The following is a 57,671-nucleotide window of genomic DNA, read 5'->3' on the forward strand; positions in this document are numbered from 1 at the left end:
TAAGAGCTTGGGAAAAAAATGAGAAACAACTTAGGAGTAGATTATTAGATCTACCCTCATTACCCATATCGGGTCTTAGAGATTGTCAAATTCTTGCAATTACAAAATTAGAAGAATCTTTTAAAGGAAACAAGCCAAGAGCTTTGATTCAAATGGCTACTGGCTCAGGAAAAACTTTTACTTCTATTACATTTATCTATCGATTGTTAAAATATGCAAAGTCTAAGAGAATCTTATTTTTAGTAGATACTAAGAATTTGGGTGAACAAGCGGAACAGGAATTCCTGTCTTATTTGCCTAATGATGACAATCGAAAGTTTACGGAATTATACGCGGTTCATCGATTGAAGTCCGGATTTGTTCCACCCGACAATCAAGTATATATTAGTACGATACAAAGATTATATTCTATTTTACGTGGAAAAGAGCTTGAAGACTCATCTGAGGAAGGGAACCCAAATGAAAAATGGGTACCCAATGAACCGGTTCCCGTTGAATACAATCCGAATTTATCACCTGAGTTTTTTGATTTTGTTGTTATCGACGAATGTCATAGAAGTATTTATAATCTGTGGAAACAGGTGCTCGAATATTTCGATGCATTTCAAATCGGTTTAACGGCCACTCCTGATAATCGAACTTACGGTTACTTCAATCAGAATGTTGTAAGCAACTACGGATTCGAAGATGCAATAGCCGATGGCGTTCTTGTTCCTTATAACATTTTTACTATTGAGACAGAAATTTCTAAGAATGGAGCTCAAATTCAAAAGGAGAGTCTCTTTAAAGAATACATTGAAAAAAGAGAACGCTTAACAAGAAGAAAATTCTGGGAACAATTGGATGAGGACTTGGAATATTCTGCGAAAAAGTTAGACAATGAAATCGTGAATCCAAGCCAGATTCGGACCGTTATTAAATCGTTTCGAAAGAATCTACCTCAGATGTTTCCCGATCGATACGATCTAAATCATGAATTTGAAGTCCCGAAAACTTTAATTTTCGCAAAGACGGACAGTCATGCGGACGATATTATTCAAATTGTCAGAGAAGAGTTTGAAGAAGAAAATAGATTTTGTAAAAAAATAACCTATAAAGCGGAAGAGGATCCAAAATCTACACTCTCTCAGTTTCGGAACGATTATTATCCAAGAATTGCAGTTACCGTAGATATGATTGCGACCGGAACGGATGTAAAACCTTTAGAATGTCTTCTATTTATGCGAGATATTAGAAGCAGGAATTATTTTGAACAAATGAAAGGAAGAGGCACACGAACTCTGAGCCTAGACGATCTTAGAAAGGTCAGCCCATCTGCTCAATTTACGAAAGATCATTTTGTCATCGTTGATGCGGTAGGTGTTACGAAAAGTTTAAAAACGGATAGTAGATCTTTGGATAAAAAGCCAGGAGTAGCTTTAAAAGATTTACTGGGGGCTATTGCAGTAGGCGTTCAAGACGAAGATTTGTTTACTACACTTGCCGATCGATTGATTCGATTAGATAAACAATTGACGGAAAGGGAACGAGAGCAGTTTAGACAAAAGGCAAAAGGAAATCAGGTTCCACAGGTTGTCAAGGCACTTTTGAATGTTTATAATCCGGACACGATAGAAGCATTAAGAGACGATATAAAAAAGGAATCGCAGAATGTATCTTTAGAAGAAATTGAAATCCAATTTCAAAGCAGACACTCGGATATGATTCAAAAAGTGGCAGATATTTTTTCGGGCGAACTTAATCGTTTTATTGAGTCGATCAGAAAAACACATTTTCAATATATTGACGAGGTTAATTTAGACAAGGTCCTGAATGAAGCATGGGAAAAGGAAACAATGACAAATGCGGAGACATTGATTTCTGATTTCCGTGCATGGATTAACACGCATAAGACTGAAATTCTCGCCCTACAAATTTTTTATAATCAACCTTATCGCAGACGTGAATTAACATATTCGATGTTAAAAGATGTTCTGGATATCTTGAAATCGGCTAAGCCGAGTATGGCTCCTTTAAATATATGGAAAGCTTACGAACAATTAGAAGCTGTCCGTGGAAATCCTAAAACTGAACTGATGGCGCTTGTCTCATTGATTCGAAGAATAACGGGAATCGATTCTTCTTTGACAAGCTATGATAAGATCGTGGATAAAAACTTTCAAGATTGGGTATTTAAAAAACAGGCAGGCACACTTAAATTTAATAAAGAGCAAATGCACTGGTTGCAGATGATCAAGGACTATATTGTTACTTCGTATCATGTTGATAAAGAAGACTTTGAATTAGACCCCTTCAATAAAGAGGGCGGCTTAGGTAAATTTTGGCAGCTTTTTGGAGCAGAAGCCGAACCAATTTTGGAAGAGTTGAATGAAGTTCTGGTGGCATGAAGATTTTAAAAAATCAAAATTTTGAGAGTTGAATACTAATTTGTTCTGTACGAGAGTTGATTCCTTTTTATACATATCATAGATTCTCGTAAAAGTTTCAAGTGACGACCGTGTATTATCGAAGAAAAGTAATCTTAGCCTTATTACAGTCGTTTGGTGGAAGTTTGTCCAAAACGGATCTCCAGAAATTGTTGTTTTTATATACGCAAAACCAAGAAATGCCGTCCTTTGATTTTTTGCCTTACCGATTCGGTTGTTATTCTCCTCAGGCTACTCAGGATTTAAAAACGATGACGAAGTATGGCCAAGTAGACGAGACGCAATCAGGTTGGTCGGTTTTGGATTCTTTAGATTACAGAAAAACATTAAAGAAGAATGATGTAGATCGGTTGGATTTGTTTTCGAGAAAGTTTTCGAAATTACGCGGAAAACCATTGATAAAGTTCGTATATGAAAACTATCCATTCTACGCGATTAAAAGTGAAATCGCGGAAACAATCTTAGACAAAAACCAGTGGGTCCAAGTGGTAAATTCTAGGCCGACTCAAAGGGAACCATTACTTTTTACGATTGGCTATGAAGGAAAAACTGTTGAGAGCTATGTAACAGAATTGATACGGGAGAATGTTCAAGTCCTCTGTGATGTTCGAAAAAATCCGTTGAGTATGAAGTTCGGTTTTTCTAAAGCTCAACTGCAAAGCATCTTAGAGACAGTTGGGATCGAATATGTACATATTCCCGGCCTTGGAATCGATTCCGACAAAAGACAGGGATTGAATTCTCAAAAAGATTATGAAAAACTGTTTCTTGAATATGAAAGAAGCACTTTGGCTTTGAATTCAAAAGATCTAAAAATAGTTGCAGATCTATTTCGTGAAAAGGGGAGAATCGCGTTAACCTGCTTTGAAGCGGATTCAAACTGTTGCCATAGAAGTCGAACGGCGAGGAAGTTGTTGGATTTCTTACCGAAAAAAACGAAACTCAATCACCTCTGAAAAGTGTATGAAGGTTCTCATTACGGTAAAAACATATCCCGCAATTTCAGCCAAATATGGAGAAACGGTTTGTACCGCTGGAATTACCGAGGAAGGAAAGTGGATCCGAATTTATCCGCTTCCGTTTCGAAAAATCAATTATAAAGATCGTTTTCATAAATACCAATGGATCGAGTTGGATTTAAGACCCAATGGGAGCGATTTTCGTCCCGAATCCCATCGTCCGACTGATTACCAAAAAATTCAAACCGTTGGAGAAATTGCTCCTGATGGAAATACCTGGGCGGAAAGAAGAAAATTCATTTTACAGAATGTTTATACAAATCTCGATCAATTGATTGGCGAGGCTAAAGATAAGAAAGTTTGCACCTCTTTGGCAACTTTTAAACCTATGAAATTTCTAGATTTTACGTATGAAAAAACGGAAAGTACTTGGGATCCTAAAAAATTAAGAGCCTTAGAATCTGAAAAACAACAAGGGATTCTTTTTGAAAATGAAGAAGAAGACGATATAGAAAATTTCGAAGTCGTAGATAAGGTTCCCTATAAGTTCAAGTTCAAGATTGAAGACGATTCAGGGAAGGTCTCTCATATGATGATCGAGGACTGGGAAACCGGAATGCTCTATTGGAATTCTCTTGCGCGTCGAGGAGGAGATGAAGCCAAGGCTTGCGAAGACGTTAAAAAGAAGTACTTTGAAGACTTCGCCAAAACGAAAGATTATTACTTTTTCTTAGGAACCACCAAACAACATCATTACGTTGCTCCGAATCCTTTTGTGATCATCGGAGACTTTCGACCCAAGCCGATGGAACAGTTGGAGTTGGGGTTTTGAGTTCAACATTTGAAATTAGAGATTATTTCGAGAGAATATTGAATTAATGGAAGAAATTAAGAATAAGATTCAAGATCGAACTCTCTCCAACTCTTCACTTTTAAGTAACGATTATATTCCAGATACATGGAATATAGTAAAACTTGGAGAAGTTGCTGAATATATAAATGGAAAGGCATTTAAGTCTTCGGAATGGGCAAAGGAAGGAGTGCCAATTATAAGAATTCAAAATCTAAATCGAGAAATTTCAGAATACAATTATTGTAAAGTGGAGATCGAAAAAAAATATCATGTAAACTTCGGTGATTTGCTATTTGCTTGGTCAGGAACTCCTGATACTTCATTTGGGGCTCATATCTGGAGAGGGGGATTTGCATATTTAAATCAGCATATTTTTCGAATTGTAGTTAATGAAAAGTTGATTGACAGACAATTCTATCTTTATGCGTTAAAGAATAAGATAAAAGAATTTGTGAAAAAAGCTCATGGAACGGCTGGTTTAGCGCATATCACTAAGTCTAAGTTTGAGGCGGCTAAAATTCCCCTTCCACCCATCGCCGAACAACAACGCATCGTATCCAAAATCGAAGTACTGTTCAGTGAATTAGACAAAGGAATCGAAAACTTAAAAACAGCTCAGAAGCAGCTCAAGGTCTATCGACAATCCGTTTTGAAATCGGCCTTTGAAGGAAAGCTAACCGAGGAATGGCGAAAGAAACATCTGAATCAGATTGCGAGTGAAGATATAACAGAAGAGAAGAATTCTTCTTTAGGGGAACTTCCGAGCGGATGGAAGTGGGTGAAGTTGGGGGACGTTTTACGAAGTAAATTAACTAATGGTTATTCTGGAAAACCGGTTAAATATTTTACAAATTATAAAGTATTGAAACTTTCTGCAACGACTTCGGGAAAATTTTCATCTAAATATTACAAATATCTGGATGAAAAGAATTTATATGATCGTGATATTTGGTGTAGCAATCATGATATTTTAATTCAAAGAGGGAATACCTTAGAATACGTAGGTGTGCCTGCATTATATGAAGGAAAAGATAAAGAATTCATTTTTCCAGATCTAATGTTTCGCGTGCAATGCTCTGAAAATTTAATCATACCAAAGTATTTATATTATAATATATCTAATCAATATCAAAGGGATTATTTAAGGAAAAGAGTCGCTGGATCGGCGGGGACAATGCCGAAGATAAATCAGAATATTCTTAGTAGTTTACCAATTTCTTTACCAACATTGTCCGAACAACAAGCAATCGTCCAAGAAATCGAATCTCGCTTCAGTATTTGCGACAAACTCGAAGAAACCATTCAATCTTCGCTCAAACAGGCAGAATCTCTTCGGCAAAGTATTTTAAAAAAAGCATTTGAAGGAAAGTTAGTCGCACAAGATCCGAACGATGAACCTGCATCCGTTCTTTTAGAAAGAATTCGTGCAGAGAAAAACACTACATTCGAAAAAACGAATGTAAATTCCGCAAGGAAAGTCGCTGAAAACGCACTCTCGCCGAAAGACAATCTGATTCAATTTCCTCAACTCATTCCTGAAATTACCACGACGGATTTACACGCTGGCGTGATCGCGATGGTCATCGAAGCCCATGAAAAACAGCCAAAGTATTTAGAACATTTGGGTCATGTGAAATGTGAAAAGATTGCTCATTTGGTGGAATCCCATCTTGGAATTTCATTGGGAAGAATGCCTGTAAAGGATGCGGCCGGTCCGGATGATTACCCTCACTTGAAAAAGGTTGAGTCCCGTGCGATCAAGGCAAATTACTTCGGGATCAAAAAGTTAAACATCGGTCATACCTACCAATCGAAACAGGGGATGCATAAAGTTCTTACAAAAGTCTCGAATCAACTTGATAGCAATGATTTACAAAAAATCAGAAACTTAATTCAAGACTTTATGCCCTTGGATAAGCTCCGCTCCGAGGTTGTGGCAACTCTCTTTGCGGCATGGAACAATCTACTTATAGGAGGAAAGCAGCCGACAAACGAAGAAATCATATTCGAAGCGAGAGAAAATTGGACGCCGGAAAAACTCAAAATTCCAAGAGAGAATTTTTTGAAAACTTTACTTTGGATGAGAAGAAAGGGTTATATTCCGGAAGGAAAGGGCGCAATCGTTCCTAAGTCCAGTAAAAAGACATCTACTCAGAAAGGAAAAAAGGGATCGCGTGAGTAATCATTCTCATACAAATGGGATCGTTGGGAAAGTTTGGTCTTTTTGCAATTTGCTTAGAGACGACGGAGTGAGTTACGGAGATTATCTTGAGCAGCTGACATATCTCTTGTTTTTAAAAATGGCTCATGAATATTCGAAGCCGCCTTATGATCGTAAGATTGCGATTCCGAAAGAATACAACTGGGAGAGCCTAACTGATAAGAAGGGTGCGGAGTTAGAGACGCATTATAATAAACTTCTCAGAGAGTTGGCTAAGTCCCAGGGAATTCTTGGACAGATTTTTACAAAGAGTCAGAACAAAATCCAAGATCCCGCTAAACTTGGAAAACTTGTCGAGATGATCGACAAGGAAAATTGGGTTCTTATGGGAACCGATGTAAAAGGAGATATCTACGAAGGGCTTTTGGAAAAGAATGCGGAAGATACCAAAAGCGGGGCAGGCCAATACTTCACGCCCCGGGCCTTGATTAAGGCTATCGTGGAATGTGTTCAACCGGAGCCGGAAAGAACGATCGCAGATCCTGCTTGCGGAACAGGTGGTTTCTTTTTGGCTGCATATGATTATATTACAAAACAGGATTTGAATAAAGAACAAAAGAAATTTCTAAAGTTTAAAACTTTTTTCGGAAATGAAATTGTAGCCGGAACCCGTCGGTTAGCGTTGATGAATTTATTTTTGCATAATATAGGAGATATCGATACCGATAATTTTATTTCTCCAACGGATGCTTTGATTGCAGATCCGGGGATTCGTTATGATTACGTTTTGGCCAATCCGCCATTCGGTAAAAAAAGTAGTTCGAAGATTACGAATGAGAAAGGAGAGCAAAAGAAAGAAGAATTTACATATAACCGGCAGGACTTCTGGGAAAGCACGAGTAATAAACAGTTAAACTTTTTACAGCATATTAAAACTATTTTAAAAACTACGGGTAAGGCGGCAGTAGTACTTCCGGACAACGTTCTTTTTGAGGGTGGTGCTGGAAAGACGATACGAGAAAAATTGATGGAAACGGTTGACCTTCACACAATTCTTCGACTTCCGACCGGAATTTTTTATGCGAATGGTGTAAAGGCGAATGTGCTTTTCTTTGACGGAAGACCCGCGACTAAAGAACCCTGGACTAAAAATATTTGGTTTTATGATTATAGAACGAATATACATCATACGCAAAAGAAGAATCCACTTAAACTAGAGGACTTGAGGGATTTTATCAATTGTTATAATCCTGAGAATCCTAACAAACGAAAAGAAACTTATCATCCCGAAAAAAATCCGGAAGGTCGATGGAGAAAATTTTCTTATTCTGAGATTACAACTCGTGATAAGACGAACTTAGATATTACTTGGATCAAGGATAAGTCGCTTGCTGACTTGGATAATCTTCCGGATCCGGATGTACTTGCGGAAGATATTATTGAAAATTTGGAAGCAGGTTTAGAAAGTTTTCGTGAAATTTTAGTTGTTTTGAATGAGCAAGACCGGTAGATAAAAGCTTAGTAATCGAATAAGGTATAGTTGTACTACTAATGCCTGTGAATCACTCCTAAAGAAAGGTGCTCTTATCTACGAGAATTAACCGTCATCGGTTTCCGAAATAATTGTTGGAGGATTTAAATCGGTGTTTTGAGAAGAGGGATCTTTTTGGTCTTGCCTCATAAAAGTTAGATGGATAATGTCCTTAAAGTTTCGCACAATTTAACTTTGAGATAAGGCTCTCAATACGGTCAAGCCGTGAGCTTTGAAATTTTTAGTTCTTTTAGCTTGTCCATGTCAACATACTTTTTAGTTCCCCATTTAGTAGAAGCGATATGCCTAAGACGGGCGGTCGCCAACATGAGAGCCGACTTCCCATCTGAAAAGCTCCGACAACCTTTGTCCTTCTTTTGATCTCTTTAATGATCCTTTCTAAAGGATTATTCGTACGGATCTTTCTCCATTGCTCAGACGGAAAGTCCATGTAAGCCAGCGTCTATTCGATCCCATCGGAGAGAATCTTGGAAGCTTCTTTCAATTTCATTTCGATTAATCTCTCCATCACAAAGTTGGCTTTCTTTAAGGCTTCTTCTTTGTTCTCTTGGGAATGAATCGCCTTCAACATTTGAGAAATGACATTAAAGGATCCTCTCGGGGCTTTTCCAAATACATTCCTGTAGAAATGAACGATACATCTTTGCAATTTGGATTCCGGAAAGAAATATGGAATCGATTCTACTAAACCGAGACATTTATCAGAGACGATTCGATTTACTCCTTTGAGACCTCGATCCTTTAGATGTTTTAGGAAAGTTTGCCAACTTTCCTTTTCTTCTCTGGCTCTTTCCATGGACCCGGAACCTCTCTGTAGCCTTCTGAATTAACTCCTATGGCTACAAGAATCGCTACGTTTCATCCCCCCCCCAAAAAAAAACTTGTAAGCCGTTATAACATCCGTCGACGAAAGCGCGATCAACTTGTACAATCCGATACGAACTAAAGCCTGATGCGGGGATCCGTATGTCGCTTTAAAAAATCGAAGTAAGAGCAACATGGGCCCACTCGTTCAAAAGAATCGGAGAAACATGAAACAAACGGAAAAAAATCAAGTGATCCTCATAACGGGAGCCAGCGAAGGAATTGGAAGAGAGCTTGCGCTTTTATACGCGAAACGAAAAGCCAAACTCGTTCTCGCCTCCCGCAACCAAAGCACGCTTGCAGATTTGGCTATAGAATGCGAACGAATGGAAGCGCAAGCGCTTGCGGTTCAAACGGACGTATCTTCCTCCGAAGATTGCAAAAATCTAATAGAACAAGCCGTAAAAAAATTCGGAAAGATCGACATTCTGATCAACAGCGCCGGAGTTTCCATGAGTACCCCGTTCGAGTCCGTGCAGGATTTATCCGTTTTTCGTAAGCTCATGGATGTGAATTATCTCGGGACTGTTTACACTTCTTATTTTGCCTTATCCTATCTGAAGAAGAACAAGGGAATGATCGTAAACATATCTTCCTTACAAGGAAAAACGGGTTTCCCTAGATCAACCGGATACGCCGCTTCCAAATTCGCAGTTCAAGGTTTCAGTGATTCGTTACGGATCGAATTGATCGGAACTGGAGTGGGCGTGCTTGTCGTTTCGCCAGGACCGATCGCGACCAAAATGAATTATAGAAAATTCGACGCAAACGGAATCATCACGCAAGAGGAGGATCTGAAATCCGGAAAGAGAAAACTCATGTCTCCGGAAGAATGCGCGTGTTTGATCGCGAAATCGATCTCCAAGCGGGAACGGGAATTGATTATGACTTTCGGAGGAAAATTGATTCCTTGGGTCAGACTTTTGTCACCGACCTTCGTGGATAGGATGATCGCGAATGCGGTGAAACGATTTTATTCCGACAAATAGACCCTCGATTGATTTACTTATGACATTATAAAAATGGAATAAACGGTTCTTGCGGAAGTATAAATCAATAATTGCGGAACGTTTATTCTCTTTCATGTTGAGTTTGTTCCCTGCGAGAATAGGAGCATGAAAATGGCTTTATCTTTTCCGTGTTTCGATTGAATCGTACCGAAACGTAACGATTCAATTTTTACGTTGAATATTATATTTTTATAAAATATAAATCAATAGGAGATTCACATGGCGATCGATTCACAGAAAGTGGAACAGCTTGTCGGAAAGTTGTTCGGCGAGATTTCGGCAGGTTACAGCGGAGCATTGGTCCTGATCGGCGACGCGTTGGGTTATTATAAGGAGCTAGCAAAAGGGCCGCTTACCTCTTCCGAACTTGCGGAGAAAACGAAAACGACCGAGCGTTATGCGCGCGAATGGCTGTCCGCGCAGGCAGCAGCGGATTATCTGCAATATGATCCGGCGCAGAAAAAATTTTCCCTATCGCCGGAACAAGATATGATCTTTAACAACGAGGATAGCCCCGCGTATTTGATGGGCGGCTTTTACGCAGTTTCCGCGGCTTATTCGGCCGTTCCCAAATTGATCGACGCTTTCAAAACCGGCAAAGGCGTTCCTTGGGGAGAACAACACGAACATATCTTCTGCGCGACCGCCAAATTTTTTCGTCCCACGTATCTTTCTCAGCTATTACAATCTTGGATTCCTGCGCTTGAAGGAGGTATAGAGGAGAAGTTGAGAAAAGGCGCGAAGGTTGCGGATGTCGGTTGCGGTTTCGGAACTTCGACCGTTATTTTAGCCAAAGAATTTCCGAATTCCCATTTTTACGGTTTTGACGCACATTCTCCTTCCATTGAAAAGGCGCGTGACGCGGCTCTTCAGGCGGGTTTAAAGAACGTCACCTTCGAGGTCGCTACGGCGAAGAATTATCCGGCGAACGATTACGATTTAGTGGCTATGTTCGATTGTCTTCACGATATGGGAGATCCGGTAGGCGCCGCGGCTCACGCACGTAAGGCTTTAAACAAGGACGGCAGCGTGATCATTGTCGAGCCGTTTGCTCACGATCATCTTGAACAAAATCTGAATCCGATAGGTCGTATTTACTATTCTGCCTCGACGATGTTTTGTACGCCTAGTTCTTTGAGTCAAGAGGTGGCTTTGGGATTAGGAGCGCAAGCGGGCGAGGCGCGCATGCGCGACGTAGTTACGAAAGGCGGATTCACTCGTTTTCGGCGCGCGGCGGAATCCCCTTTCAATATCGTTTACGAAGCGCGAGTTTGATTGCGATTGTCATGACATCCGGCCTTTGGCCAGCTGGCGCCCGTATGTTTTGTCCGGGCGCGGTCCGCTTGTTTTTTAGAAATTCAACGGTTATAAATCCAATCGGGCGGAATCCCCAATCGAAACGCGTCTCCCAACATGAAAATTCCGTTTTGCATTCTCCATTCTTCCACTTTCTTCAACGTCTCCGTCTTTACTACTTTATTGAAAGCGGCTGCGACTTGATCGAGATACCAATCTCCGTTGATGTGAAAGAGGGACAACGTGCAGCGTTCGGGAAAGAATATTCTATAAATGTAATATTTTCCTTCTAAAACGCGGGTGTCGTAGCTGAAGATACAGTTGTGTTGGATTCGAGATTCGAGGAACAATTCCTTTCTCGAGTCGATCGGTTCGATCCAATCTTCTTTTTCCATCGGAGGAGTCGGATAAGGCCGATCCAATCCGTTGAACTCGTTCTTCTGAATCTTGCGGATCATTTCTTGTTCGAGGTAGAGCAGATGTTCGAGCGATCGAATCTTCCACTGAGGAGAAAAACGTTTCACTTCTTCATAAAGCTGAAACGCGTTTTCGTAATCTTCTTTTTTGAAATTCGCATCCGGAAATCGTGTCGAAAGATCCTTTAAAAACAAGATCTCCCATTTTTCGTTCCAGCCTTTCGACAAGGCATAGTTGAAAAAACGAATGATGAATTCGTTGATGATCGGCAGGTGATGAAACGCCTTTTGGAAAACCGGAATCGAATACAGATATCGGAACGGTTTTAAATATCCTTTGCGAACGGCCGAGTCGGTGATTCTTTCTAAAACCCGCAAAGAACTCGGATGAAAACCCAAATACGCGGCGACTTCTTTTTGTTTCCGAAAGGGAAGTCTTTTCCGAATCTCCTCGAAGTCTTCCGGCACGATGGGAAGGATCGATTCGGGATTTTTGAAACAGAATTCCAGCGCAAAAATCATTCGTCCTGCATTCTAACCTATTCCTTTAGATCGTCCTTTCTTTTTCTTTGTTTTGGAGAATTTCGAAAAAAGAATTCCGATTCACATTTCAAAGCGAACAACAGAAACGTACGGATTTTTTTGTTCGGATTCATTGAAATCGGTGAGTGTCACTGCGTGCATAACCTTGCTCAAAAGTCGAGAAATCAATGAATCAATCACCGCTAAAAACGCAGATTTTTTTAGTGTTCCGACAACAAGGAAGCCTTTTGCTTGTAGAAAGTATCATCTTCTGATCGAGAAAAATTTCCCGAGGTCTTTCCGCCGCCTCGCATCGCGATCCATAGAGAGCGATGCGGCTGAGTTCACCCCGCCGCCCAAAATCCGGGCCGGGGCCGACTTTATTTTACGACAAAGTCGTAATACCTCTTACGGTTCATCTTTCGATCAGAACTTATGGTTGAGTAACGCTCGCCGATTTCGTTCAAAAACGGACTTGATTCCGTGCGGAGTTCGAGTGCAATTTTAGAGTAAATCGTTTCCGGAGGGGGAATTGCATCATGAGTTTATCACAAGTAGTCAAACGGGAATTCGAAGTCGCGTTTTCAAAACACGGGCAACCGCTCTGGTTTCGAACGGTTAAGTATTGCGTATTGCTGATTCTCCTATATCTGATTCGGGATTCCGAATATCTTTGGCTTGTTTTGTTAAGCGCATTCGTGATTTCGTTTACCGTTCATTTTTGGTTCCGATATAAAACGAAGGGTTGGACGCAAAGTTACGGACCTTGGAAATGCGATCAAATTATAAAATCCTAAACTACCGGATCAAAAAAAGAATTGCCTGTGCGCTCGAAACGATGCGGATTGTTTCCGTGAAAAATCAAAAATCAATCCTAAGTTTTACGGCAATGTTCTTGAGTTTCGTCGTATTGCATCCGATGCACGCGTCTCCAAAACTCGGAAACTGCGAAGTTTTCCCCGATAACAACGTATGGAATACGCCGATCGACGGTTTGCCCGTTCATTCTCTATCGCAAGCGTATGTTCAGAGCATCGGCGCCCGCAAAAAGCTCAAAGCCGATTTCGGTTCCGGTTTTTGGGAGGGAAGTCCGATCGGAATTCCGTTTACCTTGAAGACCGGTTCTCCATCGCGCATAACGTTCGAATATGCGGATGAAAGCGAGCCAGGTCCGTATCCGATTCCGGATGACGCACCGATCGAAGGAGGAGAGGCGAGCGACGGAGATCGTCACGTTCTCGTTCTCGACGAAAAGACATGCAAACTTTATGAACTCTATCATGCGCGAAAAAAAGGAAACGTTTGGACTGCGATATCGGGTGCGATCTTCGATTTGAAGTCGAACGCGCTTCGACCGGACGGTTGGACTTCCGCGGATGCGGCAGGTTTGCCGATTCTTCCGGGATTGGTTCGTTACGAAGAAATCGAAGCGGGCGAAATCAAGCACGCGATTCGTTTTACCGCAAAGCGAACTCAAAAAGCCTATCTTTGGCCCGCGCGTCACTTCGCTTCCAAAATCACGGATAAAAACGTTCCACCGATGGGAACCCGTTTTCGATTGAAGGCGAGTTTTAACATCGACGGTTTCAGTAAGGAGAATCAGATCATTCTTCGCGCGTTGAAAAAATACGGAATGATTCTTGCGGACAACGGCTCGGATTGGTTCTTATCCGGCGCGCCTCACGAGAAATGGAACAACGATCTGCTTCACAAACTCGGAAAAATCACCGGCGATCAATTCGAAGCGGTGAATTCGGAAAGTCTAATGCTTTCCTCCGATTCCGGAGAGGCAAAACAACATTCGGAAAAGAAATAATTCGTTTTTTGAATGTATCGGATCGTCCGAACGGAAACGGAATTCAAAGCGGGTTTTTTATTCGGGCGTTCCTACTCGCCAAAACCGAAGAAAAAAATATCTTCGTAAAGTCGTAGGCGGGCTTGCTTCGCGCTCCGCTGACGCTGCGGTCGCCTCTTTCGAGGCGACTGCGACGCACGCTTCGCATCCCTAACGCGGGGGACTCCGTAAAATCGGTGTTAAACGGAATCGGTCGGGGATTATTTTTGATCGTAAGCCGCTTTCAGTTTTGCGATGTCGATCTTGTCCATTTGAAGCATGGCTTGCATCACTCTTTGCGATTTTTGAGGGTCCTTATCCTGCAAATACGCTCCTAAAATCGGAGGAATGATTTGCCAGCTGACTCCGAACTTGTCTTTCACCCAACCGCATTGTTGTTTAACTCCTCCTAAGGAAAGTTTGTCCCAGTATTCGTCGATTTCTTCCTGCGTATCGCAACGGACAAAAAAGGAAATCCCTTCGGTGAAAGTGAACGCATGCGCGAGTCCGCTATCCATCGCCATAAAATTTTGACCGGCGATCGTAAAGTCCGCCCGTTTGACGGTTCCTTCTTTTTCGCCGGATTGATCGTTTGCGGAAAATCGTTCGATGTTTCCGATTTTGGAATTCGGAAATTGGGAAGCGTAAAAACGGATCGCTTCTTCCGCTTTACCGTGTTTGTCTCCTACGAACAATAAAAAGGGAACTACGCTCTGTTCCTGTTTAGAAAGATGAATCTGCCAAGAAACTCCGCATTTATCCTGAAGCCATCCGAATCTTTCGCTAAACGGATACGCACCCAATTCCATTAGAACCGAACCGCCTTCCTTCAATTTGTTCCAAAGCTGATTTACTTCCTGTTCGGTTTTGCAATTTACGAAAAAAGAAACAGCGGGAGTAAACCGAAAATGCGGACCTCCGTTGAAGGAAAGAAGCTCCTTCCCGTAAATGGAAAACGTCGCGGACATCACGTTATCCCCCGCTTTTGCTACGCCGGAAACTTTCGCATCGGGAAAAGCAGAAGTGTACAGTTCGGTCGCTTCTCCTAAGTTATTGTTGAACATCAAAAAGGGGGATATCTTCTGCATAAAAACCTCGTTTTAGTATAATTGATTTCTTTCAAGGGCCTTCACACCGGCCCAGATGTTTTTAAAAGTTTTTCGATTTATGCGTTTTCGTTTAATCCGGATTATGCGAAAGTTTCGAGCAGCGCTTCGAGTCGATCGTAATTATATCCGAGTCCGTCTTCCATCGGTGAAAGAATAACGCTTTCTCTCGCTTCCTTGGATTCGTACAAAACGGTTATGGACAGCAATGTCGTTTTAGAATCGATTTCCGTTAAGATGGACGTATCGATCGCTTCTCCCGCATACCAGGATTCGTCGAAAACTTCGGTGGCGACGAGCCGATCGGGCGCGTCGATTTCCAAATAAACTCCGCCCATTCCCATATCTTTTCCGCCTTCGCTGCGCCAAACATACCGATACTTGCCGCCGACTTTGAGATCGATGTCGCAAACGATCAAAGACCAACCGGGCGGACCATCGAACCAGCGTTTGAGTAATTCCGGTTTGGTCATCGCATCAAAGACCAACGCGCGCGGCGCGTCGAATGTGCGTGTGATGAGAATTTCTCGTTCTCCTTGCGCGACCACTTTCAGTTTTTTCGTATTCTCCATGGGAGTTCTCCTTAAACGGATCTCGTTCCGCTTTCTTTTTCTTTCTTCCCGACTTTCAGCTCGTCCAAGAGAGCGTCGAGTTTGTCGAAACGCCCTTCCCAAAGCCGGCGGTATTTTTCCAGCCAATCGCTCGCTTCCGCTAAAGGTTGTGCTTCGATTTGTCTCGGTCTTTTTTGTGCGTCCTTCGCTCGCGTAATCAATCCGGCTTTTTCCAACACTTTGAGATGTTTGGAAATCGCAGGTTGGCTCATCGCAAAGGGCTTTACCAATTCCATCACGGAGGCTTCTCCCTCCGCTAAACGCGCCAGAATCGCCCGTCTGGTTGGATCTGCTAACGCCGCGAACGTCGCATCCAAACGTTCCGACGCACTCATGGGGATGCTCATATTTCAATAACCATACGGTTATATAAAAATTTTAGCAAGTATTTTTTAGGATTGAGATCGGTTTTAGGCGAAAACCCGCTGGGAAATACGGAAAATCCAATGCGCTAAGGATGCGGAGCGGGCGAAGCAGCCCTCTCATTTCAATGATGAAATGAGAGGGCCGAAAGCGATAGCTGGAGCGCGGATCAAGCCTGGCCTGCGATTTCTTCCGAAGAATTCCGATTTCGCCGCCGATCGAGCAGGAGCGCCCGTTCATTTTTGAGTGAAATATAGGGTCTTTTCAAAAACTTGGATATAACGAGAAGGTTCGCAGTTCATGATTAAAATTTCCGGCCTCAATAAGGCTTATACTTCCAAGGTTCTTTTTGACGATTTGAATTTGAGCATCAATCGGGGCGAGAAGATCGGTCTTGTAGGCCGCAACGGTCACGGTAAATCCACGCTCTTTCAAATGATTCTCGGTACTGTGGAAGCTGATTCCGGCACGATCTCCGTTCCGAAGGGTTATAAGATCGGTCACTTGCAACAGCATCTTCATTTTACCAAACCCACCGTCTTGGAAGAATGTGCCCTCGGTCTTCCCGAAGGCGAGGAATACGAAACTTGGCAAGTTGAGAAAATTCTTTCCGGTTTGGGTTTTTCCGAAAAGGATATGGAAAGAGATCCGAACGAATTTTCCGGCGGTTATCAGATCCGAATGAACCTCGCAAAGCTGCTCGTGTCAGCTCCCGATATGCTGATGCTCGACGAGCCGAACAACTATCTCGACATCGTTACGATCCGTTGGCTCGAGGAATTTTTGCGCGAATGGGAAGGCGAAATCATATTAGTAACTCATGATAGAGGTTTTATGGACGCCGTTGTCACTCATACGATCGCGATTCACAGAACGAAGGCGATCAAGGTTCAAGGCGACACGGACAAACTCTATAATCAGATCAATCAATCCGAAGAAATTTACGAAAAAACCCGATTGAACGAAGCCAAAAAAAGAAAACAGGAAGAAATCTTTATCGCGAAATTTAAAGCGAAAGCGAGTTTTGCGAGCCGCGCCCAATCCAGAGTGAAGAAGCTCGAAAAGCAGGGAGAGATGAAAGCGCTCGAACAGATTCAGGATCTGGAATTGTTTTTCAATAGCGCTCCGTTTGCGGCGAGCCAAATGCTTTCCGCGGAGAATCTCGCTTTCTCGTACGACGGTAAACCTCCGTTTCTATTCGAGAACTTTTCGATCAGCGTCGGAAACCGGGAAAGAATCTGCATCATCGGTAAAAACGGAAAAGGGAAATCGACTCTGCTTAAAGTTCTCGCGGGAGAATTGGAACCGTCTCAAGGAACGATCAAAAAACATCCCGTGTTGAAGGAAGGTTATTTCGGTCAGACGAATAAACTCAACATGAATGAAAACGCGACCGTCGTGGAAGAGATCATGATCTCGGATAAATCCTGTACGGAGTACCAAGCGAGAACGATCGCGGGCGGTTTGATGTTTTCGGACGATCAAGCCTTGAAAAAGATCAAGGTTCTTTCGGGAGGCGAAAAGAGCCGCGTTCTTCTCGGAAAGATTCTCGTGACTCCTTGTCATCTTCTGTATTTGGACGAACCTACGAATCACCTCGATATGCAATCCTGCGATTCTCTCATCGAAGCGATCGACGGTTTTGAAGGTTCGGTCATTATGGTGACCCACGACGAGTTGCACTTACGCGCCGTGGCGACCAAGTTGATCGTATTCGACAACGATACGATACGGGTTTTTGACGGAACATACGACGACTTCTTGAACGACGTAGGTTGGTCGGACGAGGATTATTAAAAGAATCGAATATTCGATTCTTTTGTTTTTATTTCGCTGTCATCCGCGTTGAAATCGCGATTCGATTCCAGGAATTGATCGTGTTGATCAAAATGATCAGAGCCACGAATTCTTTCTCGTTGAAATGTTTTCTGACCTTTTCGTAGGTTTCGTCCGGAACTCCTTTTTCGGAAATCTTCGTCACCGTTTCGGTTAATTCCAAAGCTGCCTTTTCTTTTTCCGTATAAAAGGTCGCTTCTCTCCAAGCGTCCAAAAGATAGATTCTTTTTTCCGCTTCTCCCATATCTCTCAAGTCCTTCGTGTGCATGTTGATGCAAAACGCACATCCGTTGAGTTGCGACGCGCGTATCTTTACGAGTTCGTAGAGAACGGGGTCGATTCCTCCTCGTTTCGCGAATTCCTCCATTTTCAGCATCGCTTGCAACGACTCGGGATAAACCGTCGCATAGTTCAATCTAGTTTCCATGTTGTCTCCTATACAAAGGAAGACGCGGCTTGAAGGTTTTTGTGACAGACCGGAATTTTTTTTTGTTATTCCCAAGCGGAGAAGTAGGCGATAACTGCGTTTGCTGCTTCGGTCCGCATTCTCTTAGAGATTCTATTTTCCTGATAATATCCTCGTTTCATGCAGGCGAATGCGATTTCCACTCCGAGCGTTGCGACGTCGGGTTGTTTCGGAATCGTAAACGGAACCTTAAGATTCGAGAGTTGAACGCGGACTCCCGCTCCGATATGAGCGATCGTGATTTCCTGTGCGAGATACGCGTTTCTGCTGAATGGCCCGCCTAACACGAGTATGCTGGCAACGGGCGTTGAGTCGTAATAATCCGATGCGGCGTCCACTAAGATGCGAACGAGTTTTTTCCAGGTAAGATTCGCGCTCTTGGCGCCTTCGAGTGCGAGAATTTCCCCCACTTTGGCGAGATGTTTTTCGGCGAGTCGAGTGAACAAAGAATACTTATCGGGAAAGAATTGATAGATGCTGGCGCGGGGAACGCCCGATTTTTTCGCGATTTCCGGAATCGACGTCTCTTCCGGTCCGATCTTTTCGAGCATTCGTTCCGCCGTTTCCAACACGAGAGCCATTCTTGCTTGAGAACGTTCCTGCAAAGGAATGCGAGTCCCGTTCGTCTTTTTACCGTTACGCGAATCGGTTTTGTTTTTTCGGATTATCGAGTTCGGCATTCTATATCTTTCGTTTTAAAGGATTTAAATCGCCCGCCGTTCGTTTACGTTCTTTCGATCGGATTTGGTCAAAGCCAAAAAATTCTTGCGCTCAAATCCAACATAAGTAAGATCTCTCGAAAATGTAACATTTGTTGGATTTTAAATTTCGTCAACGAATGTTCCTGAAACGCAAAGGGAGAATCGGATGAAGTCGAATGTCAAAGTCTGCGTCGTAGGCGCGGGGCCTAGCGGTATCGCGGCCGCAAAGAATTGCGTTCAATACGGGTTGGACGTGGTCGTTTTTGAAAAGAACGACAAGGTCGGAGGGAACTGGGTCTTCAATTCGAAAACCGGACACTCTAGCGTTTACGAAAACACGCATATCATCAGCTCGAAGGCTTGGTCCGAATACGAAGACTTCCCGATGCCGGACGATTATCCGGAATATCCGAATCACAAACAACTTCAGGCTTACTTCGAATCGTACGCGAAACATTTCGGAGTGTATAAGAAGATCCGTTTCAATCACACGATCCAAAAGATCACAAGAACGGAAGACGGAGATTGGAAGGTGGATTATATAGACGCTTCCAAAAAAAAGAAGACCGAAATCTTCGACGTTCTTATGGTCGCCAACGGTCATCACTGGAATCCGAAATATCCGGAATACGAAGGAAAGTTCACGGGTAAATTCCTGCATTCGCACGATTTTAAGGGAGTTACCAACGAGTGGAAGGGAAAGGACATTCTCGTGATCGGCGGCGGTAATTCCGCTTGCGACGTTGCGGTCGAATCCGCGCGCGTCGCCAACAGCGTGAAGTTGTCGATGAGAAGTCCTCAATGGTTTTTTCCGAAATTTCTTTTCGGAATGCCTTCCGACGTGTTCGCCGCAAAGACCCCGAGCTGGATTCCGTCCATCGTAAAACAATGGACTCTTACGAAGATGCTTCATGTGTTGCAGGGTTCTTACAAGAATTACGGTCTTCCCGTTAATACGACATTAGCGCTCAGTCATCACCCGACTTTGAATTCTGATCTCCTCGATTTTATCCGTCACGGAAGAATCAAACCTCGTCCTGCGATCAAAAAACTGCACGGAAAGGAAGTCGAATTCGTGGACGGAACCAAGGAGAAGTTCGACATCATCTGCGCCTGCACCGGATTTTGGACCACGTTTCCTTTCTTTGATAAGTCGTTTATCGATTTTCAACACGTCGAAAAGATCCCTCTCTTCCGTAAAATGATGCACAACGATTACCGAAATTTGTATTTTATCGGTTTGTTTCAACCGGTGGGTTGTATTTGGCCGATGGCGGATTATCAAGCGAAGCTTGCGTGCCTGGAAATTCTCGGTAAATACAAACGACCTAAGAATTTAAAGGAAGCGATTCGATACGAGATCGAACACCCTCACTTTACGTTCGGCGGCGGTCAAAGACATGCCGTGGAAGTGGATTATCATGCGTTCCGCAAAGAACTCCAGCTGGAACTTCTTAAGGCGGGTGTTGATATCGGAAAGCCGCCGGGCGGTAATAAAAAGTTGTATAAGGATTTTTCGAAACAGGCGGTGTAGTTTCGAAAAGTTTTTTGTTCGGAGTTTTTGTAGGAGTTCCCACGCTTTGGAAACTGAAAATTGTTCTTGAGCAGATTCGATTTTTCTGATAAAGCGAATTTGTCAAGATTTCCCACAAAGCCCGCCTCCACCACCCAATTCGGGTGGGGGCTTCCCTCTTACGGCTATATGTCGGAATTACGACAACATATTCTTTGACAATGCGTTAGGGATACGAAGGGCGCGGAGCGGACTCGTTAGTTCGATCGGAGCCGCATAAGACTTCGTTCGCATTTTCGTTTCTGCAAAGTTTACGAGGCCGAAGCGATAGCGGAGCCCGTAGTAGCCCGCCTGCGACTTTTTCGGAAAACTTTATTTTTCGTTTTTTTGCGAGCAGGAACGCCCCGGATTTTTTTCGATACGTTATGCGCCCTTGATTGCTTGCGCTTTTTCATTCAATCGCTTTTGAGCGGATCTAAGTTCTCCGTCCGCAATCTGCAACGTCCATTCCGGAAAATGTCTCGCTAAAAAATACTGAAGCCAAGAATCCCAGGTCGCGTATCCGAGAAACTTTTTCTTTGGCAACCAACGGATAAATGCGTCCGCGACTTTTTCCACGGAATGAACCGCGTTGATCGCGGAACCCATCTCGATCTCCTTCACGAGATCCGGTTTGTCCCGATTCTCTTTTTCCAATCCGGGCGTGTCGGTCGTAGGCGGCAGAAAAATTTTTACTCGAACCCCATGGATCATCATCTCTTGCCGCAGGGATTGCGCGAATCCCGTAATCGCGAACTTACTCGCGGAATAGGCCCCGTATCCGTAAATCGAAAACGTGGCGAGCATGGAGGAAATCAGGATGATATCGCCTGATCCTTGTTTGACGAAGTGATCGTGAAAGGCTCGAACCACGTTGACGTGTCCGAAATAGTTCACTTCCATTAGATCGCGAAAGTCCGATTCTTCCAGATCGCCGACTCTGCCCACTTTCGCATAACCGCTGTTACATACGAGTAAATCGAGTCCTTCCAATATTTTAAGAGCGTATTTTGCGGCTTTTTTCACCTGATCCGGCTTGGATACGTCGGCGACGACCGAATCGAAGATCGCGTCTTGAGATCCGATCTTACGAAGTTCCCGGACTGTCGCTTCTAAGGTTTGTTTTTTTCTCGCGGATACGACGACGCTCGCGCCCGCTTTTGCGAACGCGACCGCCAGCCCTTTGCCGATTCCCGTGGAGCCGCCGGAAATAAAAACTTTCTTACCTGCGAGTTGAGAAGGAGGGACTTTCATAGCGGGATTCTCACTTTTTGATTTTGTAGCCCGTTTTAAAGATCAGCCAAACAAGCGTTAGACAGATCGTAAGAAACAGGAATACCATCGTAAGACTGATTCCCACGCTCACGTCGGCGATCTCGTAAAAACTCCAGCGGAATCCGCTCACCAAATACAGAACCGGATTGAAGAGGGTGACCTTTTGCCAAAACGGCGGAAGCATATTCGCGGAATAAAAGCTTCCTCCCAAAAAAACGAGAGGCGTGATGATCAGCAAAGGAATGATCTGAAGTTTTTCGAAACTATCGGCCCATATTCCGATGATGAATCCGAATAAACTGAAAGAGATCGAAGTCAGTATCAGAAACAAAACCATCACGAACGGATGCGCGATTTTGACGGGAACAAACAACGAAGCCGTACCAAGCATGATCGTTCCGAGGATAACGGACTTCGTTGCCGCCGCGCCTACGAAACCGATCACGATCTCGAACATGGAAATCGGCGCCGCGAGAATTTCATAAATCGTTCCGGTAAACTTAGGAAAATAAATTCCGAAGGAAGAATTGGAAATACTTTCCGTCAGCAAGGACAACATGATGAGTCCCGGAACGATGAACGAACCGTAACCGACTCCGTCCACTTCCTGAATTCTGGAACCGATCGCCGAGCCGAAGACAACGAAGTAGAGCGACGTGGAAATTACGGGAGAAGCGATGCTTTGAAATAGGGTTCTCCAAGTTCTGGACATCTCGAAGAGATAAATGGATTTGATTGCTTGCAGATTCATTGTGACTCCTTTACCAATTGAACGAAAATTTCTTCGAGAGAGCTCTGAGTCGTATTCAGATCCTTGAAATCGATCTTCGCCTTTTTCAGGTCTTGCAGTAGCGCGGAGATTCCCGTCTGTTTTCCGTGGGAATCATACGTGTATAGAAGTTGTTTCCCGTTGTTTACGATCTCAAGCCCTTTCGTTTTTAAACCGGCCGGAATCTTTTTCAACGTCTGATTCAAATCGATCAGCAGTTGCTTCTTGCCGAGTTTGTGCATGAGTTCTTTTTTATCTTCCACAAGGATCAATTCTCCCTTGTTCATTACGCCGATTCGATCAGCGATTTCTTCCGCTTCTTCGATGTAGTGCGTCGTTAAGATGATCGTGACTCCGTTTTCCCTTAGGTTGCGGACGATGTTCCACATATCCTTTCGGAGCTCCACGTCGACTCCGGCGGTCGGTTCGTCCAAGAAGAGAACCTTCGGCTCGTGTGCAAGGGCCTTTGCGATCAAAACCCTGCGTTTCATTCCTCCCGATAAGGTGAGAATCATCTGATCTTTTTTTTCCCAAAGGGAAAGCGATTTTAATAGTTTTTCAATATAATCGGGGTTAGGCGATTTTCCGTATAACCCTCTCGTGAAACTAACCGTGGCCCATACGGATTCGAATGCGTGAACGCTCAATTCCTGCGGAACCAATCCGATCTGCGATCTCGTAAATCGAAAGTCCTTGAGAATGTTTTTGCCTTTGACTTCCACGGAGCCGTCGCTCGGATTTACGATTCCGCAGATTACGGAAATTAAGGTCGTTTTGCCCGCGCCGTTCGGACCGAGCAACGCGATGATTTCTCCGTCTTCGATTTCCAAAGAGACGTTTTTCAACGCTTGGAATCCGTTCCCGTAGAATTTAGAAAGATTTTTCACGGAGACAACGGATGACTTCGTTTTCGGTTTCATGTTCTTTCCTGAATTTTGATCTTGTAAAATCGATTGATTGAAATGCCTAAAATACTGAATCCCGTTTCTTAGAACAGCATCATTTTCGAATTATAGGTCTCCTATAAATACGCGTTTTTCAACCTCTTCGAATCTTGATTGCGTTTTCGTACTTTGGTTCGGAAATTTTACGCCCCTTCTCCGAGCGAAACCGCAAGCAACGTCAAATCGTCCGTTAAATCCTGCGATTGTCTGAATCGATATAGACTCCGAAGATGAGAATCCAAAATCTCCTGAATCGGGGTGTAAAGATTTTCCTGTAAATAAGAATGAAACCGTTCCTCGCCGTAGAGTTGCATTAGACTTTTATCAAATACTTCGAAGGCTCCGTCCGAAAACAGGAAAAGCCGAAACGGGTCCTCGAAACGAAACGACTTCGTATTAAATTTAGCGGCGGTTTTTAAACCTAAAATCGGACCCGTTTTCGGGAGTGAAATTTTGGAATTTTTGGAAAGAATCACCTGCTCGGGATGTCCTCCCGAGGCGTATTGTACGTTTCCCGTTGCGGGGTCCCAATCCAAGACGAACGCCGTAAAAAGGGAATTCAGCGTTCTGAACATGGGTAGAATTCTTTCATTCAATTGTTCTAATATGATTCCGGGTTCAGAATCGGATTCCTTCAGAGCGTCGTAATCGGCTTTGATAGCCATCGTCAAAAGAGCGGCTTGGGTTCCGTGACCCGTCGCATCCGCTATAAAGAATCTCCAGCATCCGTTGCCGGTTTTACGAATGTCGTATAAATCGCCGCCGATCGGCCCCATGGGAAGATATTTGACGCTCCACAAAAACGGCCAGTCCTTGGAATGAGGATTCGGGAACATTGACTTCTGCAATTTTTCCGCTGTCTGCAGATCCGATTGAAGCAGATTCAACGCTTTGTCCCTCTGAAATTCGAGATTCTTTCTTTGTGTGACGTCCCGAATGATGATTCCGATATAACGATCCTTTTCGACCATCCAATCCGTGAGCGAAAGTTCGAGAGAGAATTCCGTGCCGTCTTTCCGCAATCCGATCATTTCGATCGGCTTCGGAGTTTTTCTTCTTCGTTTCCAAAGGAGGTAGCGCCTAACACCGTTTTTGTGTTTGTTCCGATTTCTTTCGGGAAGAATTATTTCCAAGGGAGAATCGAGAATCTCCTCCGCTTCCCATCCGAAAATTTTCACGGCGCCTTCGTTCCAAAAAAGAATCTTTCCCGATATGTCCGAGACGAGAATCGCCTCCTGAACCGATGCGGAAATCGCCCTGAATTTAATCTGAAGTTCCTGATTGAGAATGTCCGTAAACTTGAGCAAACTTCTATATCGAATGGAAATCAGAAGCGATTGAAACGCGATGAACAACAGAAACGTATACGGAACGATAAACGGAGTCGGGATAAGTCCCAGACGCGACAACGTGTCGTTAAGCGCTCCGATCAAAAGCAAAAGACAGGAAGCCAGAAACACGAACGAGCCGGTTCGTTTATGAAGAATGGCGCGGACCATCACGACAAAAACGACGAGGATCAGCGCGATCATATAATACAAATAGGCCTCTACGAGAAGTTCGAGCGGATCGCCCTGCAGGAACCAAAAAATTCCGAACGCGATCCAGTTCGGAACGAGAAAAACACGGAAGGCAAGAGTTTTGAATTCGTTCGGGAATAAGGAGCGGAGGTAACTCAGAAAGACAGCCGCCAATACGAAGAGACTTCCCAAGTCGATTCTGAATTCGAGAATCGGCGGGAAGTTCTGGAATATTTCGAAAATATAATGTTCTTCCGTAAACAGAATTCTCAGAGCGAGGACCGCGCACACCGAGGAAAGATAAAGCGACGAGGATTCTTCCTTTGTGAGAAGATAAAAGAAGAAGCTTGAAAATCCGAAAAACAATAAGGCTCCGAACGTAAGAAAGTCCAGATTTCTTCTCGTTTTGTCCGCGGCGGAGATCGTAGAAAACGTTCCGAGTTCGGGGGTTCTTCGGATGCCTCCGGCTCCTTCAAACCAATTCGAAATTTCTAATGTGATTTCAAGCGTCGTTTCCTTTTCCCCGATCGGAAAGTGAATGATCGGTTTGCCGATTCTGCGGATTTCTTTTTTCGGATCGGAGGAAGGGTTTCCGAATTCTAAAGCAAGTTTTCCGTTGATATAAGCTCGATACGCGTTGTGGATCTCATGAAACTTGATCGCGTATTCGCCGGGGGCGAGCCCCGTAACTTTGAGTCTATATGTCGCGGTTCCGAATGCGTTGCCTTTGAAGTTCGGGAATTCGCTCGTTTCCCAAAAGCCGGGAACTTGAATCGTGCCGAGCTTTTCTTTCGAGCCGAATCCTTCCGAGATTTCCCATTCTCCCTCCAAGGGAAGAATACTTCCGCTCTCGAGTGTGTTTCCGTTTATCGAAAGAATTCCATCCTTCGCTTTGGGAAAGGATTCGACGGAACGTTTGCAATCCGTTGCAAGAAAAGAAACGAAACAGAAGAACGCGATCGTTACGAAAATGCGAATCGTTCGTTTCGGCGGTCGAAGCATGACGACCATTCATAAAGGAGAAAGCCTGAAATCGCAATCTAAATTCTAAAACCGGTATCGCGTTTTTGAGAATTGGCGATCCCTCTTTCCCATGTATTCGGATTGCCCGCGAGTATGACTTGGTTTTTCGCTCTCGTGATTCCGGTATAAAGGATCTGACGGTTGAGAAGCCGATGCGATCGTTCGTCTTCCGAGGATTCGGGATGATCGGGAACGTAGATTAGAATTGTATCATATTCCGATCCTTGACTTTTGTGAACGCTCATGACGAACGCAGGTTCGTGTTCGGGAAGGGTGTCGAGCGCGAAGGGGAATAGTTTTCCTTCGATCGGAAAAACGGCCCTTAATTCTCCCGTGGTTTCCATTCTCAGAACGATTCCGATATCCCCGTTGAATAACTTTCTACTCGAATCGTTTTGTGTGATCAAAATCGGAAGGCCGACGAAATACAAACGTTTGGAAAGTTTTTTCGGATATAGTTGCGGGTTTGTTTCGGATTCTTTTTTACGGAACAGATCCCGCGCCGCGAGATTCATGAGTTTATTTTGAACGGCTTCGACTCCCCAATAACCTTTTCTGAAAATCGTGAGACAACGGAATCGTTTTAATTCATTCTGAAATTTTTCAACGAACTCCGGCGCGTTCAAATCGACCGAGTCGTGCGTCTTCCATGATCCGATTTCCGAAATGCGAGGAAAAAGAATCTTATCCCAGAGAGTTTCCGCGAGCTCGTCTCTTGAAAAATGATCGGGAGTTTTGCTCGCCGAGTTCTGCAACCATACGACCTCGCTTTCATACGTCTTATCCGCGCCGAGAATATCGGTTCTTGGAAACGAATCGTCGATCCTTGTTCCGAGATTCAGATTTTCGGGAGAATAACGAAGAATTTCCTCGGCGAGAGTTACGATCTTGGATACGTTTCCCCTTGCGTTCGGTTTCTGGCGGTTGCTTTCTTCGAGTCTAGAAACGAAATTCTTTTTTTGGGATTCGAGCGTGGAAAGAAAATCGCTTAACACCGCGCCTTTTTCGACGGAAGGGAGTTGGTGCGGATCTCCGATCAAGATAAAACGAAAAGGAACGCCCGTCTCCTTCGGCTTTCGCGGAATCGCATTCCATAAAGAAAGCATAATATTCAGATCTACCATGGAAACTTCGTCCACGATGATCAATCGATGCGGAAGATAACGTTCCTTATTGTAGTAGAATCCGTTCAACGAGGGTTTGTAGGAAAGAAGTCCGTGAATCGTCTGTCCGCGTAAAGAACGGATCATTCGAGGATCTCCGATTTTTTGGAGATTTTCCTGGATCGACTCGGTCAATCGTTGCGCGGCTCTTCCGGTCGGCGCTACGAGCGCTATCTCTTCGGGAGGAGGGAGTTGTCCGATCGCATTCAAAATTTCTAATAAAAAGGCGACGACCGTGGTTTTACCGGTTCCCGGTCCTCCGCTGACGATCTGAAAGGAAGAATGCAGGCAGGAAAGAATGGCTTTTTTTTGTCCTTTTTTCAACGGGAAACTTTTGGCTTCCAGTGTATTTAGAATATCCTCGACTTTGCCGTGATCGAAGTTCGGTGCGGCTTCGTTTTGAATTCTTTCCCGTAAAAGGGATTCCAGTTCGATTTTACTCTGATACGTTTTTTCGAAATAAATCCATTCTTCGTTTTGGAATTTATCGACCGTGAAACCGGGAGGTTTCGTTTTTAAAAGATTTTTCCATTCTTTTTGAACCGGAACACAAAGGCTTCCTTCCTCCATCGCGACCCAAATCGCATTCAGAATTTCTAATATGATATTTTCATCCTCTTCGGAAATTCGTTTCGGTTGTTTTTTCTTCGAACCCGTTTCTTCGAGTTCGAGAATGTCGTTTTTCAGGCGTTCGATAAAATCGGAAAAGGATTCTTCCATCAAAGATCGTCCCCCCAGCGGATCGAAGTCAGTTCGCGGACGTTTTCCCGTATCCGCGAAATTCTTTTCAAATCCCAATCGAAGTCGCAATAAATTCCCGAGTTCGTCTCGGCTTTCATTCCTCTTAGAAAAAAGTAATATACTCCTCCGAGTTTTTGAATGGCTTCGTTCGGACCGAATACGTTTTTCAGATATTCATAAAGGATCATCGCGTAGATGTCCCGTTGAAGATCGTATCTGCTTTCCGCGTTTTCGACGTTTCGTTTTAACGATTCGGGGGAATAATCGTCGAGCAGGTTCGATTTATAGTCCGCGAGATAAAACCGATCGCCGATTCGAAACACCAAATCGATCGAACCTTTTAAAAAATTTCCCGGCCCGTTTTTTTGCGGATCCAGATCCAAGTGAAAATCCATTTCCGAAATCCGATTTTCTTTCGCGATATCAACGAGTTGAAACGTGGCGCTTCCGGGGAGCGGAACGTTTGCGTTTAATGAATTCCAGAGAATTTCGGCGGCCCTTTGCCGATAGATTTCCTTTTCGGTGTTCGTATTTTTTCTTTGTGCGTCCGAGATCGGAAAGAATTCAAGGTGGTGATTCATTCTGGAAAGAATTTTCTCGTCGTTCAGAATTCGTTTCGGATGATCGACTTTGAATCTTGAAAAATCGGATTCTTCCAAAAGAACGTGTAGAAACGATCCGGTCGCCGCGGAAGACGGAAGCGCGTCCAGGATCAAATCTCCGGTGTCTTCCGCGTCGTCCGACTTGAAAACTCTTGTTTCTTCCAAGGTTGAAACGGCGATCGCATCCGAAGTTACGTTTGCCCTGGTCCTCAAAGAGGAATAACTGTGGAGTTGGATCGTTTTCGGATCTTCCGATTCCTGATGGAGCAACGGCGAAAAAGAAAATTCCTCGTTTGCGATCGTACTGCGTTTGTTCGGGTCGCTTTGATCAAAAGGTTGTTGCGTCCATACGACTTGCGTAAAGAGATTCGGATCGGGATCGTTTTCCAGAATATGCGCGAGTCGAGGATAAAGAATTTTATAATATGCTGAATCTCTCGTTTTGACGTGATTCACGGGAGTGTAAAAGGGAAGATACAACCTCGCTTTGGGACGCGTGATTCCCACATACAAAAGCCGTTTGTTTTCGTTCCAGGATTGATACGAATATTCTTTTTTGCTCGTGTCGATCTCGTCTTCTTTGTCCCAGAGGCTGAGTTTCCAAAACCGTTCTCCGTTTTCCATATACGGATAATCGTAGACGTCGGGGATGAAATTTCCGGAAAGATTGAACAAGAATACGACCGGCCACTCCAATCCTTTGGATGCGTGCAACGTGAGAATTTGAACCGCGTCCTTTTCGGTTTCCTTTTCGAAAAGAGGCAATTCCTCCTCGTTTTTCGAGCCGCTTTGAAGCCGTTTTAATTCCTCTAATATTTCCTCGAGATCCGCTTGGTTTACGATTTGAAACTGAAGAAGCTTGCGGAAGATCTGTCTATAGTTCGTCCGTTTTCGTTCCCAGTCGATGTCCGTCGTTTCTTCCGTTAAAAAGATTCTGCTGTCTTCTTCGATCGATCGGAATAATTCCGCAAACTTGCGATCAATGGCGAAAGTTTTCCATCGATCCAAGGTCGTCTTTTCATACGAGTCGATGGAATGTTCGTCAAAGGCGGAAAGATGTTCCGGATGAACCTGGAAAAGATCGCCTAACAAGAGTTTGCGATAGGAGGAAGGTTTGTTCGGATCCAATAAACATTCCAAGATGTTCGAGATCTGATACGATTCGGGGGATTGATAGATCCCTTCCTGTTTGTAGAAGGAACAGGGAATTCCTCTGAGTTTTAAGGATTGTTCTACGAGTTTTCCTTCGGCCTTTCCTCTCACTAAAATCGCGATCTCCCGGAAGTTCAGTTTCTTTTCTTCGAATTCGTCCTTTGCTGTTTCCGCGTTTGAAACAAGATATTGAAACGGTTTCTTTTCGTCCGTCAGCTTGAGAATTTCTTCCGCGATGAACTGCGCCCAAGCGCTTTTTGCATCGTCGGTTTTCCAAAATTCCCTGCCTTGAAAACGAACGATATGAATCGGGCCTTGTTTGTGCTTGTCGCTTAACAAAATTTTGAAATCGTTTTCGGGAGGCAGTACGGGTTTGTAAACGATCGGAGTAGATTCGAAACCTCGTTCGACGATCGGGAAAAAACTCTGTTCTCCCGCTTTGCCGCCGAAGATTTCGTTGTAAGCGGAGATCAACTCGGGAACGGATCTGTAATTGACGTTCAACGGAATTTCGACCGCTCGGTGCGATTTCAATTCCTGTTCCGCCTGAAGATACGTTCCAATATCCGCTCCTCGAAACCCGTAGATGGATTGTTTCGGATCTCCGATCAGATACAACGCACGTTCGGAAGTTTCATCTCCGCTCGGTTCCAAAAAAAGCCGGGAAAAAATTTCGTATTGAACCCGATCCGTATCCTGGAATTCGTCCAGGATTCCAATTCGATAACGGCTTTGCAGCGCTCGAAGAAGATGTTCGTTTTGCAGAGAATCTCTGGTCTTGAGAATCATCCGATCGTAACTCATCCATTCTCCCGTTTGAAATTCCTGTTCGACCATTTCCGCGGCGATCAGTGCGGTCTTTTGTACAAAGGTTTCCGCGCTCATCGGAGTCTTGTCGTTGCGATACGGATAACGTTTGCCTCCTAGAAGTTTGGAACCGGCGGTAAGAATATTCTCTTTTTTTAATTTATAATCCGATAAAGAAAGGAATTGTTCGAGATCAGCGGACGCGACCCAAGGTTTCCATTCCTCGTGTTGCAGTTTGTATAATGCAGCCTCGAGACGTTCTTTCGAATCGGTGAGAATCCACTGGGAAGGAGTTTCGGTTTCGACCGGATATTCCTGAAGGATCATATTACAAAAACCGTGTATAGTCGAGATCGTAACCTGATCAAGTTCCTTCGCTTCTTTTGTAAGATTAGCTTGGAGAAGTTTTTTTCTCAGTCGTTCTTTGAGTTCGCCTGCAGCTTTTTCGGTAAACGTGAGGATCAGGATTTGAGTCAGAGGAATCCTATGCTCTAAAACGAGATCGCCCACGATTTCCATGATCGTGTATGTCTTACCGGTTCCCGCGGAGGCTTCGATAAAACTGGATTTCAACGGATAAGGACGCGATTGTTTCATAGATCCTTTTTCCAATCCAGAAGCGGTTTGTAAAAATTCTTTGCCCAAGCGATTCGAGATTTCAGAATCAAGTCCGGTGTTTTCGGATAGAGTTTTACGAGAGGAGAAAGTCCTTCCTTCACGGAACTCAGTTCCTCTTTCAGAAAGTCGATCCACGCGGATTCATCGTCGAACTTAACCGATCGATCGGGGGATTTATTTTTGCCCGTTCCGCCTTGGATGTTTTTGACGTAATAATTAAGAAAGGCTCTTCTCGGAAAAAAGACTGGTTCTTTTTTCAGATAGTCCATTAGAATTTTTGCAAGGTATTCGACTCCGAGATCGGAGCTTTCGATTTCGTATTGAAGTTCGAGAGAATTCTTCTTTTTGGATTCTTCTTTCGGACGCGGTTTGAAGGAATAGATCTTGAAGTTTTCGTTGGACGAGGCGAATGCGACTCCGGTTAAAAACGGGAAACTCATCACCTTCCAATAATCCTTATAACCGAAATAGTCGTCGCTCGGTCTTTCTTCCAAACTCTTGGAAAAGAGCCAATATAAATTCCCTTCTTTTTCTATGACGTGTTCCCATTCGCCTTTGATGGAAACCGAACCGTCGTCCAAAGGAACTTTCAGCTCGGGAAGCTTTTTGCAGATTGCGTCGGGTAGTCCCGTGTCGCCTAAACTCAAGTAAGGATAATACTTTCCTCCTTGAAAGAGGGGCTTCCATTCGGAAAGAAGTTTGCTCGTCGTTTCCAAATAATCCACGAGATCGGTTTCTTGAATTTTGCCGAACACGGATTGGGGAAACTGCGCGGAGATTTTTTCCTTTTCAAGAATGGGGGATAATACCTCCGAAATTTTTTCGCGGGTCCAATCCCAAGATTCGTTTGCGACCAAACTCGGTATCATAAGCGCATGCACTTTTTTTAATAGAGTCGCTTCGGCGATCGCGTCCAAATCGAACGGTTCCTTTTCGTCTTTTCCCGTTTCGTCCTCGTCCAAATACATTCCGAGTTTTCGTTTGAGATACGTGTCGAGTGGGTCGCTCAAAAATTGTGAAAGTTCGCGTACGTCCACACCCGAACGGGAGAATTCGATTTCGTTTTTAACAAGGCGATTCGGATCTTGAAACCTCTTAAGAACGGGTTGATCCTTTCGGTTTCCGTTCACCCATACCCTTGCAAAGTCGTAACTCACAAGGCCTTGATCGAGTTCTTCGGGAGTATGTTCGTATTTTATACTATACGAATGCAGTGGAAGTTTGAGAGCTTCTTTGATCCGCATCGCTTCCATGATCTCAAAAAGATGCGAACAGGGTTCGAATGTTTTGTCTTCCTGCAAATTCTTGCCTACGTAACTGAAGGTTAACGATTCTTTTGCGGAATGGATCGTTTCCCAGAGAAGGGATTCCTGAATTTCTCTTCGGGAAATATCCCAATCCTCTTTGTGATCCTTTCTTAGATTGAGTTGAGAGCGGTCGTTCGAACCGGGAAACTTTCCTTCGCCGAGTCCGAGAATATAAACGTGTCTAAACGGAATCGGCCGCATCGGCTGGAGCAGAGAAATCGTCACGCCGCCGGTGAGATACGCTCCTTTGCGATACGGGATCTGATCGAAGATCTGTTCGGTGATAAATCGAAGGAGCGCGATTCCTTCCTCTTGATTTTGCAAAAGGATTCCTTCCCATTCGGAAAGCGATTCCAGCCAACTCTGAAATAATTTTCCTTCCTGTTCGTATTCTTCCGTGAACTCGAAGAGTTCTTCGAGAGCGGAACGAACGTTCCTTAGATAATCGGAAGTCCATCGAACGTTTTTATTCTGCGGTGCAGGCATGGAGACGATCTCTTTTTTTGCCCGCAGAATTTTTTCCCAAAAGATCGTAAGTACGGAAGAATTCTCCTCCGATTGAATGCGGATCGGAGCGATCTTGAATTTGTTCCAAGCGGTATCATCCGAAAGAATGGAGGAAAGACGAATGCGTTTGAGTCCATTAGAAATTTGGAATGAATCTTTTTCTCTTCCCGATTCCTCGTATTGAATTCCCGAAGTTTCGATCAGAGTTTCCAGATCTAAAATCGTTTGCGGATGAAGACGGATTTTATTTTGCAGAAGAGGGTTTCTTAAAAGTTTGAGAAGTCCGTTCTTATCGATGGAATTCCCCGAACAAATCTCCCAAAAATGCATCAATCCCCGGTACAAGAGCGAAGCGTCGTTCGCTTTGATGTCCGTCAAAGAATAGGGGATTTTTTTGCGGATCGGATCGTTCGTTTCCTTCGTCTGCAGAAGAATTCCTCCGTCAAACACCCATTCGACGGCGGGTCGATACGTTTTCATATCGGTGACAAGAATCGCAAAATCGAGATACGTCAGACTTCGATCCCGATTCATCTTATGGAGAATATCGTTTGCGACGCATTCCGTTTCCCGATACGGAGAAGGCGCGTTCCAGAAACGAACCGAAGCGTCTTCTTTTGAGTCGGACACGTTAGTCGCTCTTTCTTCTCCTGCGAGAAATTCCCGAAGCAGTCCCAGTTTTTTCGGATACGAATGGGAATTCTCCAGATGTTTGGATATCGCTCCTTGAACTCCCTTCATTCTTGCGGCGAGATGAATCTGGGGTGCGGCCCATCGTTCCGGATCGGTGATCTCCGCGCGGATCGTCTTTGTCGCGCCCGTATGAAATTGATAGAGATAGATCGGGAGTTTATCCGTCGTAGAAAGCGATTCTAAAATTCCTAAATACGTATCCGCGAGATTGGACAAACAAAAGAGATGTAACGAAGGAAAGTTCGACGGGGCAGTTTTCGGTTTCTTTTTCGATTCCTGTAAAAGAAATTGAACGAGCGTGCTCGGTTCTTTCGATCGCAGGAAAACGTTTTGATACAACTTCTTTTGAAAAAGATAATATTCGTCCTCTTTCGGAAACGGAGTCGGACGGTGCGAGATCGACGGAATTTCGAAACCTTTTTCCTTGGCCCAGTTTTGAATCCAGGAAGATCGGTTTAATTCGTAATCTTTATAAAGCGAAGTCAGTTTTGCGCTGAGTGAAAAAGCGCGCGATACGCCGCTGAGATACGAACGCAGAAATTTCGTTTCTTCCGAGTTTTTGTTTTCGATCAGATGCGTAAGTATCTTTCTTTGATTGGCTTCCTGGCTCGGAAAAACGCGCTCGAACGGATCGTAATTCAAATCCGATCGAAGATGATAGTATTCCTCCAAAGCCTTTTCGAGAAATAAAAAACGGAGATTGGCGGAAAGTCCGTCAATCCGAGACAAATTCAGATTCAGCCAGAGTTTCATGTTCGTGCTCGGAACGACGATCACGGGAGCGTGCAGCGGAAATCGTTTTCGTTCCGATAGGATGTTTTTGGAAAGCTCGACCGCGATGTCTTCGAGCGATAGACTTGTGATATGAGTGATGGACAAACGTATTCTCCGCGGTCTCCGAATTACGAGCATTCCAAGAAATCTGCGGCCTGGCAAGTATTACATTTTCTCTTGCGTTCGAAGATCGGTTGCAAATTCTAATCTCAATGACTTCTTTGACTCCGATCAAAGCTCTTTTCGGAATTTCCGAGTTTCGAACTTCTCAAGAGAGAATCATTTCGGACATTCTTTCGGGAAAGAATTGTCTCGTCATCATGCCGACCGGAATGGGGAAGTCGATCTGTTATCAGATTCCCGCTCTTGTAATGGACGGTCTTACGATCGTTCTTTCGCCTTTGATCGCGTTGATGCAGGATCAGGTTTCCAAATTAAAGAAGCTCGGAATCGACGCGTGTTACATCAACTCCTCTCTTTCCAAAGAGGAACGTGTTCAAAGTTACGAGAATCTAAAACGCGGAAAATACAAGATCGTATACGTTTCACCGGAACGATTTCGTAAAAAGGAATTTTTGGATTCTCTTCAAGAACGAAAGGTTTCCCTGCTTGCGGTCGACGAAGCTCATTGTATCAGCCAATGGGGTCACGACTTTAGACCGGATTACACGAAGATCGCGGAGTTTCGGGAAATTCTCCGCTTCCCGACGACGATCGCGTTAACCGCAACCGCGACGCTCGAAATTCAAAAAGACGTGATTCTTCAGATGGGACTGAAGGAATCGGAGATCGAAATCTACAACGAAGGGATCTGCCGTCCGAATCTGTTTTTGGACGTCCGCACCTTCGTCGACGAACCTTCCAAATCGGACGCGGTTCTCGATTTGCTAAAACGACAAAAGAAGAGCACCGTCGTTTATTTTAATCTCATCCAAAATCTGCAGAAATTCAGCGAGAAGCTCGACGTTCAAAAAATTCCGCATCGCATCTATCACGGCCGTTTGGCTCCCGATCAAAGAAAGAAGGTTCAGAATCGGTTTTTAAAATCGGAGGATACGATTCTTCTTGCGACGAATGCGTTCGGAATGGGAGTCGATAAACCGAACATACGCACGATCGTCCACGCGGAACTTCCTTCTTCTTTGGAAAGTTATTATCAGGAGATCGGGAGGGCGGGAAGGGACGGTCTTGCTTCCGATTGCCACGTGTTTTACAATCAGGACGACCTAACGGTGCTGATGGATTTTATCGAATGGCAAAATCCGGACGCGGCTTTTATCGCAAGGGCGTATCAAACCATGCAACGTCTCGGTGAAAAATTATCTTCGATCGAATATGACGAACTTCAATCTTTGATCGTTCATAAAAATCGGGGGGATCATCGACTGCAGACGGTTCTCAATTTGTTCGAAAGACACGGGGTCACTTCGGGAGAGTTGGATAAGAATTCCTTAAAGTTGGAGACTTCTTTGCCGGACGCTCTTTGTTCCGCGGAAGAACTCGAACTTAGAAAGAAGACGAGCTTGAAACGTTTGTATCAGATGCTTCTTTATTTAAAATCGGAACGATGCAGAAGGGAATTCGTCTACGAATACTTTGACGCTGCGTTTACGGAATGCGGCAACTGCGACGTTTGTAAAAATTCCACCGTTAATTGACCCGGAATTCGTTTGTCGGTCCAAATTTCGGCATCCAAAAAAAGATTGCTTTGTATCCGTCGATGTTTCTCACCAAGTCACAAGGACGATAAAAAAGCGGAACAGAGTCGGAAATAAAAAATTGAATCTTCTTTTTTCGGATTCGATTCTTGTCCGACTTGCGGTGGGGATCGATACCACCTTTTAAAAGAGGTGTTTATGATTCGTAAGTGGATGTTCTTCTTTCTTTTTGGTTCGATCGTCAATTGTGCTGGTTGGGAACGTTTGGTTTCTCCATCCCGCTGGGAAAGGATCGGCACCCCTCAGTATAAAAACGCGCAGGTTTTCGTGATCGATCCGCAAGAGGACGTTGAAATCGAAGCGGAAGAAGGAACGAAAATCCGCTTTCCGAAAGGAAGTCTTCTCGCGCAGAACGGAGGTCTCGTAAGTTCTCCGGTGAGAATCGAAATTTCCGAATATTATAAAAACGAAGATATATTGCTCAGCGGTTTGACCACTGTTTCTTCGGGACGTCCGATTCAAACCAAGGGAATGATTTCTTTAAATGGTTATATGGAATCCGGCGGAAAAGTAAAAGTGAATCCGAAAAATCCTCCGCAGGTTTCGTTCGCTTCCTCCTTCGAGCCGGGTTATGAAATGTTTTACGGAACCAAAAACGGCGATGGTGTTTTGGATTGGTCGACACAAACCGCAAAAACGACGAATACTTCCGGTTTGGAAATGGACAATGATTTTGCCGCAACTGCCAAGAATAATACGCAAGAAAATTTGAATATTCTAAATATGGAAAACCGTAAGAATGAATCGAAGGGGAATCGGATGGTTCTCGCCAAATATCAGAGCGCCTCGTATGCGGATTCTACGGAACGGATTACCGAAAGCAGACCCGCGGAACGGCGGGTTCCCGCACAGAATTCGTATTATTATCCGATTTTAAACTTCGGTTGGATCAACTGTGATCGCTTTTTGTATATGGGATTGAAACTGATTCCTTTAAACATAGATACGAATTATCCGACTTATGAAGATGAGACGACATATCTCCTCATCATTCCTTCCGTGCGATCCGTCCTTCCCGCGTATAAGGATGCAAACAATCGGGTTTATTTTCCAAACCTTCCTCCCGGAGAAAAAACGATCCTTTATGCTTTGAAAAAGTCGGGCGTTACCCGTTGGCAGGTTTGGATTCGTGAAACGGTCGTAGGAAAGGAAGACAAACTTGTTCCTGAATGGGAATTGGTGGGCCCGAAAACCTTGGAAAAAAGAATCCGTTCTTTGAATTTTTAGAAAAAGAGCGACAAGGGCGGACGGAGAAAGGCGGCGTTCGAATCCGCCTTGAATGCGCGGGAGAAACGGACGACGTTTACGGCCGTCCGTTTTATTATATTATTCTTTGATAATGTATTTATCCGCGGAAAACTTCCCGCTTCCTAAAACGAACACCACAAAGGACAATAAAAGATAGACGAACGGAAGATTCTTCGCTTGAAACGGATCTTGTGCGTGCGCCATAAAAAACGCGACGAACATCGTGATGAAGATCGGGATCACCGTAAGACGCGTCAAAAGTCCGATCACGATAAAAATTCCGCAAAAGAATTCCGCGAACACGACGAGAATCAGCGAAGTCTTGGAGCCGATTCCGATCAAATCCGGAAACATAGGGAGAATTTGGTCAAAGCCGACTAACTTCGGATAGCCGTGGTAGATGAAAAGGCCTCCGAAAATCAATCTAAGCAGAAGGGCCGCGACGTCCGAGCTGATAGGTTGAAGTCCTAATAGTTTATCTTTCATGTTTTTTCCTCAAAGATTCCTTTCTTTTAAAACAGCAGAGACTGTATCATGGAGATATATTCCGGCTTCAACCTTTTTTCGGATTTGCGGTCCGTTTTATATTTTGTCTTTCGAGAAGGACGTTTTTTCCGTTTGAAGGCGAGCGGATGAATCAACAACCGCCCCGTCTTTGTTCCGGATTCTTCCGCGGACGGATCCGCTTTCCCTTCGTCTTTGATTCCCTTTTTCATAGCGCACTCCCGTCTTCTTCGTAGTACGAGATTCGTATTTTTATACTATAAAATTCTAATGGAGAACGCATCGTGGGTCTGTATTCTCCGCCGACTCTAAGATCGATTTCACATTCAGGATTCTTAAAATTCTTCGCGCCCGCAATTGTGCCACGTGTTTGGGCGTTGTCGAAACCTTGCAGACGAGCTTTCTCGGCGCGTCTAAGATTCTCGTGAGAACGAGTTCCCGATCCGAAGTTTCGGCTTGAACGGAGTCGAAATCGCTCACGACTCTTCCCCTTTTTCCAAACTCTTTCTCATCGCGAAAACCGTCACGGCGAGCACCATCGTGATCGCAGCGCAGATCCAAGATACCAATTGGAACGAATCGGTGAACGCCTGTTTGGCGGGATCGAGAAGGGCGAGTCCGATCTGTTCGGGCATTTCCTTGGCTACGGCCACGGCGGCGCCTAACGTTCCTTTGGCGGGTGCGATCGACTCCGGCGTAATTCCCGCGAGACTCACGTTATCCATCCGGTTTTTATAAACCGCCGTGCCGATGCTTCCCAAAACCGCGATCCCGAGAACGCCCCCGAATTCCACGCCGGTTTCCGAAATCGAGGCCGCCGCTCCCGCTCTTTCCGGAGGTGCGGAACCGACGATCAGATCCGTTCCTAAGATTACAACGGCGCAGATTCCCAAGGAAATGATGATCGATCCGATCACTACATAAACGAGTCCCGAGCTGGAATCGACTAATGCGTAAAAGACGAGACCGATCATCGTGAGAATTAGACCGCCCGAAACTACGAGGATGGGTTTTATTTTTCTTACAAGCATAGGAACCGTAAGCGAGCCCACAACGTTGCCCGCCGCAGCAGGAAGAGTCCAAACTCCCGCCATCAGAGGAGATAGGCCCAATACCAACTGAAGATATTGTGCGAGGAAAAGAAAACTTCCGAGTCCCACGAAAATCGTCAGAGAGTTGGCGATGAGGGCCGCGCTGAATGCGGGCACCTTGAACAACTGCAAATCGATCAACGGATCTTTGAGCGATTGTTGTCTTCGAATAAAGAACGTTCCGATCAAAAAACCGGTACCTATAAAAAGAATCGGAAGAATTCCCCAGCCGTTTTCCGCGACTTGTTTTAATCCGTAGATGATGGATAAAACCGAACCCAAGGAAAGGAGCGCGCTCGGTATGTCGAGGCTGCCCGCGTTCGGATCCTTGAACTCCGGTAAGAGTTTCGGTCCGGCGATCAAAAGAAGAATCATCACCGGAACGCTGAGTAAAAACACGGAACCCCACCAGAAGTGTTCGAGAAGAAGTCCGCCGATCAAAGGGCCGATCGCTCCTCCAATGGAAAAGCTGGTTCCCCAGATTCCGATCGCAACAGTTCTTTGGTTTGGATCGAGAAACATATTACGAATCAAGGATAGAGTAGACGGGGCTAAGGTGGCCGCGGTGATTCCGAGCAACGCGCGAGTCGCGATCAGCATCTCGGCCGTCTTGGAAAACGCCGCAAGCACGGAAGCGATTCCGAATGCGGCGGCGCCGATCATCAGCAGTTTCCTTCTTCCGATACGATCGCCTAACGTGCCCATGGTGACCAAAAAACCGGCCACTAAAAATCCGTAGATATCCACGATCCACAAAAGCTGGGAACCGGTGGGTTTGAGATCCTCCGTGAGATGAGGAACCGCAAGATAGAGAACGGTCAAGTCCATCGCGTAGAGGAGACAGGGAAGAGCGATGACCGCCAGACCGATCCATTCTTTTCTTCCCGCGAGATTCGTATTTGTAGTGTTCATTTGTGTTGCTTCTTACGTTGTTTGATAATAGAGAAGAACGTTTCCGGATCGAAACGTCCTCGTTTGCGTCAGGTTTAATCTAATTCTTTGGTGAATGCCTTGAAGGAGAGGTTTCCCTCCGCCTAAGAGGACCGGGTTTACGAAAATTCTCAGTTCGTCGATCAGGCCTTCCTCGATCAACGGAACGCTCAAATCCGAACTTCCGAAAATTGCGATGTCCTTTCCGCGTTCGTTCTTGAGCGTTCGTATTTCTTCGATTAGGTTCGAGGATAGGAGTTTCGTATTGTTCCAATCGGCATTTTTTAGAGTTTTCGAATATACTACTTTTCTTAATTCGTTCATTTTTGCCGCTACGATCGGATCGTCTCGGAGCGCGTCAGAGGTCGTCCAATAACCGGCCATCAATTCGTAGGTGACTCTTCCGAAGAGGAGCGTATCGACGGAATTTAAAAAATCGACCGCGTATTCGTTGAACTCTTTGTCGACGACGTGCCAATCGATCGATCTTTGCGGGCCTTCAAAGTAGCCGTCCAACGAAATCATCTGTTGAAGAATCACTTTTTTCATACGGTTTTATCCCTGCATTCTCGCGAGTTCGGCTTCGAGCTTGTCGAAGTTTTGTTCGTTCCCTTGAATCACGACCTTCTTGGATCGTTCGCATTCTTCGACCGTCTCGAATAACATGCGAAAGGTGATTTTCGTTTTTTGCGGAGATTCCGTTTCGAACGTGGTCGTCACTCGGAACTTATGACCGGAAATATGATCGAATACGAGTTTTTCCGGCGCGTCGATCGAAACGAACACGCTGTGATTCGGATAATCTGTTCCATCGGGTCCGTGCATCGTAAAGCGCCAGTTGCCTTCCGGTTTTAAATCAAATTCGTAAAACGTGTTCGTAAACCCTTTCGGTCCCCACCAGCGTTGCAGATGATTCGGATCGGTCCAAGCTCGGAACGCCGTTTCACGCGGCGCGTTTACAATACGGACGCTCACGACTTCCCGATCGGCAACGACGGATTCGTTCGAATTAGTCATGACATTCTCCTTTAGATTTCTTGCATGTATTTCGGATCGATTCTGCTCGGGTAGAATCGCTTCCCCGAGCATTCGGAATTTACGATTTCCGTTTATTTTCCTTCCGCGATCGATTTCATGGAGTTTAAGCCTGCCTCGAAATCTTTTCCGATCATCTGATCCATATCGCAGAACAGACCGAACACTTTTGAGAAGAGTTGATTCTTGCCGTACATCGCCCAAGTCACTTTCGTACTTCCTTGCTCTTCGGTGAACGTGAACTCCGCGGTGTTGTGGGCTTCGAACGGTTCGAAAAAATCCAGCTGAATCTTAATTTTAGAGGGAGAATCCGCTTCTATGATTTCCATGCGGCCTTTGCCGATGGAATCGTTTCCCGCCCATTCGTAGATCGCTCCTTTGCCCGAAGCCGCCCCGCTGTAGGTTCGCTTCATCGCAGGATCCAGTTTTTCCCAAGGAGACCAACCAGTCCAAGTGCGATAGTCGTTTACGAGTGCGAAAACTTTTTCGGGCGAAGCTTTGATTTCGGCGGATCTTTCGTAACGAAAGTCGGCGGGTCTTGTGGAAGCAACGGCTAACGTGCCGAGGATAAACAGGATCAAAATCCCCGCGAGGGCGAGAAGGATTGTTTTTAGTTTCGACATTAGATTCTCCTAATATATTTTAAACTTATTGTTTTGCGAGATATTCACGGAGACGATCCAGAGTTTGATTGAGACCTTCGACCGCTCCGTATTTCTCGACGGTTTCGTTGCGTTGTTCAGCCGTTTTAAAGAGCATCGTCATATCCAAAGTCGTCTTTCCGTTTTTTTCGGAAAAAAGAACGGTGACATGAAAATCTCCCGGATGGTCTTCCCTATCCGAGCCGTGTTTATAAACGATCTTTGCCGGTCTTTCGATCTCTAAAAAAACGATGAGGTTCGGGTAATCCGACCCGTCCGGACCGTGCATGATAAAACGCCAGACTCCTCCCGGTTTTAGATCGAATTCTTGAAAGGTGTTCGTAAACCCTCTCGGTCCCCACCAATGATTGATGTGTTCCGGTTCGGTCCACATTTTGAAAACGAGGTCGCGGGGAGCGTCGAAGACTCGAGTCGCATGGATCTCTCTGTCCGCGGTGGAAGTATTGTTGTTTGCACTCATTCTTAACTCCTAATGGATTGTATAGATTTCTTTTTAGTAACGAAGGAAGCGATGCGGGCCGGAGTTCGTTTTCATCCGGCGATGCATCGGATCGTTTTTATTTACTTAAGAATCGCTTCGAGTTTATCGAGAGATTCGTTCCAGCTTGCGCCGGTCATTTCGCTGACCTCCGCCCCGGGAATTCCGGTATGACGCAGAGTGAATTTCGTTTTCCCTTGCTGATCTTCGAACAGAAGAGAAATCAAAAGAACCTCGGGCCATTCTCCCTCGATCCCGTAATGAGAAGCGGGAACCGGATTACCGTTCGAGTCCGCAAAGCTGTCGGTTTTAACGATCTTTTCCGGTCTTACGATTTCCTTATATTCTCCCGTGGACCAAAATTCGTTTCCGTCCGGAGCGCGCATGCAGAAGACGTATCTTCCTCCCACTCGAAAATCCATTTTGCAGTAAGGAGTGGTGAAGTTTTTCGGTCCCCACCACTTCATCACTTGTTCCGGATTCGTCCAGGCGTCGAAAACGGCTTCTCTAGGAGCATTAAATAATCGTGTGATTACCAATTCGTCTTTAGTCCGATTCGTCATTTTGATTCTCCTTTTCGTATCGTTTGTTCCTTCTATAGAAGGAAATTCTAATATTCAACAATAGTGAAGTAAGGCTTTCGTTACAGATGCCAAACCCCTTGGAGTCTGCGGCTTTCGGGACGAAGCGCCCAGGAGAAGAACACCAGCACCAACGCGATCAGAGGAGCGATTACGTGAAACGTTTCCATTCCGGAAACCGCGTTCGAGATGGAAGCCGCGGTAAGATTGATGAACATTCCCGCGTAAGCCCATTCTTTCACCAAGGCCAAACGAGGAGCAACGATGGCGATCGCGCCGAGTCCTTTCCAAACGCCGAGAAGCGTCGCGAAGTATAGAGGATAACCGAGTTGACCCATTCCCGCAACGACATCCGGCCCGCGTTGAATGTATGCGAATGCCGCAAAGCCGTAGTTCGCCGCCGTAAGTCCGGTTACGATCCAGTAGATGATGGTTTTAATTTTTTCCTTGTTCATTATCCGTTTTCCTTTCTTGATTTGTTTCTTTCTGACTTTGCTGGAGTTCCCGCAAATACTCGTCGAGCCGGTCCAGTCTCGCTTCCCACATCTGTCGATATTCATCGAGCCAGTCCGCCACTTCTTTCAACGGTCCCGCTTCCAGCCGGGACGGTCTCCATTGAGCTTCGCGACCTCGGGAAATGAGTCCGGCCCTTTCCAGAACCTTGAGGTGCTTGGTGATCGCCGGGAGGCTCATAGCAAAGGGTTCCGCAAGTTGCTTTACGGTAACCTCTCCATAACGAAGAGTCGCCAGGATTTTGCGACGAGTGGGGTCTGCCAATGCCGCAAACGTAAGGCTTAAGTGATCAATCTCTGCTTCTTGTTGAACCATTTGGTTAATTAACCTTTAGGTTAAATTACTTCCGAATCCGAGATTTGTCAACCCCTTTCGGAAGAAAAAGTCCAAACGGCGGGAGATACAAAAGGGGAGAACGGAAAGAAATAGATCCGAAAAAGAACGGTCGTCCACTCAATTCCTTTGGTTCTCCAACAAATAAATAATTTTATAACAAACTATTTGATCGATCTTTTCCTTCGTTTGGGAATGTTGGAAAAATAAATAGAGAGGTTATAGGATGGCGCTTCAATCAAAAGAGTTTCGATATGAGATCCCGGTTCTTTGGAGTCAATGCGACCCGAACGGTCATCTCAACGTAGGAAATTTTCAGGTGTTTCTTCATGAGGGAAGAATGGTGGCTCTCGAAGAAGCGGGTTATAGTTATACCAAACTACGCGATGAGAACGTAGGTCCGATGATTTTGCGTTCGGAAACCGATTACAAGGCCGAGATTCGTTATCCCGAGTCGGTGACCGTAGTTACGACTTTCGGGGATTTGGACGGCTCCCGCGTGAAGATCTTTCAAAAAATGATTCGTAAATCCGACGGCAAGGTCGCTTGCGATTCTGTGGCTTCCTGCATTCTTTTCGACTTCGGTAAAAAAAGACCGTGGAAATATCCGGCGGATTTATACGACGGTTTGGGATTTCGGGAAACCGCAACGGCATAAACGAACCCCGCAAACGCATGCAGAATTTTGAATGTTTCTTTCCTTGCGCAAAAACCGGAGTTGGTTCCAAGATTTCCGTTTCCGGCGCCCGAAATGTCGGATTTTGCTGGTAATATTTCGAGGAAGACATATAGATTCAGAATCATGTCCAATCCATTGTCGTCCGTCGAACCTTGGTCCTTAGTTGCGGAAGGATACACAAGGTCGACCAAACAGTTCTTAGAAGGGTTTTCTCTGAAAGCGATCGAACTTTTAAAACCTCAACCCGATTCGATCGTTCTCGACGTGGCGGCCGGGCCCGGAACCCTGGCCATTCCTCTTGCGCGTTCCGTACGGGAAATCCATGCGATCGATTTTTCCCAAGCAATGATCGATCAATTGAAACTAGGAATTCAAGAGGCAAGAACGACTAACGTGCATCCGTATGTGATGGACGGACAAAAACTCGAGTTCGAAGCGGATCGTTTCGACTTTGCGTTTTCCATGTTCGGTCTGATGTTTTTTCCCGATAAACTTCAAGGTTTAAAGGAAATGGTTCGTGTTCTCAAACCGCGAGGGAAGGTCGCGATTTCGGGCTGGGCTCCGATCGCGAATTCTCCCTTGATGCAATGTTTATTCGGTGCGCTTCGAAAAGCGAACCCGGATATTCCTGCTCCGCAAACCAATGTGCAGAGTTTTGAAAATCCGGATTATATCCGGGAACAACTAAGCGCTGCGGGTTTTCAGGATATAGAAATTCTTCCCTTTTCCAACTCGATCGAAGTCGTGGACGTAAAGGAATTTTTGGATACGATGATCGACGGGGGAGCTCCTCTTCAGTTAATGAAGAGCAGAATGAAAGAATCGGCTTGGCTCGAAAAAGAAAGAATTATGTTCGAACATCTGAAACAAGAATTGACCCGATTACCGGTTTCGCTTTCCTCAGAAGCTTATATCGCCACTGCAAAAAGACCGTAAGTCGAAGAGAACGGCCGATTTTTGAAAATCGGTCCGTTTCCATCGGAAAAAAGTAATTTCCTTTCCCGGATTCGAGTCCTAAATAATACCCCTTGTTGTGCGAACCGGTTTCGCTTTCAACGATCGATCCGTTATGTCCAAATTCGTAACCCAACTCAAAAAAACGTTTCGAAGCGAGATCACGTTTTCTCTCTTTCAAGGCGCGTTCGGAGTGTTGGTGTTCTGGATCGTGCTTCGGTATTTCATACGGGACGCTGTCACTCCCGAGCCGCAGTGGGTGATTCTGAATTTTCTTTATACGATCACGGTTACGTTATATTCTAATTTTAGAATGGTGACGGGCAGGTGGTCCGCGCTCTTGTGGGCCAACCGTTCCTTATTGTTATCGCTTCCTTTGCCCGCGTTTTACGGTTACTTCACGTATTTGGCGCCCGCGTATTTTCCTGTGATGTTTATCTTCGTCATCAGCATTCAGCTTCCGGTTTTGGGACTCGCCCGAGGAATTTATCTTACGCTTTGGTTTATCACGTATTACTTCGTTTTTTTCGGATTGCTCATCGTATTGAATCCCGAATATTTCCTAAGTCATCTCAAGTCGATCGCGGTTCTGTTCGGCGTTTTCTTTTTTATGCATCTCTGGCTTTTGCGCGCTTCCGAAAGCGTAAAGAATATGGGGAATCAGTTGACGAGGCATCTCGTCGAAACCAAAAAGCGCAAAAGGAATATGCATCGGCTGCATCGGATTCAAGCGATGGATCTGACTCTCGCGAGAAGGCTGCAGCAGAACGCGTTGCCGGATCTAACGCGTGTTCGACGAAACGATCTGCTTTTGAGTTCCAAATACTATTCGGTGGAAAAGATCGGAGGGGATTTTTACGACGTCATCGACTTAGGAAACGGGCAAACGGGTTTTTTTATCGCGGATGTTTCCGGGCACGGAGTCGCTTCCGCTTTGATCACGATGATGACAAAGGCCGCGTTCCGAAATCATTGTCAGGAAGCGGAAGAACCTTCCGATCTTTTGGAGCTGGTCAATCGATCCTTGTACGAGATGCTCGAAAAACAGGATCTGTTCGTAACCGCTTTTTATTGTATTTTAAATAGGAACGGCGTTTTGAAATATTCGAGCGCGGGTCATCAACCGGCCTTGATCGTTCGGGAAAACGAACCGCATACTCGGGAACTAAATACGAAAAACACGTTCGTTCTCGGGATCGAGCCGAACTGGAAATATTCCTCGACTTCTATCACATTAGAAAAGAATGATAAACTGATGTTGTTTACGGACGGACTGATCGAGGCGAAAAATAAGATGGGACGGAGTTACGGAGAATCCCGCTTTCTCGACTTTCTGTCGACAAACGCGGGAAGAAGCGGGGACGTTTTTTTGGATCTTTTGATGTTCGATCTGGAGGAGTTTATGGGAGGAAGAAGTCCCGAAGACGATATCGCCGTGCTTTGCGCCGATTATATTCCCTAAACGACGAACCGCGTGCGGAACTATTTCGTATTATTGAATCAGTTCCGCGGAAAAACCGCGCCGCATCGTGTTTTCCGTAATCGTGACCGGTTCTAAAAAACTTTTGAGATAATCGGGTCCACCGGCTTTGGCTCCGACTCCCGAAAGTTTGTATCCTCCGAAGGGTTGACGTTCCACGATCGCACCGGTGATCGCACGGTTGATATAAAGATTTCCCGCTTCGATCCTTTTTTTGACTTCCCGGATATGATCCGGATTTCTTGAATATAGACCTGCGGTCAACGCGTAGTCCGAATCGTTGGCTCTTTCGATCGCTTCGGTAAAATTGCGAACGCGAAAAAGAGTTACGATCGGTCCGAAAAATTCCTTATTTGCGAGATCGCCTTTCCAATCATTCGACTCGAAGATCGTTGGCGAAACGTAATGACCCGTATCCTTCAATCGGTTCGGAATCTCCTTTTGGAATACAATAGAATTCTTATGTTCTTGGAGGATCGTTTCCAAGCGGTTCTTGGATTCGAGATCGATCACCGGGCCGATTTTTGATGCGAGAATTTCGGGAGAATCCACGTTCAACGAGGAGACGGCTTCGATGAACCGATCGCGGAACGTATCGTAACAGGAATCCAACACGATCAATCGGGAAAGTGCGCTGCATTTCTGTCCTTGAAATCCAAACGCGGAATGAATCGCTCCCTCCACGGCCAAATCCAGATCCGCGTCCCCGTCCACGATCACCGGATTTTTTCCGCCCATCTCGCATAATGCGCGTTTAACGATTCTCGATCCAGGTTTTACGTTTCCGCATTCACGGAGAATGGAAAGCCCGACTTCTCTCGAACCCGTAAAGTTGATCACCGCGACTTCGGGATGTTTTACGATCTCCGCTCCGATTTCTTCTCCTCGTCCCGGTAAAAAATGGAAGGTTTCGGGAGGAACTCCCGCTTTTAAAAAGAGACGGTACAAATACAACGCGATCGCGGAGGATTGTTCCGCGGGTTTCAAAAGAACCGCGTTTCCGCAGACGAGAGGAGCCGCGCACATTCCGGTAAGAATGGCCGCCGGAAAATTCCAAGGCGCGATCACTCCCGCGATTCCCTTCGGTTTATACGAATAGAAGTTTTCTTCTCCGGGAAGATCCACTCTTTGTCCTCGGATGATCCGTTCGTATTCGATCGCGTAATATCTGCAGAAGTCCACCGCTTCCACGAGATCCGCTTCGGCTTCGGGAATATTCTTTCCGGTTTCTAAAAGCATCAAGGCACAGAGTTCGTTTTTGTTTTCAGCGATGAGATCGGCCGTTTTCAGAAGAATCGCGATTCTTTCTTGAGAAGAACGTCCGCTCCAGGATCGGAATCCCCCTTCGGAGGCGGTTACCGCCTTTTGAAGGACTTCAATGTCGCTTAACAAATATTGGGAAACGATTTCCTTTTGACGGGAGGGATTGTGGTGCGATTGTGTTTTGAGATTTTTGATTTCTTTGCCGGATACGATCGCCGGGACGAAGATAGGAAACGAGGTACGCGTTTTGGAAATCGAATCCGCGATCCATTCTTTGTTCGATTCTTTGGAAAAATCGCGCACGGGTTCGTTCTTAAAGTTTGTCATGAATCGTTTCCTTCGGGTTTTTCAAAAGATGCGCGTGTTCGATTCTTCCCGTTAAAAAGTTTCGTAAAAATCCCTGATTGGACGTGTTTTCCAGAAGTCTTCTGACGAGATACGCCATTCCGGGAAGAATCTCGCCTAACGGTGTGTATTCGCGAACCCGATATCCGAGCCGCGTCAAAACGGATTTGTAGGAATCTCCCATTCCGTAGAGCATTTGAATTTCGAAATCTCTCGGATTCAGTCCCTGTTTTTCCGCAAAGGAAAGAGCGAATGCAAGACTTCGAATATTATGAGAACCGAATGCGGAAAGAATGTTCGGAAACGATTCCAAAAGAAGCCGCGAGCATTCTTCGTAATTGAGGTCGGTTTCCGCTTTGCTTTCGAAAACAGGAATTTCCCAGCCTTTCTCTTTCGCTTTGATTACTTCGTACTCCCAATACGCCCCTTTTACGAGACGAACCGTGATCGGGACTCCGCGTTTTCCGGAATAGGCGATGATTCTTTGCAGATCCTCTTTGGAATTTTTCAAATAGGCTTGGATGACGACTCCGAAGTGGGGGTAGTCCTTGAATTCCTCTTCCAGAAAAATCTCTTCCGCAAGGGACATTAAGATTTCCTTATAGTCGAATTGTTCCGCGTCCAGATTGATGAACGCATTCTTTTCTTTTGCGAGCCTGAGGATCGGTCTGAGCCTTTCCTTGAGAACGGAAACCGAATTATCCTTTGCAAGGGAGGAGATTTGGGAATATAAACTCGAACACTTAACGGAAACGTTAACGGTTGGACAGGAACCGTAACTCGTTTGTTCGAAACCCGAAAACGAATCCAGATCGGACAATACTTCGAGATATTGTTTTTGATAGCGAAGCGCCTCCTTTTCGGACAAGGCGGCTTCTCCTAAAATATCGAGCGTAAAGACCCGGTTCTTTTTTCGGATGGAAAAAAGTCGGCGTTTTGCCTCGGTAAAATTTTTGCCCGCGATGAAGTTTTTAGATGCGTATAACACGAAAAAACGGACCGAGCTTCCCAATACAAAAGAGATCGGTGGAATGGAAATGCCAGTTCGTAAAAAGAAGCCGAGCCATTTCGGAATTTCCGTTTTTCCGTCTAGAAGATAAAGACTTAAATGATCCGTAATATCTTTCGAGGAGCGCAAGGAAGGCAAAACGTCCACAAATCGAAAGAGTTCGATTTTCAGTTTCGGATACCGAACGGAAAGACCCAACAGACGTTTGATCCAAAACTGTTTGGAAAACAATCCGGAAGATTGTCGTTCGTTTTGTTCGAATATTCGAACGCCTAAACGTTCGGTTTCAACTTCTAAATCTTCGGATGAAATCGTAATCATCTTGTCACCGTTCGGAAATACGGGTTTGAAATCGCGAAAATCGTATTCTCTTTTTCTAAACCCTTTCCAAATCGATGATAGACGATTTCAAAAAGAATGAAACTGAAAACTATAAAATCGTTTTCTTTTTAAATTCTTGGTAACAAATTCTTTCCAAAATGATTTTGATTCGTTTTTTTATTTTCCCTTAGATGCCGCCCACGTTTCCGCGAATTGGATTCTCTGCAAAGTGGTGGGATGGGAATGATAATAAAAAACTTCGCTCGGATGCGGATCGAGTCTACTTTGGTTGTCCTTTGCCATTTTTACTTCCGTATCGATAAAGGATTTTTTATCCTGAGTCAAGACAAGCGCTTCTAAATCGGCTTCCGTTTCCTGATAACGGCTCAGGGTGCTCCACGCCGGTTTGGTCAACGATCCGAAGAGCGAAAGAATCAAAAACAAAAAGGGAAGCGTAGAGGGAGAATGCAGTTCACGCAAAGAAACCGATCCTTCCGTTTTGAATTTTTGAAACAGGTAACCGAGAAGAAGACAAAGAAGAAACGTGATCACCGTATCGGCGAGTATGTCCTTGATCTGGTGATCGTGCGTCCAATGTCCGATCTCGTGTCCCAATACGCTTACGATTTCCTCTTCGGTGTGGTTTTGAATCAGAGTATCGTACAGAAAGATCTTTCTGTTTTGTCCCCATCCGGTAAAATACGCGTTCGTATGTCCCGAGTATTTGCTCTCGTTGATGACGTAGACGTTCTCGACTTCGATCTTTGCGTGTTCGCAGAGCGAGATGATCTTTCGTTTGAGGCTCCCTTCCTCGATCGGTTTGTATTCGTAAAATAAAGGAGTGATCACGATCGGAAACAGAATCGAAATCAAAAGTCCTAATATGAGAGAAGCGATCGGGACGTAGATCTTCCATGCTTTTTGAAACGTCTTTAAAAGAAAGGCGATTCCCAATACCGCTACGCTTCCTCCCGCAAGTCCGATCCCGATCGCTTTGGAAGTATAAACGACCCAATCCAAAAACGTCATTTTGGAAAATCCGAATTGGTGTTCCAATACGAATCCGAAATAATATTGAAACGGAATCGAGATCAGAAATTGAATCGCGCTGAATACGAAAAAGAAAAGCAAAACGGTCAGATAAAACCGGTTGCCCGTTCTCTTTTCGATCGTTTCCTCCAGTCGCACGGAGAGAGGAGTGAATACGAAAAGTCCCGCCACAATAAAATCGATCAGATCGGAAAGCACGCTTGCGAAAAATCCGCTCCTTGCGTATTCGATTCCTTTTTGAACGTCCTCTTGCGTGAAGTATTTTAGAATTTGCTCATGCAGTTGCGGAGAAGAATTTCCCTGATACGATAGAAATTTCATCGTGAGCGTGAATAGAATTTGAAGCGCGTAAAAAATTAAAAGAATCGTTTTGAGTCGCATATCGTTCCGGTTCGTTTTCGATAAAAGATGAATGATTGATGGTTGGGAATCGTTTATCCGTCAATAATTTTTGCGGTCCGCACCGCATTAGGGATACGAAGGGCGCGAAGCGTCTCGAACGTTTTCGGTTTCACTGTAAGTCTCGGAAGATTCCGTTCGAGATGAGTCGCTTTGCGACGAACCCGAAGTAGCCCGACCCGCCTGCGTTCTTCTAAATTCGCTCGTAAACGATTTGTTTTGCAGGCGGGGAATGCCCGAATTTTATCTCCGATCCGGCGGAGGAGGCGGAAGGGCTTCTCTGCACTTCGCGCTGAGCTCGGATTCGTGCGACCGGAGGCAACGCATCGGGCCCCCGTGTTCCCGCGTCGCGTTCTTGCAGAACTTTTCCTCGTCGTTTGCACAAGCCTGTTTCATCGCGTGATGTCTCGCTTCGCGTTCCGCAAGATGCGCTTTGCACTCGGCGGAAAGTTTGGATTCGTTGTCTTTCAAACAACGATGTTCTTCCGGTCCGTGCCGCATATCCTTGCAATACGTTTCTCTTTCGGTGCGGCAAGAATCCTTAGGCGGTCCTCCCGAAGGCTGCGCGTGCGCGGTAAATAGCGGCAGGAAAGAAATTGCCAATATCAAAATCTGAAGTCGTTTCATCCTCTTCTCCTTGGATTCTTGATCCGATCGTGGTTTCGTGTTCGCGTCGTCACCGCGTTTGACCTTGCGGATCTCCTCCCGGTTTCAGAGGAAACGTTCTTTACAAGTCTTCGCTCGCATCCGAACTTTAGATTCAACGATCATGAATAAAAACGAAATCATAGAAAGAATCTGGCCCGATCCCGAGGTGACAAAGGATCTCGCGGAACTTAGAAAACATTCTCCTTTGACGCACGTGATAACGAACATAGTTGTGACGAATTGGACCGCGAACGTTCTGCTCGCCATCGGAGCTTCTCCCGCTATGGTAATCGCCGAAGAAGAAGCCGGCGATTTTGCGAAGATCGCGGGCGGACTTCTGATCAACGTCGGCACGGTTACACCTAACGACGCAAAGGCGATGCGGGTTGCGGCTAAATCCGCGCGTGAAGCGGACACTCCTTGGGTATTGGATCCCGTTGCCGCGGGCGCTTTGTCATTTAGAACGGAAATCGCGAAAGAATTGCTCGATTTCAAACCCGCGGTGATCCGAGGAAACGCCTCCGAAATACTCGCGTTAGGTGGAGCAAGCGGCGGAGGGAAGGGCGTTGAATCCACGGTTCGTTCGTCCGATGCATTAGAATCCGCTAAACAACTTTCCGCAAAGACGGGAGCGGTTGTCGCCGTAAGCGGAGAAGTGGATTACGTTACGGACGGAAATACGGTTTTTGCAGTGCCCGGCGGAGATCCGATTATGACAAAAGTAACGGGGGTCGGTTGTTCTTTAGGCGCGCTGATCGCTTCCTTTTTAGGAGTTCAGAAAGATCCGTTAGCCGCTTCGGTGGCCGCCTCTCTGGTTTTTGCGGTCGCAGGTGAGCGCGCAGCGAAAGAATCCAAAGGAACGGGAAGTTTTGCGGTGAATTTTTTGGATCAGTTGAGCCGTCTGGGAGTTTGATCCGATTTCGTTCCCGATTTTATAGCGGGCGTTCGCTTGGGAAGGCAACTTATTTCCAAGTCGCTTTAAATTCGAGAAAGGATGTCGCATTATTGGAAAAATATTTGTAATTTAGAATGCGAACCTCGAAGATGTTTCTCGTTCCTTCTTCGGGGTCTCTTCGAAGCGAAATAAAAATTGAAAATGTTGTTCGATAGAATCGACCGAATCTACGGAAGAAGGGATTATCTTACCCGAAACAAAGCGCGTCACTTGTATGTGACTAACCTCGTCATTTTTTTCGTCTCCCTCGCAGCCTGTCTCGTTTATATCCGTCAGGGAATCCGAATCGGTTTCGTAATATTCGGAACTTCCGCCCTTATTTCGATCGCCTTATTGCGGTTAGGTCGCCTGGACGAAGCCGTCAAATCAATTCTGTATCTCAGTTTGATCGCTCTTACCATCGGACTTTTTTTCGGAATGCAGAACGGGAACATCTACTTTTCGATGGCGACCATCATCATCTTGTTTCTGCATTTTTCCGAGATCCGTCAAACGATCGCCGTTTCGATTTATACGGGAGCGCTCATGTCCTTTCGTTTGTATCAATTGTGGACGCAGGGAGAACTTTCTTCAGCGTTCATCTTCGATACGATTTTAAAGCTGATTTTATTCTGCACGATCGCGATCATCACCGTGCGCGTTTTAAACAGTCATACGAAGGAAAAGGAAGTTTTTATTCGCGAGATCCATCACAGAGTGAAGAACAATCTTCAGATTTTAAGCGGGTTTGCGAATCTGCATCGAACGGGACAGGGAAAGGCGGACGAAAGACAGATCGAAAATTTCAACGAAAGAATTCTTATGTTGTCGAGAATTCACGACGCGATCTACAAAACCGAGACGGACTACGAAGTGGATTTAAACGGAATACTGGAAGAAATCGTCCGTTTAACTTCGTTATCGCATCCGTCCCGAAAGATCGAACTGATTTCCTGCGAAGGCAGCGCGCCCTTGAGCATCGAAATTTCGGTGCCCTTTGCGATGATCGTGAGCGAATTGTTGAACAACGCGGTTTTGCATTCTTCCGAAGGAAAAGAAGAAGAGCCCATTCGTGTCGAATTAAAATTTTCCAATAGTCGTTACACTCTGATCGTATCCGATGCGGGGCCGGGAATCGAAAAACGTTCGGTTTGGTCTTCTCCCAAAACGACGGGATTCACTCTGATTTCCGCTTTGACGCAGCAGTTGAAAGGAAATTTTTATTTCGACTCGACTGGAACGGATTCGAAGGCGGTTCTTGAATTTTCCGATCAGGACGCGTTTGCAAGTCTTCTCAACTGACCGACGCACGTAAATCCATCCATGTCGCTTATCAAAAACGTATGATTCCCGCAAACGGAATATTCGGTTTCACGATCGTAAAACGGTATAAAAATATGTTGACCGGTCTATTTATATGGGTCTTATTTGGCTTATGGGCGAAAAAGGAGCGGCATCGAAGGAACGAATGATCAAAGCCATGGCTTTGTCCTTGGAAACGAAGGGATACAACGGAACCGGTTTGAACGATATCGTGGAATCTTCCGGCGCTCCGAAAGGTTCGATCTATTTTCATTTTCCAGGCGGTAAAGAGGATTTGGCTGCGGAAGCGATTACGGTTTCCGGGAGGGCAATGGGGAACATGCTCCTTTCCTTGCTTCTTTCTTCCAAGTCGCCGTCCAACGCGGTGCTTTCCATTTTTAAATCTCTCGAGAATAAACTCATCGAAACGAATTATACGCAGGGTTGTCCGGTTGCGACCACGGCATCCGAAACCGTCGTCGAAGGAAATCCGGTAAACGAAGCTTGCAGAAATATTTTTTCAGAATGGAACCAAGGACTTGAATCATACTTCGTTCGGATGGGATGGGAGAAAAAATCCGCTTCGATATTATCGACTTCGATTCTTTGTCTTTTGGAGGGAGCGATCCTTCTTTCCCGGACGCATCAGAATCCGGAACCGTTGCGATCCGCCGCAAAAACCGCAAAACTTTTAGTGCAACAAGGAGAAAAAAACAGATGAAATATATATGGATCGTTTTGGGAATCGCAGCCGTTCTTTTGTCGGGATTCGTTTATGCATTAGGATATCCTAAATTAGAAATTCAAAATAATGCAGGATTGAGCGATCGAGTAAAAGAATTTCAAAATACGAACTTTAAAAATCCGGGAGTTCGTTTTACCCTTTTGAGAACGGCGAACGCGGGAACGTCCGAGGCTTTTCTATTCGAAGGGGGAAATCTTTTTCGGAAACGAGTTGTGGCCCATTCCGCGCTTCTAGTGGAACATCCGAAAGGAAGATTTCTTTTCGACACGGGGCTTGGAACGGACATCAAAGAGCAGTTTGCTCTAAAACCCTTGCATCTTAAAATTCTGATGGATTACACCGATCATACCGCGGCAGTTACGATTCTGCAAAAAGCGGGATACGATCCTTCCAAGATCGGAAAGGTTTTTCTTTCGCACATGCACTGGGATCATGCGAGCGGCATCAAGGATTTTCCTTGGGCTAAGATCGTTACGACCAAAGAAGAGCGAAAGGAGGCCGAATCTTCGAACACAAGACACGGTTATATTCAAAGACAATTCGACGGAAATTCGATCCAATGGGAAGACATTCGTTTTAACGAAACTCCGTACGAGTCCTATTCTCAGAGTTTGGATTTACACGGGGATGGTAGCGTGGTCTTCGTTCCTATGGAAGGGCACGGCGGAGGATCGATCGGTCTTTTTATCAATCTTTCACGGGAAAAAAGATATTTCTTTACGGGAGACATCAGTTGGTCGAAGGAAGGAATTCAAATTCCCGCGCACAAACCCCGTTTATCCAGAAGAATCGCGGACAGAAATCCGGAACAACTCGGACAGGAATTGCTTCGGGTTCACGAACTCGTTCGTAAAAAACCGGAAATTCAAATCGTTCCCTCTCACGACTCGATCGCGCAGTCGAATCTAGCTCAGTTTCCGAACTGGAACGACTAAAAACAACGAACTCCAATGTTTGGTCGTTAAACGAAGTCGATTCGTTTAACGATTTTCTTTTTGGTTCGTTTTCGAAAAGATCGTTTCCTTCTAAATTCTTCTTGCAGAGCGCGCTTTACCGTTTAAGATCGGCCCCTGTTTTTGCATCGGAGTCGAAATCTTAGAATGAAATACGAGTGCCTGTTGACCGATCTGAAAGATAAGATTCTTATCGTAACGCTCAATCGTCCCGAAAAATCCAACGCGTTGAACGTGAAAATCCGGGACGAGTTGGAACACGTCTTTCAAGCAAACGCATCGAATACGGACGTAAAGGCGATCGTTTTAACTTCTTCCGGAAAACATTTTTCGAGCGGTTACGATTTGGAAGAAGTATTAAGTTCGAAGATGGAATCCTTTCGCCATAGAATATTAGAATATCATTATGCTCTTTATAGTTTCCCGAAACCGGTCGTGACCGTTCTGAAGGGATTCGCGTCAGCAGGCGGTTTTGATCTGGCGCTTTGCGGGGATTATATCGTTTCGGAAAAAAAAGCGATTCTCTTTCGACCGGAGATTCGATTCGGCGGTCCTCCTTTGATTACGACTCTTGCGCGCAAGGTTGGTCCGACTAAGGCGCTTACGCTGACTCTCAAAGGAGATCCGATTCGATCCTCTCAAGCTTTGGCGCTCGGAATCGTGGATGAGATATATGAAGGTGAAAACGTTCTTCGACATGCGGTTCAAGTCGCGTCCAAACTTTCTCAGTGGGATTTCAACATGTTATCCGTCTTAAAGGGAATTGCGAATAACTACTTTATGGGAAACTTGTACGAAAATCTCAAAAAAGAATTCGACGAGTTCGCTTCCGTCTTGGAAGATCCCGCTTTTTTTCAGAGGGTTCAGAGTTATGCCGGAACGATTCAGCAATAAAGATTGGTGGAAACGGAAGATTTCCCGATACGGATTCTTTTTGTTTCTTTGGATTCTTACGGTTTCGATTCAAGCCATCCCGGGTCTTGAATACCTGGAATACTATCCGAAAGATTACGATAAGAACAAGGGAGTTCTCGTTATCATACACAGCAAGGCGTATGATTGGGACAGTTATATCCGTTTCGGAAAACCGATCGCGGATAAACTCAATATTCCTCTGATCGTTCCCGTTTTTAAAAAAGAAATCTGGAAAGATTATGCGACCGTCATTAACGGCGAACAAAGAGGCGATTTATTTTTACAGGAAATCTTGAGGAAGGTGCGTTCGGAACACGAGGTCAACACGGACAATTTGTATTTTTACGGACATTCGGGCGGCGCTCAATTCACACATCGTTATATTCTAATGTACGGTTCTCAAGTAAAACGGGCGTTTATCTCGGCGCCTGGATGGTATACGTTTCCCGATTCGGAACGTTTTTTCCCGAGCGGTTTGAAGAGAAAGAAGGATTTCCCCGAAAACGTTCCTCTTGAATTTAAAAATTTCTGCAATACTCCGCTCAGCGTTACGGTCGGTGAATTGGATACCGTGGATCCGGCGATTCCGAAAGACGGTTCGTTCGGAAAAAACCGTGTGGAACTCGCAAAGAACTGGGTGTTCGCTTTGAACAAATTCTTAAAACAAGAATGTTCAACAACCGCCGAGGTTCCATTGTTTATCACTCCGAATCAGGGGCATTCCGGTTCCAGCAACGCGATCCAACGGGAAAGGGCGATCGAGTTCTTGAATCAGTGATTTCCCGAACCGGCGTGCAAGAGATTCCGCCGCTTAAAATCTCATTCCAGTATTGTTAAGCGAAATCGTCCGCTTGAACGGTTCGGCGAACGGAGTTCTATTTCAGTTCTCCGAACGAAAGGACGTCGGTCGGGCAGTTGACTACGCAAGCCGAACAACGCACGCATTGAACGTTGTCCATCGGAGTTCCTTTGTTTGCGTAGCTCATCACGTCGATCCCTTGGTGACAAACTTTGGTGCAGATGTTGCAGGAGATACAGCGTTTCTTTTCTGAAAAGATCCGAAAACGACTGAATCTTGCGTAGATATGCATCAAAGCCGCGAGCGGACAAAAGAATCGACACCAAACCCTTCCGCTCAAAAGAAAATACGAACCGACT

At 45.1% G+C, this 57,671-nt stretch carries 51 protein-coding genes and 1 pseudogene (2 of these 52 running past the window's edge); 22 read left to right on the forward strand and 30 right to left on the reverse strand.

What is annotated here, in order from left to right; translation table 11 throughout:
- The 5 genes from LFX17_RS03670 to LFX17_RS03690 form a co-directional block, all read left to right on the forward strand.
- A protein-coding gene (locus LFX17_RS03670) for a type I restriction endonuclease subunit R (protein ID WP_238729048.1) crosses the window boundary here: on the forward strand, positions 1-2,387 show its 3' portion. It extends 400 nt beyond the left edge of the window; only the last 2,387 of its 2,787 coding nucleotides appear in the window; its start codon lies off the left edge, out of view; it ends in the stop codon at positions 2,385-2,387.
- A 188-nt stretch (positions 2,388-2,575) separates the two neighbouring features.
- On the forward strand, positions 2,576-3,382 hold the full coding sequence (locus tag LFX17_RS03675) for a DUF488 domain-containing protein (protein WP_238729050.1): 807 nt from the start codon (positions 2,576-2,578) through the stop codon (positions 3,380-3,382).
- A gap of 175 nt (positions 3,383-3,557) precedes the next feature.
- Complete coding sequence (locus tag LFX17_RS03680) at positions 3,558-4,217, forward strand: hypothetical protein (RefSeq protein ID WP_238729053.1); 660 nt, start codon at positions 3,558-3,560, stop codon at positions 4,215-4,217.
- 46 nt (positions 4,218-4,263) lie between these two features.
- A complete protein-coding gene (locus LFX17_RS03685) occupies positions 4,264-6,420 on the forward strand; it encodes a restriction endonuclease subunit S (RefSeq protein WP_238729056.1) in 2,157 nt (718 codons plus the stop codon).
- Complete coding sequence (locus tag LFX17_RS03690) at positions 6,413-7,909, forward strand: class I SAM-dependent DNA methyltransferase (RefSeq protein WP_238729058.1); 1,497 nt, start codon at positions 6,413-6,415, stop codon at positions 7,907-7,909. Before LFX17_RS03685 ends, LFX17_RS03690 begins: the two co-directional genes overlap by 8 nt.
- Positions 7,910-8,148: 239 nt before the next feature.
- On the opposite strand, the pseudogene LFX17_RS20925 reads toward LFX17_RS03690, so the two are convergent.
- A pseudogene (locus tag LFX17_RS20925) lies at positions 8,149-8,809 on the reverse strand (IS256 family transposase); the annotation flags it as partial.
- A 173-nt stretch (positions 8,810-8,982) separates the two neighbouring features.
- On the opposite strand from LFX17_RS20925, the gene LFX17_RS03695 reads away from it, so the two are divergent.
- Together LFX17_RS03695 and LFX17_RS03700 are read left to right on the forward strand one after the other, a co-directional pair.
- Positions 8,983-9,804: an SDR family oxidoreductase gene (locus tag LFX17_RS03695; RefSeq protein WP_238745095.1), complete on the forward strand. Its 822-nt coding sequence runs from the start codon at positions 8,983-8,985 to the stop codon at positions 9,802-9,804.
- 240 nt (positions 9,805-10,044) lie between these two features.
- On the forward strand, positions 10,045-11,100 hold the full coding sequence (locus LFX17_RS03700) for a class I SAM-dependent methyltransferase (protein ID WP_238745097.1): 1,056 nt from the start codon (positions 10,045-10,047) through the stop codon (positions 11,098-11,100).
- 83 nt (positions 11,101-11,183) lie between these two features.
- Here LFX17_RS03700 and LFX17_RS03705 read toward each other — a convergent pair whose 3' ends face one another.
- Positions 11,184-12,059 (reverse strand): PcfJ domain-containing protein, encoded by an 876-nt coding sequence (locus LFX17_RS03705; protein ID WP_238745099.1) that lies wholly within the window; start codon positions 12,057-12,059, stop codon positions 11,184-11,186.
- 539 nt (positions 12,060-12,598) lie between these two features.
- Between LFX17_RS03705 and LFX17_RS03710 the strand changes: the two genes are divergently transcribed.
- On the forward strand, positions 12,599-12,856 hold the full coding sequence (locus LFX17_RS03710) for a hypothetical protein (RefSeq protein ID WP_238745101.1): 258 nt from the start codon (positions 12,599-12,601) through the stop codon (positions 12,854-12,856).
- A 92-nt stretch (positions 12,857-12,948) separates the two neighbouring features.
- Positions 12,949-13,875 carry a hypothetical protein gene (locus LFX17_RS03715; RefSeq protein ID WP_406600693.1) on the forward strand — a complete coding sequence of 309 codons (927 nt, stop codon included), beginning with the start codon at positions 12,949-12,951 and terminating at the stop codon, positions 13,873-13,875.
- A gap of 239 nt (positions 13,876-14,114) precedes the next feature.
- Here the strand turns inward: LFX17_RS03715 and LFX17_RS03720 are convergent, their stop codons facing one another.
- The 3 genes from LFX17_RS03720 to LFX17_RS03730 form a co-directional block, all read right to left on the reverse strand.
- Positions 14,115-14,981, reverse strand: coding sequence for a VOC family protein (locus LFX17_RS03720; protein WP_238729070.1), 867 nt, complete (start codon positions 14,979-14,981; stop codon positions 14,115-14,117).
- Positions 14,982-15,082: 101 nt separating this feature from the next.
- Positions 15,083-15,571, reverse strand: coding sequence for an SRPBCC family protein (locus LFX17_RS03725; protein ID WP_238729073.1), 489 nt, complete (start codon positions 15,569-15,571; stop codon positions 15,083-15,085).
- A gap of 11 nt (positions 15,572-15,582) precedes the next feature.
- The gene (locus LFX17_RS03730; RefSeq protein ID WP_238729074.1) at positions 15,583-15,957 is read right to left on the reverse strand and encodes an ArsR/SmtB family transcription factor; all 375 of its coding nucleotides are present in this window, start codon (positions 15,955-15,957) and stop codon (positions 15,583-15,585) included.
- Positions 15,958-16,273: 316 nt separating this feature from the next.
- On the opposite strand from LFX17_RS03730, the gene LFX17_RS03735 reads away from it, so the two are divergent.
- Complete coding sequence (locus tag LFX17_RS03735; RefSeq protein WP_238729076.1) at positions 16,274-17,770, forward strand: ABC-F family ATP-binding cassette domain-containing protein; 1,497 nt, start codon at positions 16,274-16,276, stop codon at positions 17,768-17,770.
- 28 nt (positions 17,771-17,798) lie between these two features.
- On the opposite strand, the gene LFX17_RS03740 is transcribed toward LFX17_RS03735, so the two are convergent.
- Together LFX17_RS03740 and LFX17_RS03745 are read right to left on the reverse strand one after the other, a co-directional pair.
- A complete protein-coding gene (locus LFX17_RS03740) occupies positions 17,799-18,236 on the reverse strand; it encodes a carboxymuconolactone decarboxylase family protein (protein ID WP_238745102.1) in 438 nt (145 codons plus the stop codon).
- A gap of 65 nt (positions 18,237-18,301) precedes the next feature.
- Complete coding sequence (locus LFX17_RS03745; RefSeq protein WP_238745104.1) at positions 18,302-18,955, reverse strand: TetR/AcrR family transcriptional regulator; 654 nt, start codon at positions 18,953-18,955, stop codon at positions 18,302-18,304.
- Between the two features lie 187 nt (positions 18,956-19,142).
- Between LFX17_RS03745 and LFX17_RS03750 the strand changes: the two genes are divergently transcribed.
- Positions 19,143-20,510 carry a flavin-containing monooxygenase gene (locus tag LFX17_RS03750; protein ID WP_238729082.1) on the forward strand — a complete coding sequence of 456 codons (1,368 nt, stop codon included), beginning with the start codon at positions 19,143-19,145 and terminating at the stop codon, positions 20,508-20,510.
- Positions 20,511-20,912: 402 nt separating this feature from the next.
- Here LFX17_RS03750 and LFX17_RS03755 read toward each other — a convergent pair whose 3' ends face one another.
- From LFX17_RS03755 to LFX17_RS03785, 7 genes are all read right to left on the reverse strand, one after another.
- Complete coding sequence (locus LFX17_RS03755) at positions 20,913-21,782, reverse strand: SDR family NAD(P)-dependent oxidoreductase (protein WP_238745106.1); 870 nt, start codon at positions 21,780-21,782, stop codon at positions 20,913-20,915.
- Between the two features lie 10 nt (positions 21,783-21,792).
- On the reverse strand, positions 21,793-22,554 hold the full coding sequence (locus tag LFX17_RS03760) for an ABC transporter permease (protein ID WP_238745108.1): 762 nt from the start codon (positions 22,552-22,554) through the stop codon (positions 21,793-21,795).
- Positions 22,551-23,492, reverse strand: a complete 942-nt coding sequence (locus tag LFX17_RS03765) for an ABC transporter ATP-binding protein (RefSeq protein WP_238729087.1) — start codon at positions 23,490-23,492, stop codon at positions 22,551-22,553. The genes LFX17_RS03760 and LFX17_RS03765 overlap by 4 nt, the downstream gene beginning before the upstream one ends.
- A gap of 167 nt (positions 23,493-23,659) precedes the next feature.
- On the reverse strand, positions 23,660-26,038 hold the full coding sequence (locus LFX17_RS03770) for a SpoIIE family protein phosphatase (protein ID WP_238745110.1): 2,379 nt from the start codon (positions 26,036-26,038) through the stop codon (positions 23,660-23,662).
- A 38-nt stretch (positions 26,039-26,076) separates the two neighbouring features.
- On the reverse strand, positions 26,077-27,942 hold the full coding sequence (gene recD / locus LFX17_RS03775) for an exodeoxyribonuclease V subunit alpha (protein ID WP_238745112.1): 1,866 nt from the start codon (positions 27,940-27,942) through the stop codon (positions 26,077-26,079).
- The gene (locus tag LFX17_RS03780) at positions 27,942-31,121 is read right to left on the reverse strand and encodes a UvrD-helicase domain-containing protein (RefSeq protein ID WP_238745114.1); all 3,180 of its coding nucleotides are present in this window, start codon (positions 31,119-31,121) and stop codon (positions 27,942-27,944) included. The genes recD and LFX17_RS03780 overlap by 1 nt, the downstream gene beginning before the upstream one ends.
- Positions 31,118-34,528 carry an exodeoxyribonuclease V subunit gamma gene (locus LFX17_RS03785; protein ID WP_238745116.1) on the reverse strand — a complete coding sequence of 1,137 codons (3,411 nt, stop codon included), beginning with the start codon at positions 34,526-34,528 and terminating at the stop codon, positions 31,118-31,120. The genes LFX17_RS03780 and LFX17_RS03785 overlap by 4 nt, the downstream gene beginning before the upstream one ends.
- Before the next feature lie 107 nt (positions 34,529-34,635).
- Between LFX17_RS03785 and LFX17_RS03790 the strand changes: the two genes are divergently transcribed.
- Positions 34,636-36,081 carry a RecQ family ATP-dependent DNA helicase gene (locus LFX17_RS03790; protein WP_238747657.1) on the forward strand — a complete coding sequence of 482 codons (1,446 nt, stop codon included), beginning with the start codon at positions 34,636-34,638 and terminating at the stop codon, positions 36,079-36,081.
- Positions 36,082-36,279: 198 nt separating this feature from the next.
- On the forward strand, positions 36,280-37,368 hold the full coding sequence (locus LFX17_RS03795; RefSeq protein WP_238745118.1) for a hypothetical protein: 1,089 nt from the start codon (positions 36,280-36,282) through the stop codon (positions 37,366-37,368).
- 99 nt (positions 37,369-37,467) lie between these two features.
- On the opposite strand, the gene LFX17_RS03800 is transcribed toward LFX17_RS03795, so the two are convergent.
- The 11 genes from LFX17_RS03800 to LFX17_RS03850 form a co-directional block, all read right to left on the reverse strand.
- Positions 37,468-37,875: a DoxX family protein gene (locus tag LFX17_RS03800; RefSeq protein WP_238729096.1), complete on the reverse strand. Its 408-nt coding sequence runs from the start codon at positions 37,873-37,875 to the stop codon at positions 37,468-37,470.
- Positions 37,876-37,901: 26 nt separating this feature from the next.
- Positions 37,902-38,105 carry a hypothetical protein gene (locus LFX17_RS03805; protein ID WP_238745120.1) on the reverse strand — a complete coding sequence of 68 codons (204 nt, stop codon included), beginning with the start codon at positions 38,103-38,105 and terminating at the stop codon, positions 37,902-37,904.
- A 55-nt stretch (positions 38,106-38,160) separates the two neighbouring features.
- Entirely contained in the window at positions 38,161-38,373 is a 213-nt protein-coding gene (locus tag LFX17_RS03810) for a hypothetical protein (RefSeq protein ID WP_238745122.1), read from the reverse strand.
- Positions 38,370-39,896, reverse strand: coding sequence for an MFS transporter (locus LFX17_RS03815; protein ID WP_238729099.1), 1,527 nt, complete (start codon positions 39,894-39,896; stop codon positions 38,370-38,372). Before LFX17_RS03815 ends, LFX17_RS03810 begins: the two co-directional genes overlap by 4 nt.
- A 12-nt stretch (positions 39,897-39,908) precedes the next feature.
- On the reverse strand, positions 39,909-40,463 hold the full coding sequence (locus LFX17_RS03820) for a dihydrofolate reductase family protein (RefSeq protein ID WP_238745124.1): 555 nt from the start codon (positions 40,461-40,463) through the stop codon (positions 39,909-39,911).
- Between the two features lie 6 nt (positions 40,464-40,469).
- On the reverse strand, positions 40,470-40,931 hold the full coding sequence (locus tag LFX17_RS03825) for an SRPBCC family protein (protein ID WP_238745126.1): 462 nt from the start codon (positions 40,929-40,931) through the stop codon (positions 40,470-40,472).
- 92 nt (positions 40,932-41,023) lie between these two features.
- The gene (locus LFX17_RS03830; RefSeq protein ID WP_238745127.1) at positions 41,024-41,572 is read right to left on the reverse strand and encodes an SRPBCC family protein; all 549 of its coding nucleotides are present in this window, start codon (positions 41,570-41,572) and stop codon (positions 41,024-41,026) included.
- Positions 41,573-41,597: 25 nt separating this feature from the next.
- Positions 41,598-42,071, reverse strand: a complete 474-nt coding sequence (locus tag LFX17_RS03835) for an SRPBCC family protein (protein WP_238745129.1) — start codon at positions 42,069-42,071, stop codon at positions 41,598-41,600.
- Positions 42,072-42,172: 101 nt separating this feature from the next.
- Complete coding sequence (locus LFX17_RS03840) at positions 42,173-42,652, reverse strand: SRPBCC domain-containing protein (protein ID WP_238729108.1); 480 nt, start codon at positions 42,650-42,652, stop codon at positions 42,173-42,175.
- Between the two features lie 80 nt (positions 42,653-42,732).
- On the reverse strand, positions 42,733-43,125 hold the full coding sequence (locus tag LFX17_RS03845) for a DoxX family protein (protein WP_118957648.1): 393 nt from the start codon (positions 43,123-43,125) through the stop codon (positions 42,733-42,735).
- On the reverse strand, positions 43,106-43,498 hold the full coding sequence (locus LFX17_RS03850; protein WP_118957683.1) for an ArsR/SmtB family transcription factor: 393 nt from the start codon (positions 43,496-43,498) through the stop codon (positions 43,106-43,108). Before LFX17_RS03850 ends, LFX17_RS03845 begins: the two co-directional genes overlap by 20 nt.
- Before the next feature lie 244 nt (positions 43,499-43,742).
- On the opposite strand from LFX17_RS03850, the gene LFX17_RS03855 reads away from it, so the two are divergent.
- The 3 genes from LFX17_RS03855 to LFX17_RS03865 all read left to right on the forward strand — a co-directional run bounded on the left by LFX17_RS03855 (position 43,743) and on the right by LFX17_RS03865 (position 46,611).
- Positions 43,743-44,174, forward strand: a complete 432-nt coding sequence (locus tag LFX17_RS03855) for an acyl-CoA thioesterase (RefSeq protein WP_238729110.1) — start codon at positions 43,743-43,745, stop codon at positions 44,172-44,174.
- A 144-nt stretch (positions 44,175-44,318) separates the two neighbouring features.
- Entirely contained in the window at positions 44,319-45,131 is an 813-nt protein-coding gene (locus LFX17_RS03860) for a class I SAM-dependent methyltransferase (protein WP_238745132.1), read from the forward strand.
- Positions 45,132-45,264: 133 nt separating this feature from the next.
- Entirely contained in the window at positions 45,265-46,611 is a 1,347-nt protein-coding gene (locus LFX17_RS03865) for a PP2C family protein-serine/threonine phosphatase (protein WP_238745134.1), read from the forward strand.
- A 30-nt stretch (positions 46,612-46,641) separates the two neighbouring features.
- Here LFX17_RS03865 and LFX17_RS03870 read toward each other — a convergent pair whose 3' ends face one another.
- The 4 genes from LFX17_RS03870 to LFX17_RS03885 all read right to left on the reverse strand — a co-directional run bounded on the left by LFX17_RS03870 (position 46,642) and on the right by LFX17_RS03885 (position 51,643).
- Positions 46,642-48,219: an aldehyde dehydrogenase family protein gene (locus tag LFX17_RS03870; RefSeq protein WP_238745136.1), complete on the reverse strand. Its 1,578-nt coding sequence runs from the start codon at positions 48,217-48,219 to the stop codon at positions 46,642-46,644.
- Positions 48,206-49,567 (reverse strand): proline dehydrogenase family protein, encoded by a 1,362-nt coding sequence (locus tag LFX17_RS03875; protein WP_238745137.1) that lies wholly within the window; start codon positions 49,565-49,567, stop codon positions 48,206-48,208. Before LFX17_RS03875 ends, LFX17_RS03870 begins: the two co-directional genes overlap by 14 nt.
- Before the next feature lie 177 nt (positions 49,568-49,744).
- A complete protein-coding gene (locus LFX17_RS03880) occupies positions 49,745-50,998 on the reverse strand; it encodes a M48 family metallopeptidase (protein ID WP_238745139.1) in 1,254 nt (417 codons plus the stop codon).
- 261 nt (positions 50,999-51,259) lie between these two features.
- On the reverse strand, positions 51,260-51,643 hold the full coding sequence (locus tag LFX17_RS03885; RefSeq protein WP_238729121.1) for a hypothetical protein: 384 nt from the start codon (positions 51,641-51,643) through the stop codon (positions 51,260-51,262).
- A gap of 142 nt (positions 51,644-51,785) precedes the next feature.
- Here LFX17_RS03885 and thiM point away from each other — a divergent pair, with 142 nt between their 5' ends.
- From thiM to LFX17_RS03915, 6 genes are all read left to right on the forward strand, one after another.
- A complete protein-coding gene (thiM, locus tag LFX17_RS03890; RefSeq protein ID WP_238745141.1) occupies positions 51,786-52,577 on the forward strand; it encodes a hydroxyethylthiazole kinase in 792 nt (263 codons plus the stop codon).
- Positions 52,578-52,760: 183 nt separating this feature from the next.
- Positions 52,761-53,900, forward strand: coding sequence for a histidine kinase dimerization/phosphoacceptor domain -containing protein (locus LFX17_RS03895; protein ID WP_238745143.1), 1,140 nt, complete (start codon positions 52,761-52,763; stop codon positions 53,898-53,900).
- A gap of 115 nt (positions 53,901-54,015) precedes the next feature.
- The gene (locus LFX17_RS03900) at positions 54,016-54,621 is read left to right on the forward strand and encodes a TetR/AcrR family transcriptional regulator (RefSeq protein WP_238745145.1); all 606 of its coding nucleotides are present in this window, start codon (positions 54,016-54,018) and stop codon (positions 54,619-54,621) included.
- Complete coding sequence (locus tag LFX17_RS03905; protein WP_238745147.1) at positions 54,618-55,580, forward strand: MBL fold metallo-hydrolase; 963 nt, start codon at positions 54,618-54,620, stop codon at positions 55,578-55,580. The genes LFX17_RS03900 and LFX17_RS03905 overlap by 4 nt, the downstream gene beginning before the upstream one ends.
- A 165-nt stretch (positions 55,581-55,745) precedes the next feature.
- Positions 55,746-56,492 (forward strand): enoyl-CoA hydratase/isomerase family protein, encoded by a 747-nt coding sequence (locus LFX17_RS03910; protein WP_238729126.1) that lies wholly within the window; start codon positions 55,746-55,748, stop codon positions 56,490-56,492.
- Complete coding sequence (locus LFX17_RS03915; protein WP_238745149.1) at positions 56,470-57,291, forward strand: alpha/beta hydrolase; 822 nt, start codon at positions 56,470-56,472, stop codon at positions 57,289-57,291. The genes LFX17_RS03910 and LFX17_RS03915 overlap by 23 nt, the downstream gene beginning before the upstream one ends.
- A gap of 97 nt (positions 57,292-57,388) precedes the next feature.
- Here LFX17_RS03915 and LFX17_RS03920 read toward each other — a convergent pair whose 3' ends face one another.
- A protein-coding gene (locus tag LFX17_RS03920; RefSeq protein ID WP_238745155.1) for an NAD(P)-binding domain-containing protein crosses the window boundary here: on the reverse strand, positions 57,389-57,671 show its 3' portion. It continues 2,114 nt past the right edge of the window; the window shows 283 of its 2,397 coding nt (coding positions 2,115-2,397); the start codon falls outside the window, past its right edge; the stop codon is at positions 57,389-57,391.

It is taken from the genome of Leptospira sanjuanensis, from assembly GCF_022267375.1.
GTDB lineage: Bacteria > Spirochaetota > Leptospiria > Leptospirales > Leptospiraceae > Leptospira > Leptospira sanjuanensis.

Bases quoted from the DNA above. Each gene is read 5' to 3' on its own strand.
- LFX17_RS03685 (WP_238729056.1), top strand. From the start codon at position 4,264: ATGGAAGAAATTAAGAATAAGATTCAAGATCGAACTCTCTCCAACTCT.
- LFX17_RS03695 (WP_238745095.1), top strand. From the start codon at position 8,983: ATGAAACAAACGGAAAAAAATCAAGTGATCCTCATAACGGGAGCCAGC.
- LFX17_RS03700 (WP_238745097.1), top strand. From the start codon at position 10,045: ATGGCGATCGATTCACAGAAAGTGGAACAGCTTGTCGGAAAGTTGTTC.
- LFX17_RS03705 (WP_238745099.1), bottom strand. From the start codon at position 12,059: ATGATTTTTGCGCTGGAATTCTGTTTCAAAAATCCCGAATCGATCCTT.
- LFX17_RS03710 (WP_238745101.1), top strand. From the start codon at position 12,599: ATGAGTTTATCACAAGTAGTCAAACGGGAATTCGAAGTCGCGTTTTCA.
- LFX17_RS03715 (WP_406600693.1), top strand. From the start codon at position 12,949: ATGTTCTTGAGTTTCGTCGTATTGCATCCGATGCACGCGTCTCCAAAA.
- LFX17_RS03720 (WP_238729070.1), bottom strand. From the start codon at position 14,981: ATGCAGAAGATATCCCCCTTTTTGATGTTCAACAATAACTTAGGAGAA.
- LFX17_RS03725 (WP_238729073.1), bottom strand. From the start codon at position 15,571: ATGGAGAATACGAAAAAACTGAAAGTGGTCGCGCAAGGAGAACGAGAA.
- LFX17_RS03730 (WP_238729074.1), bottom strand. From the start codon at position 15,957: ATGAGCATCCCCATGAGTGCGTCGGAACGTTTGGATGCGACGTTCGCG.
- LFX17_RS03735 (WP_238729076.1), top strand. From the start codon at position 16,274: ATGATTAAAATTTCCGGCCTCAATAAGGCTTATACTTCCAAGGTTCTT.
- LFX17_RS03740 (WP_238745102.1), bottom strand. From the start codon at position 18,236: ATGGAAACTAGATTGAACTATGCGACGGTTTATCCCGAGTCGTTGCAA.
- LFX17_RS03745 (WP_238745104.1), bottom strand. From the start codon at position 18,955: ATGCCGAACTCGATAATCCGAAAAAACAAAACCGATTCGCGTAACGGT.
- LFX17_RS03750 (WP_238729082.1), top strand. From the start codon at position 19,143: ATGAAGTCGAATGTCAAAGTCTGCGTCGTAGGCGCGGGGCCTAGCGGT.
- LFX17_RS03755 (WP_238745106.1), bottom strand. From the start codon at position 21,782: ATGAAAGTCCCTCCTTCTCAACTCGCAGGTAAGAAAGTTTTTATTTCC.
- LFX17_RS03760 (WP_238745108.1), bottom strand. From the start codon at position 22,554: ATGAATCTGCAAGCAATCAAATCCATTTATCTCTTCGAGATGTCCAGA.
- LFX17_RS03765 (WP_238729087.1), bottom strand. From the start codon at position 23,492: ATGAAACCGAAAACGAAGTCATCCGTTGTCTCCGTGAAAAATCTTTCT.
- LFX17_RS03770 (WP_238745110.1), bottom strand. From the start codon at position 26,038: ATGCTTCGACCGCCGAAACGAACGATTCGCATTTTCGTAACGATCGCG.
- recD (WP_238745112.1), bottom strand. From the start codon at position 27,942: ATGGAAGAATCCTTTTCCGATTTTATCGAACGCCTGAAAAACGACATT.
- LFX17_RS03780 (WP_238745114.1), bottom strand. From the start codon at position 31,121: ATGAAACAATCGCGTCCTTATCCGTTGAAATCCAGTTTTATCGAAGCC.
- LFX17_RS03790 (WP_238747657.1), top strand. From the start codon at position 34,636: ATGACTTCTTTGACTCCGATCAAAGCTCTTTTCGGAATTTCCGAGTTT.
- LFX17_RS03795 (WP_238745118.1), top strand. From the start codon at position 36,280: ATGATTCGTAAGTGGATGTTCTTCTTTCTTTTTGGTTCGATCGTCAAT.
- LFX17_RS03800 (WP_238729096.1), bottom strand. From the start codon at position 37,875: ATGAAAGATAAACTATTAGGACTTCAACCTATCAGCTCGGACGTCGCG.
- LFX17_RS03805 (WP_238745120.1), bottom strand. From the start codon at position 38,105: ATGAAAAAGGGAATCAAAGACGAAGGGAAAGCGGATCCGTCCGCGGAA.
- LFX17_RS03815 (WP_238729099.1), bottom strand. From the start codon at position 39,896: ATGAACACTACAAATACGAATCTCGCGGGAAGAAAAGAATGGATCGGT.
- LFX17_RS03820 (WP_238745124.1), bottom strand. From the start codon at position 40,463: ATGAAAAAAGTGATTCTTCAACAGATGATTTCGTTGGACGGCTACTTT.
- LFX17_RS03825 (WP_238745126.1), bottom strand. From the start codon at position 40,931: ATGACTAATTCGAACGAATCCGTCGTTGCCGATCGGGAAGTCGTGAGC.
- LFX17_RS03830 (WP_238745127.1), bottom strand. From the start codon at position 41,572: ATGTCGAAACTAAAAACAATCCTTCTCGCCCTCGCGGGGATTTTGATC.
- LFX17_RS03835 (WP_238745129.1), bottom strand. From the start codon at position 42,071: ATGAGTGCAAACAACAATACTTCCACCGCGGACAGAGAGATCCATGCG.
- LFX17_RS03840 (WP_238729108.1), bottom strand. From the start codon at position 42,652: ATGACGAATCGGACTAAAGACGAATTGGTAATCACACGATTATTTAAT.
- LFX17_RS03845 (WP_118957648.1), bottom strand. From the start codon at position 43,125: ATGAACAAGGAAAAAATTAAAACCATCATCTACTGGATCGTAACCGGA.
- LFX17_RS03850 (WP_118957683.1), bottom strand. From the start codon at position 43,498: ATGGTTCAACAAGAAGCAGAGATTGATCACTTAAGCCTTACGTTTGCG.
- LFX17_RS03855 (WP_238729110.1), top strand. From the start codon at position 43,743: ATGGCGCTTCAATCAAAAGAGTTTCGATATGAGATCCCGGTTCTTTGG.
- LFX17_RS03860 (WP_238745132.1), top strand. From the start codon at position 44,319: ATGTCCAATCCATTGTCGTCCGTCGAACCTTGGTCCTTAGTTGCGGAA.
- LFX17_RS03865 (WP_238745134.1), top strand. From the start codon at position 45,265: ATGTCCAAATTCGTAACCCAACTCAAAAAAACGTTTCGAAGCGAGATC.
- LFX17_RS03870 (WP_238745136.1), bottom strand. From the start codon at position 48,219: ATGACAAACTTTAAGAACGAACCCGTGCGCGATTTTTCCAAAGAATCG.
- LFX17_RS03875 (WP_238745137.1), bottom strand. From the start codon at position 49,567: ATGATTACGATTTCATCCGAAGATTTAGAAGTTGAAACCGAACGTTTA.
- LFX17_RS03880 (WP_238745139.1), bottom strand. From the start codon at position 50,998: ATGCGACTCAAAACGATTCTTTTAATTTTTTACGCGCTTCAAATTCTA.
- LFX17_RS03885 (WP_238729121.1), bottom strand. From the start codon at position 51,643: ATGAAACGACTTCAGATTTTGATATTGGCAATTTCTTTCCTGCCGCTA.
- thiM (WP_238745141.1), top strand. From the start codon at position 51,786: ATGAATAAAAACGAAATCATAGAAAGAATCTGGCCCGATCCCGAGGTG.
- LFX17_RS03895 (WP_238745143.1), top strand. From the start codon at position 52,761: ATGTTGTTCGATAGAATCGACCGAATCTACGGAAGAAGGGATTATCTT.
- LFX17_RS03900 (WP_238745145.1), top strand. From the start codon at position 54,016: ATGGGTCTTATTTGGCTTATGGGCGAAAAAGGAGCGGCATCGAAGGAA.
- LFX17_RS03905 (WP_238745147.1), top strand. From the start codon at position 54,618: ATGAAATATATATGGATCGTTTTGGGAATCGCAGCCGTTCTTTTGTCG.
- LFX17_RS03910 (WP_238729126.1), top strand. From the start codon at position 55,746: ATGAAATACGAGTGCCTGTTGACCGATCTGAAAGATAAGATTCTTATC.
- LFX17_RS03915 (WP_238745149.1), top strand. From the start codon at position 56,470: ATGCCGGAACGATTCAGCAATAAAGATTGGTGGAAACGGAAGATTTCC.